The sequence below is a fragment of the Paracoccus sp. (in: a-proteobacteria) genome (assembly GCF_030538695.1).
Taxonomy (GTDB): domain Bacteria; phylum Pseudomonadota; class Alphaproteobacteria; order Rhodobacterales; family Rhodobacteraceae; genus Paracoccus.
In genome coordinates this window covers 1-54,326 of sequence record NZ_JAUNTN010000017.1, presented here as the reverse complement: position 1 = coordinate 54,326, position 54,326 = coordinate 1, and the positions used below count along the sequence as shown (strand labels likewise).

Genomic DNA, 54,326 nt, shown 5'->3' with positions numbered 1-54,326 from the left:
ACCACACCCGGCAGCGGTTGCACCCTGCTGCCCTGCACCCCGGCCAAGCGCGCACATCAGCAAGCGCAGCGACATTTGAACCGGCGGATCGCATGGGTTGCGGCCCCGCTGAACAGCCATTTCACCGCCCTTGGCCATGATCGCGGCTTGCGGCTGACGGCACAAGCTCTGCGCTGGCATCTGCGCAAGCTGCGCCAGCGGTTGCCCCTGCCCGACCTGCCGGTGCTGGTTGCATTGGCCCCGGTGCGGGCGGGCGGACGCGGCGGGCCGTCGCATTACACCGACATTCCCGCCGGACCGCTGACCCTGCGCCATGTTTTTGACCTTTACCCCTTTCCCAATACGCTGGCCGCCCGCATCGCCAGCAGCGCACAGATCAAGGACTGGCTGGAACTTGGCGCCACAGGTTTCACCCACATGCCCGATGCCGTAACAGAACGGCCATTGCTGGACCCGGATTTCCCGCCCTATGCGATGGACCTGATCGACGGGCTGCACTGGCAGCTTGACGTGAGCCAACCCGCTGGCAAGCGCATCCGCAACCTGACCTGCAAAGGCCAACCCGTCGCGGCGCAAGATCAGTTCATCCTGCTGACCAACAGCTATCGCGTTTCGGGCAATGGCGGCGGTTATGGGAAACTGGCCGCAGAAATGCAGGCGCTTGACCTGCCTCAGCAGCGTATCCGCGACCTGCTGCACCGCTATTTGCGACAGGTGCGGCGGGTCGTCCCCCATGATGCGCCGTTCTTCACCCTCAAGCCTCCGCCCGGCAGTCGCGTGACACTGGACACAGCCCCCACCGCGCTGCCGCCGCCGTCCCTCCAGCCGCAACCACGGCCCACCGGCCAGACCACGGACGGCTTTGCCCGGTTTCAGTTGCGCTTCTGACCCCTTGCAACCCGGCGCCCGATCACCTATCTGACGGCTTGAGAGGTTGGCGCGGGCGAGTGCCTCGCCAACCCGGTCAGGTCCGGAAGGAAGCAGCCGCAACGAGCCCCACTTGGGTCGCTGTCCAGCCTCTCACCCCAGCCTTACATGACCCAAGACCCTAGCGGCGACATTCCAGCACAACCTCGACCGGGTTTGGCACCAGATCCAGCATGGCACCCGTGCCGGCATCAACGCCCGCACCGATAATCCCGCCAACCAGCACATTGCCAGCCATCGCGGCACTGCCACTGCCCGCGACGCGATTGGTCACGCGCACCTGCTGAGGCTGGCAACGATCCTTGGACACCAGCACGTTCAGTTCCGATTTCCGCGGCAGTTTGAACGTGCAAGGCGTTGAGGTGCAGGTTTCACCGTTACTCAGCTGCACCTGCGCCCCCGGCGGGGTCGAGTTCACGACCAGAACATCATTACTGCCACGCGTGATTGTGGCGCATCCGGCCATCGACATCATTGCAGCGGATAAAATCATATAACGAAGCATGTGTTCCCCTTTCGTTTGCACATGCCAGTTAGCCAAACCCACCCCAAAACACCAGAAAATTATACATAAAACTTTATCTATTCAATTGGTTAAATAATGATTAACTCGCACCAGATGCGTCCTTGCCGCTCCGCCCCGGCTTGGGTAAGCTGCCCGCGATCAACAGGTGGCCCGATGACCGAAACCGAACAGACATATCAGGTGCTGGCCCGGAAATACCGGCCCGAAACCTTTGCCGATCTGGTCGGTCAGGATGCGATGGTGCGCACGCTGAAAAACGCCTTTGCCGCCGACCGCATCGCACAAGCGTTCATTATGACCGGCATCCGCGGCACCGGCAAAACCACCACGGCGCGGATCATTGCCAAGGGGCTGAACTGCATCGGTCCCGATGGTCAGGGCGGCCCGACGACCGAGCCTTGCGGGGTCTGCGAACATTGCCGCGCCATCATCGAGGGCCGCCATGTCGATGTGCTGGAGATGGACGCCGCATCCCGCACTGGCGTGAACGACATCCGCGAAATCATCGAATCGGTGCATTACCGGGCGGCTTCGGCCCGCTATAAAATCTATATCATTGACGAAGTGCACATGCTGTCCACCAGCGCCTTCAACGCGCTGCTGAAAACGCTTGAAGAACCGCCGCCGCACGTCAAATTCATCTTTGCCACCACCGAAATCCGCAAGGTGCCGGTCACGGTTCTGTCGCGCTGTCAGCGGTTCGACCTGCGTCGGATCGAACCCGAGGTGATGATGGCCCTGCTGCGCAAAATCGCCGGGGGTGAGGGCGCGGCGATCACCGATGACGCGCTGGCGCTGATTACGCGGGCGGCGGAGGGTTCGGCCCGTGATGCGACCAGCCTGCTGGATCAGGCGATCAGCCACGGTGCTGGCGAAACCGGGGCTGAACAGGTGCGGGCGATGCTGGGGCTGGCCGACCGGGGCCGGGTGCTGGACCTGTTCGAGATGATCCTGCGCGGCGATGCGGCTGCGGCTCTGGCCGAGCTTCAGGCTCAATATGCCGATGGTGCCGACCCTCTGGCGGTGCTGCGCGATCTGGCTGAGATCACCCACTGGATCAGCGTCGTGAAAATCACCCCCGACGCCGCCGATGATCCCACGATCAGCCCTGATGAGCGCACCCGCGGCAGCGACATCGCCAAGCGTCTGCCGATGCGGGCGCTGACCCGGCTGTGGCAAATGCTGCTGAAAGCGCTGGAGGAGGTCAGCGCCGCACCCAATGCGATGATGGCCGCCGAAATGGCGCTGATCCGGCTGACGCATGTGGCCGACCTGCCCGACCCCGAGGCGCTGATCCGCAAGGTTCAGACCAGTATGCAAGCCGGAGAGATGACCCGCGCCACCACGCCTGCGCCGTCCCGTGCACCGACCGCGCAGGCCGCCCCTGCCCCGGCGATGCGGGTTGCCGGTGGTGGCGTGGTCATGGAGCCGGCAGCCGAACTGGCTATTTACCCCGATTTTGATGCGGTGGTGGCGCTGATCCGGCGCATGAAGGATATGGTCCTGTTGACCGATGTGGAGCGCGCGATCCGGCTGGTCGCCTATCGCCCCGGCCGGGTCGAGTTTCAGCCGACCGACGACGCCCCTCACGATCTGGCCGCACGTCTGTCCGACCGGCTGCGCAACTGGACCGGCCAGCGTTGGGGCGTCAGCATCGTAACCAGCGGCGGCGGCCCGACCATCGCGGAAACCCGCGCCGAAACGCAGGCTGCCGAACGTGTCAAGGCCATGGCCGACCCCGCGATCAGCGCGGCGCTGGCTGCATTTCCGGGGGCGCAGATCATTGCGATCCACCACCCCCAACCCCAGATTATCCCTGACACGCCACCTGCGCCGGATGAAAACCTCGGCCCGGTGGAGGCGGTCGAGGAATGGGACCCTTTCGAAGACGAGGATTAAGCAATGCTGAAAGGTTTGGGCGGGCTTGGCGACATGGCCAAGATGATGAAAGCCGCCAAGGATATGCAATCCAAGATGCAGGATATGCAGGACGGTCTGGACAAGCTGACCGTCACCGGCGAATCCGGCGCAGGTCTGGTCAAGGCCACCGCGACCGCCAAGGGCGAGCTGACCGGGCTGGACATCGACCCCTCGATCTTTTCCGCCGAGGATAAAGAGGTAGTCGAGGATCTGATCCTTGCCGCGATCAAGGACGCGCAAAAGCGTGCATCCGAGGCCGCTCAGGCCGAAATGGCCAAGATCACCGAGGGTTTGGGCCTGCCTGCGGGCATGAAAATGCCCTTTTGAATGAGCGCGGCCAATGACCAGATCGAGGCGCTGATAACCCTGATGGCACGGTTGCCGGGGCTTGGGCCACGCTCGGCCCGGCGCATCGTGCTGCAACTGATCCGCAAACGTGCCGGGCTGATGACGCCGCTTGCCACGCTGATGGCCGAGGTCGCAGAGAGCGCACGGGAATGTCACCGCTGCGGTAATATTTCAGGCGCGGAGCTTTGCCCGATCTGTGCTGATCCGACCCGGCAAAATGGTGAAATCTGCGTGGTCGAGGACGTGGCCGATTTGTGGGCGCTGGAACGCGGCCGGGCGTTTCGTGGGCGTTATCATGTGCTTGGCGGCACGCTCTCGGCACTGGATTCGATTGGGCCGGATGATCTGCGCATCCCCGCGCTGCTGGACCGGCTGGCGCAGGAACAGGTGGGTGAGGTGATCCTTGCCCTGAACGCCACCGTCGATGGACAGACCACGGCGCATTATATCGCTGATATGCTGGCCGGGCAGGATGTCACCGTCAGCGGGCTGGCCCAAGGCGTTCCCATTGGCGGCGAACTGGATTACCTCGACGATGGCACCATCAGCGCGGCGCTACGGGCGCGGCGCAGGATTTAAGAAAGGTTTCCGATGAAAGCCGCAATCCACGACGCATTTGGCGATCCGGCCAAGGTTCTTGCAACCGCAGAGGCACCCCTGCCCGAACCCCGTCCCGGTCAGGTCCGCCTGCGGGTGATCCTGACCCCGATCCACAATCACGACCTTTGGACGGTGCGCGGCAGCTATGGCTATAAGCCCGAGCTACCCGCAATCGGCGGGTCCGAATGTGTGGGCGTGATCGACGCGCTTGGCGGAGGGGTCGAGGGGCTGGTTCCGGGGCAACGCGTCGCGGCAGCCGGGTTGTTCGGGTCTTGGGCGGGTTATGTGCTGGCCTCGGCCAAGGGCGTTGTGCCGCTGCCCGACACCATCCCCGATGAGGCCGCCGCGCAACTGATCGCCATGCCCTTCAGCGCCGCGACCCTTCTGGATTTCCTGAACGTCAGCCCCGGCGACTGGGTGGTGCAGAACGCCGCGAATGGCGCGGTTGGCAAGGTGCTGGCGGGGCTGGCGGCCGCCAAGGGCATCAACGTCATCAACCTTGTGCGCCGCGAGAAAACCGTCGCGGAGATGGCCGCACTTGGCCTGCCCAACACCATCGCCACGACCGAAGGCTGGAAAGACCGCGCCCGCGCCCTGACCGGCGGTGCCCCGATCCGCGCCGCGGTTGATTCCATCGGCGGCAAGGCCAGCGGCGATCTGCTGTCGCTTTTGGCGGACGACGGGTTGCTGGTTTCTTTCGGCAGCATGGAGGGGGAGCCGATGCAGATTCCCTCGGGGGATCTGATCTTTAAACAGGCGGTAATCAAAGGCTTCTGGGGCAGCAAGGTCAGCGCCGCCATGGACGGCGAGACCCGCAAGCGGCTGATGACCGAACTGGTCACACAGGTGGTCGCGGGCAAGGTCCGGCTGCCGGTTCAGGCCATTTTCCCGCTGGATCAGATCGCAGATGCCGTCACCGCCTCACTCACGCCCGGCAAGGCTGGAAAGGTGCTGCTGAAACCATGATCGCATCCATCCTGATCACGCTGATAGCGGCGCTGCATCTTTATATCATGGTGCTGGAAATGGCGCTTTGGGAAACCCCTACGGCCGCCCGCGCCTTTGGCCTGTCGCCCGAAACCGCGCGACTGACCAAGGCCATGGCGGGGAATCAGGGCCTCTATAACGGCTTTCTGGCCGCCGGGCTGATCTTTGGTCTGTGGCAAGGGGGAGAAGGCTTTGCCTTCAAAACCTTCTTCCTGCTGTGCATCATCGTTGCAGGCATCTATGGTGCGGCAACGGTGAAACGCCGCATCCTGCTGATCCAAACGGTTCCGGCCGGCCTGGCGCTGGCTGCCCTCTGCGCAGGCATCTGAAAAAAAGGGCGCGACCTGCGCCCTTCTTCTTCATAAAAATATCCCACGGGGGTGTGGGGGTGTGAAACCCCCACGTCCAACACATCAGCTATCCAGCTTTTCGACCCGTTTCACATCGCGCGCAATCTCGATCTGGCGCGGCTTCAGCGCCTCGGGGATTTTGCGGATCAGGTCGATATGCAGCATCCCATCGACATGGCTGGCCCCTTCGACACGAACATGATCGGCAAGGGTGAACTTGCGCTCGAACGCGCGGGTGGCGATACCCCGGTGCAGGAAATTGCGCCCGGTTTCATCTGCCGATTTGCGGGCGGCAACGATCACCGCACCATCACGAACCTCAACCGTCAGATCATCAGCGGCAAAGCCCGCCACGGCAATCGAGATGCGATAGGCGTCATCGCCGGTTTTCTCGATATTATAGGGGGGATAGGTGGCCGCGGCACCGTCAGCCGACAAAGCGCGGTCCATCAGATCCGCCATCCGGTCAAAGCCGACGCTGGCGCGGTAAAGCGGTGAAAGGTCAAAATTACGCATGGTCCATCCTTGCATATTAAGCGATGTCATCTGCCCCCCGATCATCGGGCGGGCGGCTCCGAGGCCCTTGCGGCACCCCGTATCGCAGCAAATGGGAAGGCAGGCGCGTGCTTTCAAGCCCCATGCAAAAGGCCGCCCCAAAGGGACGGCCCCGAACCGGCATCAGCCCAAATCAGCCCTTTTTCGCCTCAGCGATAGCGCGGGCGATTTCATCCTTCAGATGCGCGCGCTTTTTGCGCAGATCGGTTTCTGCCGCATCCGACATCGGGGTGACATTGGCGGCGGCATTTTCCACGTCGTCATTCACATCGTCATATTCTTCCAGCAGACGGGCAAAATGCGCGTCCGAGACTTTCAGCTTGTGGATTACCTCGGCATCAGCCGGGAATTCTTCGTGAATAGCGTGCGGGGTGGCCATCGGGCGCTCCTCTCTCTCAAATGGTTCGCAGGGGTGATAGCGGGGCAAACCGGGGCTGTCCACGGGACAAATCGTGAAAGGCTGGAAAGGTGCATGGGCTTGCGCTAACAAAGGCTATGTTTACCGATCTGAACCTTGCGGCAACCTTGGGCGCGGCTGATATTTTCGGCCTTTTGATGCTGTTTGGCGGCTGGCTTGGCATCGGCTGGCTGACCGAGCATCCACCTGCCGGACGGCCTTCGGTCAGCGTGCTGATGTCGGCCTATCGCCGGGCATGGATGCGGCAGTTCATCTCGCGTAATCCGCGCCTGTTCGACGCCAATATCCTGACGACCCTGCGCGAAGGCACCGCGTTTTTCGCCAGCGCCTGCATGATCGGCATTGGCGGCGGGCTGGCGCTGATCGGCAAGACCGAACAACTGACCGCCCTGGCCCGCGATTTCGACATGGGCCATGTCACCTCGGTGATGTGGGAAGTCAAACTGCTGCTGGCGATGTTTTTTGTCGTCAATGCATTCCTGAAGTTCGTCTGGTCGCACCGTCTGTTCGGCTATTGCGCGATCACCATGGCAGCGGTGCCCAATGACCATGACCACCCGACGGCACTGCACCGCGCCATGCAAGCGGCCGAGCTGAACATCACCGCCGCCCGCAGCTTTAATACCGGGCTGCGCTCGGTCTATTTCTCGATTGCGGCACTGGCCTGGCTTGCGGGGGGCTTTGCGCTGGCCGTGGCCTCGCTTCTGGTCACGGCGATCAGTTGGCGACGCGAGTTCGGCTCTCATTCACGCCAGATTTTGCTGGACAACCCGCCTCAGGATTAACCCCGCCGGCTGCGCGACCACGCCGCCCACAGGGCCAGCAAGCCACCGATGCTCAGCGCAATGGCCACATAGCCGGGCGAACGCCAGCCCCAGCCCGCCATCAGCGCCATGCCCGCCAGCCACGGCCCCACAGCATTGGCAAAATTGAACGCCGCATGATTCATCGCAGCAGCCATGGATTGCGCGTCGCCGGCAACATCCATCAGCCGGGTTTGCATCGAGATCGACAGCCCACCGCCACCAAGCCCCAGAAGCAGCGCCGAAAGCACCATCAGCGGCCATGAGCCAACCGCATAAGCGGCAAAGCCTTGCGTAATGGCCATCGCCACCAGCGCGATAAAAGCAGTGCGGAACTGACCCAGACGGTCGGTCATCCGCCCGGCCAGCCAATTGGACAGCGTTGCCCCAACCCCGAACAGCGAGAGCGCCGCAGGCACCGCCCAAGCCGGGCCAGCAGTGGTTTCCAGAATCGCAGCGGACAAGAAGCTGTAAACCGCAAACATCCCACCAAAACCGATCGCGCCGACCAACAGCGCCAGCAGCACATTGGGATTGCGCAGCGCGTTCAGCTCGGCCAGCGGGCGGGCATCAGGGTTGCCGCCTACACGCGGCGCCAGCCGCAAAATCATCATGGCCGAAACCAGCGCCAGCCCGCCCGGCACCAGAAAGCCCAGACGCCAATGCACAGCCTGCCCCATCCAACTGGCCAGCGGCACGCCAAAGATATTGGCCACCGTCAGCCCCATCAGGATCTGCGCCGCCCCCTGCGCCCGCTTGCCCGGCGGCAGCGCATCGGCGGCAAACAGCATCGCCACGCCCAGAAAACCACCATGCGGCAACCCGGCAGCAAAGCGCGCACCAACCAATGCCCCATAGCCGGGCAGCAAGGCAGCCGCCAGATTCATCAGCCCGAAAAACGCAATCAACGCCGCCAGATAGCGCCGTCGCGGCAGCTTTGCGCCAAGAATAGAGGTCAGCGGTGCCCCGACGACCACGCCAATGGCATAGGCGCTGACAACATGAGCCGCCTGCCCCTCATTCAGTCCAAGATCATTAGAGTAAAACGGCAACAGCCCCATTGCCGCAAACTCGGACGTGCCGACAGCAAAAGCACCAAGGCTCATCGCCAGCACGGCAAGCCGCAATCTGCGGGCGTCAGAGATCGGGGCGTCTGTTGCGACGCGGCTGGCATCGGTCATGGGGGCTGATCCTGTTAGCTGTCAGATGCCGCCCATAGCACAATTCACCAGCCCTGCCAGCCCGTCAGCCATGCAGATGCCGCAATTCAGCCTGCCGGGATCAGGGGGCGCTCGCGCCCCCTCTGGCCTGACGGCCATTCACCCCCTGAGGATATTTGGATGAAGAAGAAAGCGGCTTCTTCTTCACTTAAATATCCATGCGACAGCGCCGCAAGAACCGCTGCCCGAGGGCTACGCCTGCCAGCCGGGTTTGCGCTTGTCGAAAAAGGCGGCGATGCCTTCAGGGGCCTCGGACCCCTCCCAGACGTTCACCAGTGCTTCGATGGTCATGTCGATCACCGCCTCGTCGATGCGCGGGCCAAGGTCACGGGCCAGTTTCTTGGCAGCCGCCACCGCGCCGGGGGCGCATTGCAGATAGGGTTCGACCTCCTCGGCGGTGAACTTGTCGAGATCCTCTGGATCACACAGCCGGGCGACGAGGTTCAGCCCCACCGCCTCGGACGCATCGAACAGGCGGGCAGACATGAAGACGCGCCGGGCCTTGTCCTCGCCCATGCGGGCCAGCACATAGGGACCGATGGTGGCCGGGATCAGGCCGAGCTTCGTTTCCGTCAGGCCAAAGCGGGCCTCGCGCACAGCCAGCACCACATCGCAGACCGACATCATGCCGACGCCGCCACCAAAGGCATTGCCCTGCACCCGCCCGATCAGCGGTTTCGGCAGCGTATTCAGCGCGTTCAGCATCAGCGCCAGCGCCCGCGCGCCCTTGCGGCGGGTATCGGCATCGGCCCGCATCTGGTCCTGCATCCAGCCGAGATCGCCGCCCGCGCAGAAGGATTTACCCTCGGCCGCCAGCACCACCACCCGCACCTTCGGATCAGCGCCAAGCTGCTCAGCCGCGCGGGTCAGTTCGTCAATCATCAGCGCCGAGAGCGCGTTATGTTTCTCTGCCCGCGCCAGCCAAAGCGTTGCCACCCCGCGCGAATCGGTCTCAATCCTGATGGTTTCAAACATGGCTGCCCTCTCGCATTGCCTGCGCCATTGCGGCGGCTTCACGGATCAGTGCCGCGTCCAGCCCGGTCGCATATCCGTGTATTTCCAGATAATCCATGACCTTTTCGGTGGCGACATTCCCCGCAGCGCCCGGCGCATAGGGACAGCCGCCAAGCCCGCCCACGGCCGCGTCAAAGACCCGCAAACCGCGTTCCAGCGAAGCCCCGATATTGTCCAGCGCCCGGCCAGCGGTGTCATGGTAATGGCCCGCCAGCACCTCGGGCGGCAATTCGTTCAGCACCGCCGACAGCATGGCGTCGATGGTTTCCGGGCGGCCCTGCCCGATGGTATCGCCAAGGCTGATTTCATAGCAGCCCATATCCCGCAGGCTGGCCGCCACGCGGGCGACGTTTTCCGGCGGGGTCGGCCCGTCAAAGGGGCAATCCGTCACCACGCTGACATAGCCGCGCACCGGAATCCCATCCGCCCGCGCCGCGGCTGCCACCGGGGCCAGCCGTTCCAGCGATTCCGCGATGGTGGCGTTCAGATTGGCCTTGCTGAAGCCTTCCGAGGCGCTGGCGAAAATTGCCACTTCGGAAGCACGGGCGGCACGGGCGCCCTCATAGCCCTTCATATTCGGGGTCAGCACCGCATAGCTGATGCCCGGCGCACGGGTGATGCCCAGCATGACCTGCGCCGCATCGGCCATTTGCGGCACCCATTTCGGGCTGACAAAGCTGGTGACTTCGATCCGGCGGAAACCGGCGCGGGACAGCAGGTTCACCAGCGCGATTTTCTCTGCCGCCGGGATCAGCCGCTTTTCGTTTTGCAGCCCGTCGCGCGGACCCATTTCAAAGATTTCAACGTGGGTCATGGCTTGGCCTCCCATCCTGCGGACTGGATATTTCGAGACAAAAGACAGCTCATTCCTCGTCTTCCAGACGGATCAGGGCGGCACCTGCCTCGACCTGATCGCCGGGGGCGGCGAGGATTTCCGCGATGGTGCCGTCGCGGGCTGCGGTCAGCGTGTGTTCCATCTTCATCGCCTCGAGAATGGCGAGGCGGTCGCCCGCCGCGACCTGCTGGCCTGCCGAAACGAAGATCGCCTTGACCAGCCCCGGCATGGGCGAGAGCGTCAGATTGCCGCCCACGGCTGCGGTTTCGCGGTCCAGCGCATCGGTGGCAATCAGGGTCAGACTGCGGCCACCGAATACGCTGGTGCCTGCGGCATGAGTGACGACCTTGCGATTGGTCGGCGTACCATCGATCCACCAGCGGTCATGCGACCATTCGACCAGATGGCTGCGCCCATCCAGCGTGACCCGCGCCTGGCCGGGACCGAGAACCTCCAGCACGGCCTCGCCGCTGTCCCCGTCCCCGCCGTTCCATGTCACCGTGCGGCGTAGCGGTTGCCACAGGGTCAGCCCGCCGGTCGTGCCGGTTTCATGCAGCCCGGTCAGGCCAAGCACCGCCAGCGCGCGGGTCTCGGGCGATGGCGCGGCGGCCTCGGTCAGCGCGTCGAGGTCGCGCCCGATCAGCCCGGTATCCACCTGCCCGGCGGCAAAACCCGCGTGCCGGGTCAAGGCAATCAGAAAGTCGAGGTTGGTGGTGGTCCCCGCAACCTCGGTCCGGGTCAGCGCGGTTTCCAGCGCCCGCAGCGCGATGGCGCGGGTGGGACCGTGGGTAATGACCTTGGCAATCATCGGGTCATACCACGGGCTGATCGTATCCCCCTGCCGCACGCCGGTTTCAATGCGGGCGTTATCGGGGAAATGCAGATGCGCCAGCGTGCCGGTGGCCGGCAGAAAGCCTGCCGGAACATCCTCGGCATACAGGCGGGCCTCGAAGGCATGGCCGGTGATGGTCAGGTCGGATTGCTGCGCGGGCAAGGCTTCGCCGCTGGCGACGCGCAACTGCCATTCGACCAGATCAATGCCGGTGATCGCCTCGGTCACGGGATGTTCGACCTGAAGCCGGGTGTTCATCTCCATGAACCAGAACCCATCCGGGCGCAGCCCGCGCGAGCCATCCACGATGAACTCGATCGTGCCGGCACCGCTGTAACCGATGGCCTCGGCGGCGCGGGTGGCGGCCTGCCCCATGGCCGCGCGCATCTCGGGCGTCATGCCGGGGGCGGGGGCCTCCTCGATGACCTTCTGGTGGCGGCGTTGCAACGAGCAGTCGCGCTCGAACAGATGCACCGCGCGGGTGCCGTCGCCAAAGACCTGCACCTCGATATGGCGGGGCTGCTGGATATATTTCTCGATCAGCACGGCAGGGTTGCCAAAGGCGGTCGCAGCCTCGCCCTGCGCCGAGGCCAGCGCATCGGCAAAATCGGCGGGACGTTCCACCAGACGCATCCCCTTGCCACCGCCGCCCGCCACTGCCTTGATCAGAACCGGATAGCCGATCTGCTCTGCCTGCGCGGCCAGATGGGCGGCGTCCTGATTATCCCCATGATAGCCCGGCACCACCGGCACGCCCGCCTGTTCCATCAGCGCCTTGGCCGCGTCTTTCAGGCCCATCTTGCGGATGGCATCGGCGGATGGCCCGATGAACACCAGCCCCGCCGCTGTCACCGCATCGACGAAATCGGGGTTTTCCGACAGGAAACCATAGCCGGGATGGATCGCCTGCGCACCCGTCGCAAGCGCGGCCTGAATGATAACATCACCCCGCAGATAGCTGTCCTTGGGCGCCGGACCGCCAATATGAACGGCCTCATCCGCCATCGCCACATGGCGGGCGGCGCGGTCGGCGTCGGAATAAACCGCAACCGTCGCCACACCCATGCGGCGGGCAGAGTCGATCACCCGGCAGGCGATTTCACCGCGATTGGCGATCAGGATTTTCTGAAACATGGCGACGGTCCTTTGCGGCTTAGTTGCGGTCATAGGTCGCCTCGACCAGCCGCGCAAAGCGGTGACGATAGACCAGATTGGGACGGGTGCCATTGGCCCAATAGGCCATCAGCGGCACCGAAAACGGCAGCGTGAGGATCAGCACAATCCACACCGGAACAATGGCCTGCGGGCGACGCAGGATCAGAAAGACAATGGCAAACAACGCCATCAGGAACAGCAGGCCGTTCAGCATCACCACGGCCATCAGCCAGCCCGCAGGCAGGTCCGAGAAACCGATCAGCCAGATGCTCGCCATCAGGCAGGCCAGCCCGACCAGCGCACACCAGCCCACCAACAGCCACAGCGAGCCAAGCCGCTGCGCCAGCGGATGCGACAGCGCGAAATCCGCCCCGGTCGGCACCCATTGGCGTTCGATGAGCGTCGCTTGCACCATATCAGCGGATGATCTCCAGCACCTGACCGGCAAGGCTGTCGCGGGCCTCGACCAGCGCATCGCCATTTTCGACGATCAGCGCCACCAGATCGGGGTCGGGAGCCTGCACCTGCCCATCGTCCAGCCCGCGATAGCGCACCGCAGCGGCCACCCGCCAGTCTTGGCCTGCAAGGCGGAAATAATCGCCGGTCTTAGGCACACCGGCCCCTGCCTGCACCACCACCGCAGCGGTCGGCTGGCCCTGATAAAGCCCGATGCCAATATGTGAAATCTTTGTCATGTCGAATCCTTTCGCGTTACATGCGGAACACGCCGAACCGGGTCGGTTCGATCGGCGCATTCAGGCTGGCCCGCAGCGACAGCGACAACACCTGACGCGTCTTGCGCGGGTCCACGATCCCGTCGTCCCACAGCCGGGCGCTGGCGTAAAGCGGATGGCTTTGACGGTCGAACATTTCGATGGTGGGGCGCTTGAACTCGGCCTCCTCCTCGGCGGACCAGGTGCCGCCCTTGCGCTCGATCCCGTCGCGACGGACGGTGGCCAGAACACCTGCCGCCTGCTCGCCGCCCATGACGGAAATGCGGCTGTTCGGCCATGTCCACAGGAAACGCGGCGAATAGGCGCGACCCGCCATGCCATAGTTGCCCGCGCCGAACGATCCGCCGACCAGCATGGTGATTTTCGGCACATTGGTCGTCGCCACCGCCGTCACCATCTTGGCGCCGTGGCGGGCGATACCCTCGTTTTCATATTTTCGCCCGACCATGAAGCCGGTGATGTTTTGCAGGAAGATCAGCGGGATATTGCGCTGGCTGCACAGTTCGATGAAATGCGCACCCTTGATCGCGGCCTCACTGAACAGCACGCCGTTATTGGCAACGATGCCGACCGGGCAGCCCTCGATATGGGCGAAACCCGTGACCAGCGTTTCGCCAAAGCGGGGCTTGAACTCGTCAAAGCGGCTGCCGTCAACGGTGCGCGCGATGACCTCGCGGATGTCATAAGGCGTGCGCAGATCCGAAGGCACCACGCCAAGGATCTCCTCGGGGTCATAGGCCGGGGCCTCGGGCGATTGCCAGACAACGGTTTGCGGAACCCGGCGGTTCAGATGGCTGACGGCACGGCGGGCAAGCGCAAGCGCATGGGCGTCATCCTCGGCCAGATAATCCGCGACACCCGACAGCCGCGTGTGAACATCGCCGCCGCCCAGATCCTCGGCGCTGACCACCTCGCCGGTCGCGGCTTTCACCAAAGGCGGGCCCGCCAGAAAGATCGTGCCCTGCTCGCGCACGATGATGGTCACGTCGGACATGGCCGGAACGTAAGCGCCGCCCGCCGTACAAGAGCCCATGACAACGGCGATCTGCGGGATGCCCTTGGCCGACATCTGCGCCTGATTAAAGAAAATCCGCCCGAAATGGTCGCGGTCGGGAAACACCTCGTCCTGATTGGGCAGGTTTGCACCACCCGAATCGACCAGATAGACGCAGGGCAGGTTGCACTGTTCCGCAATTTCCTGCGCCCGCAGGTGCTTTTTCACCGTCATCGGGTAATAGGTGCCGCCCTTGACCGTCGCATCATTGGCCACGACCATCACATCCAACCCATGCACCCGGCCAATCCCGGCGATGACCCCTGCCCCCGGTGCGGCATCGTCATACATGCCGAACGCCGCAGTCGCACCGATTTCCAGAAACGGGCTGCCCGCATCCAGCAGATTCGCCACCCGTTCGCGCGGCGGCATCTTGCCACGGCTGACATGGCGGGCCAGCGCCTCGGCCCCGCCGCCAGCCGTTGCCGCATCCGCCGCCTGCCGCGCGACCTCCAGCATCTGCAAATGCGCATCGCGGTTGGCGCGGAACTGATCCGAGGACGGGATGGCAGAGGAACGCAGTTTCATGGGCGTCACTTTCTTCTTACGCTGAAAGGGGCATCGCTGCGGCAGGCTGTCGCACCCGGCCCGCCAAAAAGAGCGATTTGATCTGGATCATGTTCTTGGTTGCCGCGCGGGTTCACGAAGCTGTCATACATCGTGAAAGGAGTCACATGATGAAAACGCTTTGCATCGCCGCCGCAGCCGCTCTGGCCCTTGCCGCCCCGGTTGCCGCGCAATCGGCTGGCGAATGGACCCTTGGTCTTGGCATCGGCAGCGTTCAGCCGAAAAGCAACAACGGCACCGTTGCCGGCACCACGCTGGAGGTGGACGACAACATCCGCCCGACGATCACCGCTGAATATTTCATCCGCGACAATCTGGGTGTCGAACTGCTGGCCGCCACGCCCTTCAAACATGACATCGCGCTGGCTGGCGTTGGTGGCATCGGCAGCGTCAAGCATCTGCCGCCCACGCTGTCGCTGAACTGGCACTTTGAAACCGGCACTCAATGGAAGCCTTTTGTCGGCGTCGGTCTGAACTATACCACTTTCTTCAGCGAAAAGTCCCCGCTGGGTGATCTGACGCTGAAAAACTCGTGGGGTCCGGCGGTCAACCTCGGCACCGATTACTGGATCAACGACAATGCTGCGATCCGCGCCAATGTCCGTTGGATCGGCATTAAGAGCGACGTGCATCTGGACGGCGCCTATATTGGCGAAGCCAAGATCAACCCGGTTGTCTGGGGCGCGTCCTATGTGATGAAGTTCTGATCCCGCAAGGCTCGGAACAGGGGGGCGCATCATCACGATGCGCCCTTTTTCATGCGCGGGCGCATCAAAGGGACGCAAAGCCGCCCGCTGCTGATGATCTGCCTGTGCATATGGCACCTGTTCTCCTCTCTTCAACGTCATTTCAGCGTGGCTGATCCAGCCAGGATTGCAGCCTGAAATATTGCTCTGCGGTCAGCGTCATGGCGCAGCTTGCGCTGGCCGGGCCGCCGCCAGTACCGCCACCCCAGCGGCTTTGTTCATAGGCACAAGCCGCATCACGAAACCCGATCCAGTCACGCTGCATCTGCCGCAATGCCGGTTCCTGCTGCGGGGCGCTGGCCCCGAGCGAAGCCATCTCGGCATCATCTGCCTTGGCCTGCACCATCAGGCTGTCATAGGCCGCGTTCAGCTTGCCATCCCAAAGGTCCAGTTCAGCCATCAGACAACCCGACATGCCCGCAGTCGAGCCACCGAACTGATCCAGACAGGATTTTGAGGCAACCCCGATGCAACTGTCCCAATCGGGTGTGTCCTGCGCCTGCTGCACCGTCAGACAGCTTTCCAGCGCGGCCTTATCGACCGGCGGGCTGTCCGGGACGGGTGCCTGCGCGACGGCAGGTGCAGCCAGCAGGGCGAATGCCCCCGCGATCAGGGCGTAACGGGTCAGGTTTTCCTGCACAGCCATCATTGCGTGGCCTCCTGCGTCATATCGTCCATCCACAGCGCCCGCCGGGCTGTCAGGTCCAGATAGCAGCCCGAGTTTTCGACCCGCCCGCCGCTGCCACCATGCCAGCGGCTGCCGATATAGGCACAGGTCGCTTCACGGTATCCGGCCCATGCGTCCTGCGATGCGCGCAGCGCCTCCGCCTCAGAGACCGAAGCGGCCGTTGCACCCTTGCCCAAGCTCTTGTCCAGATCATCAGCCTGTTCTGCCTCGACCAGACGCTGCTGGTAGCTGGCCTCCAGCAAGGCTTGCCATTGCGTGATCTCAAGCCCCATACATTCGACCATGCGTACGGTCGAGACGGCATCGGGACCATCACCACGGCACGGGTCAAACGTGATACCTATGCAGGCATCCCGCCCAACATTGGTCGCAGCCGCCAGACAGGCAGGGATCAAACTGTCATCATAGGCAGGCAGATCGTCGTCATCCTGCGCAGCGGCAGGCGCGGCCAGCATCAGCCCGGCGCAGAGGGTCAGAAAAGAACGGGACATACTTGCTCTCCGTGATGGCTTCTGCCGCCAGCCTATCAGACCAGCCCCATCAATTCGCGGCCAATCAACATCCGCCGGATCTCGCTGGTGCCTGCGCCAATTTCCATCAGCTTGGCGTCGCGGAACAACCGGCTGACCACGCTGTCGTTCAGGAAGCCCGCACCGCCAAGCGCCTGCACAGCCTGATGCGCCTGCACCATCGCCTGTTCGGACGCATAAAGCACCGCGCCCGCCGCATCCTGACGTGTGACCTTGCCTGCATCGCAGGCTTTGGCAACCTCATAGACATAGGCGCGGGCGGTGTTCAGCGCCACATACATATCCGCAATCTTGCCCTGCATAAGCTGGAACGAACCGATCGGCTGGCCGAATTGCTTACGCTCGCGGACATAGGGCATGACCTCATCCAGACAGGCGGCCATGATCCCGGTGCCAATACCCGACAGCACCAGACGTTCATAATCCAGCCCCGACATCAGCACACGCACGCCCTTGCCCTCAAGGCCCAGCACGTTTTCGAAGGGCACTTCGCAATTGTCAAAGATCAGCTCGCCGGTGTTGGACCCGCGCATCCCCACCTTGTCGAAATGCGGCCCCTGTGCAAAGCCCGTCATGCCTTTTTCGATGATGAAAGCGGTCATACCCTTGCTGCCCGCTTCGGGGTCGGTCTTGGCGTAGACCACCAGCGTATCGGCATCCGGCCCGTTGGTGATCCAGTATTTATTGCCGTTCAGAACGTAGTAACCATTCCGCTTCTCCGCCCGCAGCTTCATGCTGACGACATCGGAACCGGCACCTTCCTCGGACATGGCCAGCGCACCGATATGTTCGCCGCTGCACAGCTTGGGCAGGTATTTGGCCTTTTGTTCGTCGCTGCCGTTCAGCTTGATCTGGTTCACGCACAGGTTGGAATGGGCGCCATAGGACAGGCTGATCGAGGCAGAGGCCCGCGCGATTTCCTCAACCGCGATGGTGTGGGCCAGATAGCCCATGCCGGAACCGCCGAACTCCTCGGAAACGGTGATGCCCAGCAGGCCCAACTCACCCAGTTCGGGCCACAGCTCATTGGGGAAAGCGTTGTCACTGTCCGTTTTCGCCGCCAGCGGCTTGATGCGTTCCTGCGCAAAGCGATGCACCATATCGCGCAGCGCGTTTACGTCTTCGCCAAGATCGAATTCCATCCCTTGCGTGAACATGGCCCCGATTCCCTCCCCAGAATAATCGAACGGTTGTTCAGATAGTAAGAACAGCCACGCGATTCCGTCAAGCGATATTTGCACCTGCCTCTCACCCACGCTATCCCGACCGAAAGAATGAGGCACGACATGCAAGACTCCGCCCGCCTGACCATCATCCGCCACGCACCGCCGCTGAACGAAGGCCGCCTTGCCGGTCGCCGCGATGTGCCGGCCGATGTGACGGACACCGCTGCCTTTGCACGGGTGGCCGCCGCCCTGCCCCCGGCGCAGATGCTGGTCAGCCCGGCGCTGCGCTGCCGGATGACCGCCGAGGCGCTTGGCTTGTCACCGACGCCCGAAGAACGGCTGTGGGAACAGCATTTCGGTGAGTGGGAGGGCATCCCCTTTGCTGACCTGCCCAATTTCGACATGCCAGAGGATGCCGCCGGGCTGGCAGCCTATCGCCCCTCGGGCGGGGAAAGTTTCCTTGATATGGCCGCACGGGTGCAGCCGGTGCTGGCCGCACAGCGGGGCGAGGTGGTGATCGTCGCCCACGCTGGCACCGCCAAGGCCGCCATCGCGCTGGTCGCGGGCGCATCGGCGCTGTCCTTCAACGTCGCGCCGCTGTCGCGCACTATTCTGACCCGCCACGGCCCGCATTGGGCGGTCGAGGCCGTCAACCTGTTGCCATGATCGCCGCCCTGATCGCGCTGGCGCTGGATGCCGCAATCGGCTGGCCGCAGGCGCTTTATAGCCGCATCAAACATCCGGTGGTCTGGATCGGACGGCTGATCGACGTGCTGGAACGGCGCTGGAACCACGGCCCGGCGCAGCGCGCCAAAGGGACGGCGCTGGTCGTGGTGGTGCTGGCGGCAGCGGTGATCCCGGCGACACTGGTGCAGGCCGTCCTGCCTGGCGGCCTTGCCGGGATGCTGCTGGCAGGGGTGATTGGCTGGCCGCTGATCGCGGCGCGCTCGCTGCATGACCATGTGGCGGCGGTGGCGCGGCCCCTGATGGCAGGAAACCTGCCTGCCGCCCGCGCGGCCGTGGCGATGATCGTCGGCCGCGATGTCAGCCGCGCCGACAGCCCCGCCATCAGCCGCGCCGCGCTGGAAAGTCTGGCCGAAAACGCCAGCGACGGCGTTTTCGCACCGCTGTTCTGGTTCGCGGTTGCGGGTCTGCCGGGACTGGCGGGGTATAAGGCGCTGAACACGATGGATTCCATGATCGGCCACCGCAACGCCCGATATGAGCAATTCGGCAAGGTCGCCGCCCGGCTGGACGATCTGGCCAACCTGATCCCGGCGCGACTCTCGGCGCTGATCTTTGCGCTGGCCTCGGGGCGGCAGGCGGTCCCTGTCCTGCGGCTGACGTGGCGCGAGGCCCGCCAGCACCGCAGCCCTAACGCCGGCTGGCCCGAGGCTGCCATGGCCGGGGCGCTGCATATCCGCCTGTCCGGCCCGCGCCATTATGGCGACCGGCTGGCGGACGAACCCTATGTCAACGCCACCGCCCCAGACCCCACGCCCGCCGATCTTGACTGCGGGCTGGCCCTGTTCCGCCGCGCCTGTCTGGTTGCGGCGGCCCTGCTGACCATCGCTGCCCTCTGGAGGATATGATGATGCCCAATATCCGCGACGCCCGCCCCGCTGACGAAGCCGCATGGCGCCAGCTTTGGGCAGGCTATACCGCCTTTTACAAAACCGATGTGCCGCCAGAGGTCACAGCCCACACTTGGGCACGTATCCTCGACCCGGCCTCGGCCTTGTCCTGCCGGATCATTGAGATAAACGGCACCCCCGCCGGGTTCGCCAATCATGTGCTGCACGAAGGCACATGGGTGGCCGCGCCAGTCTGCTATCTGGAAGACCTGTTTGTTGCCCCCGCCCAGCGCGGCAAGGGGCTTGGCCGGGCGCTGATTCAGGATCTGATCGACCAGGGCAAAGCGCAGGGCTGGTCGCGGCTTTACTGGCACACCCGGCGGGACAACCCGGCCCGCCAGCTTTACGATCAGTTCCTGCAAGCCGATGATTTCGTGCGTTACCGATTGCTGCTTTAGCAGCAGCCGGTTATTCGGGCGACATGCTGGTCTTCTGGAAAGAACGTCTGATCCTGATGGCGGTGCCGAAAACCGGCACCACCGCGTTGCATGACAGCCTTGCACCGCGCGCCGCCATCATGCTCAACCAGCCGCCAAGCGCGAAACATATGTCCATCGCCGCGATGCAGCGGGTGATCCTGCCCTTGCTTGGACCGCAGGCCAGCCAGTTCCAGACCGTCGCCACCATCCGGCACCCGGTTGACTGGCTGTCCAGCTGGTATCGCTATCGCAGCCGCAAGCAGATCGCAGGCACCCCGAACAGCAGTCAGGGCATGGATTTCGACGCTTTCGTCACCGCCTATCTGTCCGACAAGCAACCGCCCTTTGCCCGCTTGGGTAGTCAGGCCCATGTTCTGACCGGGCGCAACGGCCAGATCGGTGTGGACCTGCTGTTCCGCTATGAGGCGATGCCTGCGCTGCTGGATTACCTGTCGCATCGCTTTGGCGAGCGGATCGAACCGCAGCGGCTGAACATCTCGCCCAGGAAAGCGGCAAAACTGTCCCCGGCCATAGAGGCCCGGCTGCGCAACGAACGTGCCGAAGATTTCGACTTATGGAAACAAGCCCTGACCGAAGCGCCGTTCTAGGTGAAATGGTGGGCGGTGAGGGACTCGAACCCCCGACATCTTCGGTGTAAACGAAGCGCTCTACCAACTGAGCTAACCGCCCGCCGCCGCACCGATTACCCCGTGCGCAGACAAAGGGCAAGACCCTCAAAGGCCGGTTTCATGCGCCCGTTCATACGCCTGTCTCAGCGCACCACCACCACCGTCACCGGCGAATGGGCCACCACCCGATCTGCCTGCGAACCGACCCGGAAGGTGCGCATCTGATCCGGCTTGTGCGAGGCCATGACGATCATCGCCGCGCCGATCTTTTCCGCCTTTTTCAGAATGGTTTCCGCCACATGGCCGTGGCTGACGTGAGGCACGACCTCCAGCCCCTGACATTCGCGGGCGGCGAACTCCTCCAGATCATATTTCAGCTTTTCAAGCGCCTGTTTCTCGAAGCCTTTGGGCAGGTAAGAGGCCACCCAGGCATTACCAACATCATGCACGATCCCCAAGAGATGCAGCACATCGCCCGCATCCATCAGGCGCCGCGCCATCGGCAGGGCGGCCTTCCAGCTTTCTTCATGCTGAATGTCGATCGGCAACAGAACATGCTTCGCCATGACGGATCTCCTCTCAGGCCGTGACCGGGGCGGGTTCAGGTTCCGCCCGGCGGCGTTGCAACCAGACGATCAGCGCCAGTGCCAACAAAGCCGGGATATAGAACCAGTATTTCGACGGTCCCTGAACCGGCAGGCTGACCGTATCAATAACCTGATCCCAGTCCATTCCTGCCCCTGCGGCGGGGCTGTCGAAGCGGACATCATCCACCACCACGGCACCGTCACGTTCGGTCAGCGTCAGCCCCAGCGCCTCCAGCCGTTCTTCTCCGCTGGCGCCTTCGGGAACCTCCAGCAGCAGGGCACGACTCATCGGGCGGCCCACCGCATCAAGCCCGGAGATCCACAGCTTGAGGTTCTCGCCCGGTTCTGCCGTGCCAAGCGCCTGCTGGAATTGCGCCGGCTGCACGTCCTCATAAGGCGGCGAAACCATATCCATCCAGAAGCCCGGCCGGAACAGGGTAAAGGCGATCAGCGCCAGCGCCACCGATTCCCAGATGCGCGAACGGGTCAGGAACCAGCCCTGCATCGCCGCCACCAGCAACAGCATTGCCGCCGTTGCGACACAGAAAATAAAGATCCCCTGCGCCCATGTCACGTCAATCAGCAGCAGATCGGTGTTAAAGATGAACAGGAACGGCAGCGCCGCCGTGCGCAGGCTGTAATAGAAGGCCTGCAAGCCGGTGCGGATCGGGTCGCCCCCCGACACCGCCGCCGCCGCGAAACTGGCCAGCCCGACGGGTGGCGTCACATCAGCCATAATGCCGAAATAGAACACGAACATATGCACGGCGACCAATGGCACCAGCAGGCCGTTCGCCTCGCCCAACTGCACGATGACCGGGGCCAGCAGCGCCTGCACCACGATATAATTCGCCGTCGTCGGCAGCCCCATGCCCAGCACCAGCGACAACAGCGCCGTCAGCACCAGAATGCCCATCAGATGCCCGCCGGACAGCGCCTCGACCACCTCAGCCAGTGCCGAGCCGACACCCGTCTGGCCCACCGCGCCAACAATGATCCCGGCCGTTGCGGTGGCAATGCCAATGCCGATCATGTTGCGCGCACCGGTGATCAGACCGTCGGTCAGATCCCCAAACCCACGGATGAACGCATCACCGATGCTGTTTCGCCCCCCGTCCATATCGGTGCCACGCAGAGCAACCATCAGCGGGCGCTGTGTCACCAGAATAAAGATCATAAAGGCCGTTGCCCAAAAGGCCGAGGTGCCGGGCGACAGCCGTTCCACCATCAGCGCCCAGACCAGCACCACCACCGGCAGCAGATAGTGCAGCCCTGAACGGAAGGTCGGCCCCGGACGCGGCAGCCGGTCCAGCGGTGCATCCGGATCATCCATCTTCAGCGGCTGTTCCCGCGCGGCAATCGCCATCAGCGCGATATAGGCCGCGATCAGCAGCGCAAAAATCACATAGCCCGCAGCCGCGCCAAAAGTCGGCCCGATCCAGCCCATCGTGTAATAGACCGCCATGCCCAGCGCGCCCATGGCGATAAAGCCGAACAACAGCCCCAGCAGACGCTGCACCCACGGCCCGGCTTCATAGCCGCGCGAAATGCCCTTCATGCCGGTTTTCACAGCTTCCAGATGAACGATATAGACCAGCGCGATATAGCTGATCGTCGCGGGCAGGAAGGCGTGTTTGACCACCTCAAAATAGGGAATCCCGATATATTCGACCATCAGGAAGGCCGCCGCCCCCATGACCGGCGGCATGATCTGGCCATTCACGGAACTGGCGACCTCGACGGCGCCGGCTTTCTCCGCGCTGAAACCCACGCGCTTCATCAGCGGAATGGTAAACGTGCCGGTTGTCACCACATTGGCAATGGACGAACCGGAAATCAGCCCGGTCATGGCCGAGCTGACCACCGCCGCCTTGGCCGGGCCACCACGCATATGCCCCATCATCGAAAAGGCAAGCTGGATGAAATAATTCCCCGCCCCGGCCTTATCCAGCAGCGCCCCGAACAGCACGAACAGAAACACGAAACCGCTGGACACGCCCAGCGCGATGCCGAACACGCCTTCGGCGGTCAGCCATTGGTGATTGGCGACCTCGGCCAGCGAATTGCCCCGATGCGCAATGATCGAAGGCATATATGGACCAAGGAAGGTGTAGACCAGAAACACCGTTGCCACGATCATCAGCGCCGGACCAAGGCTGCGCCGCGCCGCCTCCAGCAGAATCAGAAGGCCAATCGCGGAAACCACCAGATCCTGCGCAATCGGACGGCCAACGCGAGTGGCAATATCCGCATAAAAAATCCAGACATACAGTGCCGCCGCCGCGCCGATCAGTGCCAGCGCCCATTCCCAGGGCGGCACCCAATTGCCCGGACTGCCCAGCAGAATGGCCGCAACCACCCCCAGACAGATCAGCCCAAGCCACCAGGCAGGCAATGTCGCAGGCGCGGCATGAATGAACAGTGCCGTCAGCAGCACCGGCACCGCAATCGCCAGCCCAAGCTGCACCCGACCGCGCGCGGCAGGATAGGCCATAAAGGCCAGAAACAGCGCAAAAGCCAGATGGATCGCCCGGCTTTCGGCGTCATTAAAGATCCCGAAGCCAAACACAAAAGGCAGCGGCGAGGCAATCCACAACTGAAACAGCGACCAGCACAGCGCCGTAATCAGAATCAGCCTGCCCACCCATCCGGCAGGCGTCCGCGCCCCGGTGTCATTCGAGGCCACAAGCTCGTCCAGCTCATCCTGCGACAAGCCCTTATGCTCGACATCCGTCAGGCCAGCTTGCGGATGGTCATTGCTTCTTTGCTCGCTCATGCGGAACGCCCCTGATGCTTGTGCTGCATGTCACCCCGATGTGATCCAAAAATGCCGCGACCTGCAAGACCGCGGCATCTTCTTTTCTATGGAGTGCCTGTCTTCTGTCCAAAAATATTCTCGCCGGAGGCGAAAGGGGGCAAAGCCCCCTTCCCGATTACTGGATCCAGCCGCGCTCGCGATAGTATTTCTCGGCGCCCGGATGCAGCGGTGCGGACAGGCCCTCCGTCACCATTTCTTCTTCCTTCAGGTTGGCGAAGGCCGGGTGCAGGGTCTTGAAGCGGTCGAAATTGTCGAACACCGCCTTGACGACCTCATAGATCACATCATCCGGCACATCGGCCGAAGTCACCAGCGTGGCTTTCACGCCAAAGGTTTCGACATCCTCATCGGTACCTTTATACATACCACCCGGCACGATTGCCTTGGCATAATAGGGGTTGTCAGCCACCAGCTTGTCCACCTCGGGGCCGGTGACATTCACCAGATTGGCCTCCACGGTTGAGGTGGCTTCCTGAATCGAGCCGTTCGGATGGCCCGCAGTAAAGACGATGGCATCGACCTTGTTGTCCCCCAGCGCCGCGGCCTGCTCCGCCGGACGCAGTTGCGAGGCCAGCGAGAAGTCACCCATGGTCCAGCCTTTCGCGGCCAGCAGGACTTCCATCGTGCCAAGCTGACCCGAACCGGGGTTGCCGACGTTGACGCGCTTGCCCTTCAGATCGTCGAAGTTCTTGGCATTGGCTTCGGCACGGGCCACCACGGTGAACGGCTCGCCATGCAGCGAGAACATCGCCCGCTGCTTTTCAAAGCGGTTCGCGCCCTCAAACTCGGGGACATCGCCGTGATAGGCATGATACTGCCAGTCCGATTGCGCCACGCCCATGGTCATGTCGCCCGCCATGATGGCGTTCAGGTTGGCAATCGACGCGCCCGTCGCCGGAGCCGTGCACCGGATGCCGGTTGCATCGGTTTCACGGTTGACCAGACGGCAGATCGACTGACCGACGACATAGTAAACGCCGGTCTGACCACCTGTGCCGATGGTGATGAAACGCTGTTCTTGTGCAGAGGCAACCGAGGCGCTGAACGCCAGCGCGGCCCCCATCAGGATCGGGGTAAATTTGGTCATGTCTCGCATCTCTCCCGTTGTGTCATTCATACGGCTACAGGGTGCCGCCTGCCCCCTAGGCTGAAACAAACCGGGCAGATTCGCAACGCCACTTTGCCGCAAAAGCGTAAAGATTTGATAAACAAAGCTATATTCAAAGCCATAGCAGGGGGCGCTCGCGCCCCCTCGGGCTGACGCCCTCACCCCCTGAGGATATTTAAGTGAAGAAGAACGCAAAAAGGCGCGAGATACCCCGCGCCCTAGCAAGCCGTTGATGGACAGGCTTATTCGGCTTCGTCCGCCGGTTTGGCGTTGAGCAGGCCGTAGCGTTCCTCACCCAGCTTGCCGAACAGGTCGATCTGAGTTTCCAGAAAGTCGATATGGCCTTCTTCGTCGGCAATCAGATCCTCGAACAGTGCCTTGGACACATAATCCCCGACCTTTTCGCAATGATCGCGGGCCTCGATATACAGATTGCGGGCATCATGTTCGCCGGCCAGATCACATTCCAGCGTCTCAAGGATGTTCTGACCGATGCGCAGCGAATCCAGCTTTTGCAGGTTCGGATGCCCTTCCAGAAAGATGATGCGCGAGATCAGCTTGTCTGCGTGGTGCATTTCCTCGATCGACTCGGCGCGAGACTTGTTCGCCAGACGGCCAAAGCCCCAGTCATCCTGCAAGCGATAGTGCAGCCAATACTGGCTGACGGCCGTCAGTTCAGACCGCAGCGCGGCGTTGAGATACTCGATAACCTTTGCGTCGCCCTTCATGGGAACCTCCGTAGGTGCGTAGCTGTGGGATGGGCTGACGCCCCTCCGCCGATACCCCGAAATGCGCCGAATTGCGCATACAGTCAACAAATAAGGGCATACATCCGCCACAATCCGCCCGTTTCCCAAGGGCATGGTAAATCTTGCCCGGCGTGATGATGGTATCCGGGTCGGCAGCGCGCATCCAGTCCACGGCGGCGCGGATGTCGTGATCGCTGATGGATTGGCAGTGACAGACGATCATGGCGATCCCTCGATTCGTGGCCCTCGATTCGTGGCTGGTGCCAATCTGACCAAATGAATCGGATTTGTAAATCATAGTTTTTCACTCGACCATCACATGCGCATTCTCGGGGCAGGTGATGCAGCCGGTCCTGAACTGCACGAATCCCCTTGCAAAACCCGCCGCCGTGATGCCGGATACATGCCACCCAAACGCGAGGCCGCCATGTCCACCAACAACCTGTCCCATGTCATCGAAGCCGACCGTGCGCATGTCTGGCATCATCTGAGCCAGCACAAGCAATATGAAACCACCGACCCGCGCGTTTTCGTCGAGGGCAAGGGGATGGCCCTGTGGGACGCGACCGGGCGGGAATATCTGGATGCGGTTTCGGGCGGGGTCTGGACGGTGAATGTCGGCTATGGCCGAACCAGCATTGCGGATGCGGTGCGCGATCAGTTGGTGAAACTGAACTACTATGCAGCAGCAGCGGGGAATGTTCCTGCGGCGCTGTTTTCGGAACGGCTGATCGGGGTCATGCCGGGGATGAGCCGGGTTTATTACTCGAATTCTGGGTCAGAAGCCAATGAGAAGGCTTACAAAATGGTCCGCCAGATTTCAGCTCGGCAGTATGGCGGAAAGAAGTGGAAGATCCTGTTCCGCGACCGCGACTATCACGGCACCACCATCGCCACACTGGCCACCAGCGGTCAGCCGCAGCGGGCGGAACAATATGGCCCCTTCCCCGATGGTTTCGTGATGGTGCCGCACTGTCTGGAATATCGCGCGCAATGGGACGGCCCTGACTATGGCCGCCGGGCTGCCGATGCCATCGAGGAGGTGATCCTGCGCGAAGGCCCCGATACCGTGGGGGCGATTATCCTTGAACCCGTGACCGCGGGTGGCGGCGTCATCACCCCGCCCGAGGGTTACTGGCCGCGCGTGCAGGAAATCTGCCGCAAATACGACATTCTTCTGATTATAGATGAAGTCGTTTGCGGTATGGGCCGCACCGGGGCGTGGTTCGGTTATCAGCATTACGGCATCCAGCCCGACATCGTGACCATGGCCAAGGGGCTGGCCTCGGGCTATGCGGCGATCTCCTGCACCGTGACCACGGAACGGGTATTCGATATGTTCAAGGACGCGCCCGAGGACGGCCTGTCCTATTTCCGCGACATTTCGACCTTTGGCGGCTGCACCGCTGGCCCGGCCGCAGCGCTGGAAAACATGCGCATTATCGAGGACGAAGGGCTGGTCGAAAACACCGCCCGCATGGGCGAACGCTGCCTTGGCAACCTGCGGGCGCTGATGGACCGGCACGCCGTCATCGGGGATGTGCGCGGCAAGGGCCTGTTCCTGGGGGCCGAGCTGGTCAGCGACCGCGCCACCAAGGAACCCCTGCCGGAAAAGACCGTGCAGGCAGTCGTGGCCGAATGTCTGGCTCAGGGGGTGATTATCGGCGCGACCAACCGTTCGCTGCCGGGGCTGAACAACACACTCTGCCTGTCGCCCGCGCTGATCGTGACGGCAGATCAGATCGACCGCATCACTGACACCATCGACCGCGCCTTGACCAAGGTGATCGGCTGAGATGTCGCAACTGGACGAGATCGACCGCAAGCTGATCAGGCTGCTGCAACAGAACGCCCGGCTCAGCAACAAGGCGCTGGCCGAGGCGGTCGGGCTGTCGCAATCCTCTTGCCTGCGCCGGTTGCGTCTGCTGGAGGATAAGGGCGTGATCGGCGGCTATACCGCCGTTCTGTCCGGCGCGGGCGATGGCGGCATGGCGGTGCTGGTCAATATCACGCTGGAACGACAGACCGATGACAGCATGAACCGTTTCGAGGCCGCCGTGCGCACCCACCCTGAGATCCGGGAATGTTTCCTGATGGCGGGCGGATCGGATTATGTGCTGCGTTTTCAGGTCGATGGCCCGGCCGAGTTCGAGCGTATCCATGCCGAGGTTCTGTCCACCCTGCCGGGCGTCGCACGCATCCATTCCAGCTTTGCGATTCGTAATGTGCTGGCCCGGAAGGCGCCGACCCGGCGCTGAATCGCAGAAACTGCCACACGCTGCAATCCGCCACCGCAGAATCTGCGTCCAACGGCAGATTCTGCGGCACTCTGACAACCTGTTGCGCCCATCCAACGCTAGGCTGACCCTCAAGGCGGGCAGAAACCGCCGCGCATCAGGGGGTTATCACATGAACATCATCGTTCTTGGCGCGGGAATCATTGGCGTCACAAGTGCGTGGCAACTGGCCAAACGCGGGCATCAGGTCACGGTCATTGATCGCCAGACCGCGCCCGCGATGGAGACCAGCCACGCCAATGCCGGGGAACTGTCGTTCGGCTATTGCTCACCCTGGGCCGCGCCGGGCATCCCGGCCAAGGCGATCCGCTGGATGCTGATGAAACACGCGCCGCTGATCCTGCGGCCCAAGGCGGACCGCGCCATGATCGGCTGGCTGACCGAGATGCTGAAGAACTGCACCAGTGCCCGCTATGCACTGAACAAATCGCGGATGCTGCGCCTGTCGGATTACAGCCGCCTTGCCCTGGCTGATCTGCGGGCGGAAACCGGCATCGACTATGACCAGCGGATGCAAGGCACGCTGCAACTGTTCCGCAACGATCAGCAGGTCGAGGCCGCCGCCAAGGATATGAAGGCGCTGGCTGCCGATGGGATTCCCTTTGAATTGCTGGATATTGACGGCTGCATCGCCCGCGAACCGGCGCTGGCCCATGCCCGCGACCGTATCCGGGGCGGGCTGCTGACACCGCAGGATGAAACCGGCGATTGTTTCAAATTTACCACCGCGCTGGCCGCTCTGGCGGCGGATCGCGGCGTTGATTTCGCCTATGGCACCACCATCCTTGGCCTTGCCGTCGAGGGCGGCCGCGTTATCGGCGTGCAGACGGATCAAGGGCTGATGCAGGCCGATGCGGTCGTGGTCTCGATGGGGGCCTATTCGCCGGCGCTGCTGGCCCCGGTCGGGATTTCGCTGCCGGTCTATCCGGTCAAGGGCTATTCGCTGACCATCCCCATCACCGACCCGGCCCGCGCCCCGGAATCGACGGTCATGGATGAAACCTACAAAATCGCCATCACCCGGCTTGGCGACCGCATCCGCGTCGGCGGCATGGCCGAGATTTCCGGCTTTAACGAAACCCTGCCCGACGCGCGGCGGCGGACACTGGACCATTCCGTGACCGACCTGTTCCCCGGCGGCAACCTGAGCCGGGCCGAGTTCTGGACCGGCAAGCGCCCGATGACCCCCGACGGCACCCCGGTCATCGGCGCGACGCATCTGCAAGGGCTGTTCCTGAACACCGGCCACGGCACGCTTGGCTGGACGATGAGCGCAGGCTCGGCCCGGCTGATCGCGGATCTGGTCAGCGGCACCGCGCCAGAGATCCGCGCCGACGATTTGGGTATCAGCCGCTATGGCGCAGGACCAGCCACCCCGATTGCGCCGCTGGCCGCCTGAGGGGCTGCCCCCTCTGGCGGCGCGGCCTTATTCCGCGATGGCCTGCCCCATGCGCTGCAATGTGACCCCAACCGTATCAAAGACAAAAGTGCCGGTCTGCTGCACCCCGCCCATCAGCGATTGCGGGCGGTGTTCCTCAAGGTCCGACAGGATGCCGGTCAGCCGCGCATAACGGTCATGGCCAATCGAATCGGCAGGAATCGCAGAAATATCGACGATCAGCACCCCGGTTTCCGCAGCCAGCGCCGTGGTGGCCGGGTCGCGGACATCCAGCCCACCCATGCGGCGACTGCCTGCCGAAATCCGTGACGATACAATCAGCGCCCGGTCGTCGGTCGCGGCCAGAACCGCAATCGGCTGCCGCATCCTGCCAATGATGCGGGTTTGTTCGCGGAACATATCCACATCAAGATCAGGCGCGACCAGCACAACCTCCAGCCGGTCCAGCACGTCACGACGCCCCTGAAGCGCAAGCTGGCGCAGGGCCTCCATCGTCAGGCGTCCTCCCATGCTATGCGCCATCAGCATCACCGGGCGCGGGCTGGCCTCTGCGCTCAGGATCAGCAACTCTGCCAGAGCCGAACGCGCGGAATCGGCCGCATCCTGATCGCCCAGATAATCCCCCAGCCGCGCCCCCGAGGGCCACGAGAACAGGATCGGATCACCCGGAATCCGGCTGTCAGCCGCCATTTGCGCGGCACGGAACAGGGCCTCCTGATGGCTGTGATTATAGCCATGAACGAAAATCCCGGCCCCACCCTGCGCCCGTATCCGCGCTGCGAAGGCCCGGCGGTCCAGCCCTTCGCGGGCGGTGGTCACGAAATGCTTTTCCGGATCGGGCGGGGTGCGGCCCGGCCATTCGATCTGCGCCGGAACATGGCCGGGTGGGATCGAGATGTCATAGCGCACAAACCCCATCGCAGACCCACGACCCGCCCCGTAATCGGCAGGATCGCTGCGGGTCGTGGCGGTCAGAACCGTGACCGTGCGCGCACCTGCCGGGGCCTGCACCGCAACCGGCTGTAACAGCTCTACACCCGGACGGGTTGCGCAGCCAGCAAGCGCCAGCGTCAGGATCAAAACCATCCGCCTCATCGCAAGAACCCCCGAAACCGAAGCAGCGCCAGCCAGAACAGCGCCGCGCCGATCATGGCAAGCGCGATGAATTGCGGCCAGACAATATCAAAGCCTGCCCCCCGGAACAGGATCGCCTGAGACAAGATGACAAAATGCGTGTTGGGCGCAGCCAGCATGATGAACTGCACCAGTTCGGGCATGGATTCGCGGGGTGTCATACCACCGGACAACATTTGCAGCGGCAGCAGAACCATAATCATCAGCAAACCGAATTGCGGCATCGTCCCCGCCGCCGTTGCAATAAAAATGCCCAGACAGGCCGAAGCCACGATCATCAGCACCGCACCGGCCATGAACAGCGGCACCGATCCCTGCACCGGCACTTTCAGCAGCATTTGCACCACCACCGCGATGGAAAAGCCCGAGGCCAGCAGAACCACCAGCCCCATGGACCAGATCTTCGACAGCATGATCTCGGTCACGGTTACGGGCATGACCAGCAGATGCTCGACCGTGCCATGTTCCTTTTCACGGATCAGCGCGGCGCCGGTCAGGATAATGGTCAGCATGGTGATCGACTGAATCACGCTGTTGATCGCCCCAAACCAGCCGCCATCCATGGTCGGGTTATAGCGCGCCCGCAAATCAAGCCCGACGGGCATTTCGACGGTGGTGCTGTGACCGGCCAGATAATCCCCGACCTCGCCCGAAACGATCTGCTGAATATAACCTGCACCGGTAAATGCCTGCGTCATACGCGTTGCATCCACATTCAACTGCACCGAAGGCCCATGCCCCGCCAGCAGGTCGCGCTCGAAATCCGGGGGAATGGTCAGCGAAAACGTGTCCATCCCGGCATCCATACGGGCATCGACCTGCCCCGTTCCGATCATCAGCGGCGGCATGAAATACGGTGCGGTAAAGCTGGCCGTGATCCGGCTGGAAAGCTGTGACTGATCTTCGTCCACAATCGAGATGGTCGCATTGGCCAGCCCGTCCGGCATCGTCTGCGCCGTCGTATAGACCGACAGGGTAAAGGAATACACAATCAGGATCAGCATGACCGGATCGCGCAGCAAACCGCGCAATTCCTTGATCCCAAGATGCAGGATGTTGTGCAGGTTCAGCATCGCCCCTTACCTCTCCTGCTTGCGCAAAAAGGCCGCCGCCAGCAGCAACAGCACCGGGGCCGCAAGCGCCAGCATCAGAAACGCCTGCCCAAGATCGGCAAAACCAAGCCCTTTGGAAAACACCCCGCGCGCGGCAATGATGAACCATGTCGCCGGGTAAACCTCACCAATGGCCCGCCCTGCACCTTGCAGCGAAGACACCGGATCAATCAGCCCGGAATATTGGGTGCCGGGAATCATCGTCAGCAGCGCCGTTGCAAACAGCGCCGCAATCTGGCTGGAGATGAACGAGGAAATCAGCAGGCCCATAGCCGTCGTCGCCAGCACATACAGCACCGCAGCCAGCACCAGCGCCGGCAGGCTTCCGGTCAGCGGCACACCGAACAGAAACACCGCGCAGGCCACCATCAGCGCAAAACTGACCATCGCCAGAACCGCATAGGGTGCCTGCTTTCCGATCAGAAACTCGGCCCGTGTCACCGGCGTGACATAGAAATTGATCATTGAGCCAAGTTCCTTTTCACGCACCACCGAAAGCGTGGCCAGCATCGCCGGGATCATCAGCAGCATCAGCGGGATCACCGCCGGAACGATGGCAATGATGCTTTTGACATCCGGGTTATAGCGATAGCGCAGGACCAGATCGAAGCTGCCCCGCACCCCGGCATCACCATAAAGTTCACGCATCTTGCGGGCCAGCCAGTCCGCGTGCATCCCCTGCACATAGCCCGCAACGGTTTCCGAACGGCTTGGGTTGGCGCCGTCGATCCAGGCCCCAATGGCAACATCATTGCCCCGCGCCACATCGCGGGCAAAACCGGGTGGAATCTCGATCGCCAGGCTAAGTTCACCCGAGCGCATCCGGGCGTCCAGCTCATCATAGCTGGCCAGTGGCGGGTGTTCGACGAAATAGCGCGATCCGGCAATATCCTGAATATAGTCACGGCTTTGCGTGGTCTGGTCACGATCCAGAACCGCGAATGACAGATCTTCGACATCGGTATTGATGCCGTAGCCGATCACCAGCATCAGCAGCAGACTGCCCACCAGCGCCATCGCCAGACGGATCGGATCACGTTGAAGTTGCAGGCTTTCCAACCGCGCATAGGACAGCATCCGGCGCAGACTGAACAGCCCGCCGGCATTGGCCACATGGGTTGATTTATCGGCGGCAACCAGAGCCGGGGCCATCGCACCCGTCTCTGGTTGCCGGTTCAGGGCCGCCCCCTCTGCGGCCCCGTCACGGCTGATCCCGGCATTCGGACCAGCCCCATCCGCAATAGCGTCTTCCAGATAGGCGATGAACGCATCCTCCAGCGTCTCTGCCCCTTTGCTTGCGGTGATCGCGGCGGCTGTATCGCTGACCAGCACCCGGCCAGCGTGCATCAGTGAAATGCGGTCACACCATGCCGCTTCGTTCATAAAATGGGTTGAAACGAAGATCGTCACCCCATCCTTGCGCGACAATTCGACAAGGATGCGCCAGAACCCGTCCCGCGCCACCGGATCAACACCCGAGGTCGGCTCATCCAGAATCAGGATCTCGGGCTTGTGGATCATCGCCACCGCCAGCGACAACCGCTGGCGCAAACCCAGCGGCAGGGCTTCCGGCAGGCTGTCCATGACCTCTGTCAGATCAAAGCGGCTGGCCATCTCATCAACGCGTGGGGGGATGCTGTCCGCAGACAGTCCGAACAACTGCCCATGCAGGACCAGATTCTGCCGGACCGTCAGTTCCGAATACAGCGAGAAAGCCTGCGTCATAAATCCGACCCGACGGCGGGTATCCATGTCAGACGCATCCACCTGATGCCCGAACAGCTCAGCGTGGCCCTCGGTTGGCTGCAACAGCCCGGTCAGCATCTTCATCGTCGTGGTTTTGCCGCAACCATTCGAGCCGAGGAAACCAAAGATTTCGCCCTTGGCAATCTGAAAGCTGACACGATCCACAGCGGTGAAATCACCAAAGCGCATGGTCAGATCATGCGCTTCGATGGCGATATTCCCGGCGGCTGCATCCAAAGGCGGGATCACCAGCGTCTTGTGTCCCGCCCGTTCCTGCTGCGGCAGCAAGGCGATAAAGGCCGCATCCAGATTATCGGTCCCGGTCCGCCCCAGCAATTCCGCCGTGGTGCCTGTCGCCAGCACCTGCCCGGCATTCATTGCCACAAGCCAATCAAAACGCGCCGCTTCTTCCATATAGGCGGTGGCGACAATCACGCTCATCTGCGGACGGTCGCGGCGAATATCGTCGATCAGCTCCCAGAATTGCCGTCGGGACAACGGGTCCACCCCTGTTGTCGGCTCATCAAGGATCAGGAAATCCGGGTCATGGATCAGCGCACAGATCAGCCCCAGTTTCTGCTTCATCCCGCCGGACAGCTTGGCGGCGGGACGATCCCGAAAAGCGGTCATTCCGGTTGCGGCCAGAAGGTCGCTGATCCGGCGCGCACGCTCGGCGGTATCATGGCCGAACAAGCGCCCGAAGAAATCGGCATTTTCGAACACCGACAGGGTTGGATATAGGTTTTTGCCCAATCCCTGCGGCATATAGGCGATACGCGGACAGATCGCACGACGATGTGCGGCGCTGCGCATGTCGCCGCCAAGCACGGTTATATTGCCCTGCTGCATCACCCGCGCCCCGGCCATCAGGGACAACAGGCTGGATTTCCCCACCCCGTCCGGGCCGATCAGCCCGATCATCCGTCCAGCAGGCAGCGACAGCGTGATGTCACGCAGCGCCTGAACCTTGCCATAGGATAGCGAAAGGCCCGAGATTTCGGCCACCAGCCCGGACATGGCGATTACTCAACGATATTCGACAAGGCGGCTGGCCATTCCGCCTGCGGGTCCAGTCTGACCCAAGCCATCCCCGGAAGGCCGGTTTTGACGTAATCGGAATATTTCCGCAGCAACTCGGGTTCGATCCGCGCCCGGATGCGGAACATCAGCTTTTCACGTTCTTCGGTGGTTTCTACGGTTTTCGGCGTAAACTGCGCCACATCCGCGACATAGGACACACTGGCCGGGATCACAAACTCCGGTGCCGCATCCATCACCAGCCGCACCTCGGACCCGACCTGCACCCGCCCTGCCTGCGAGGTCGGCAGGAAAAACGTCATGTAAACATCGGTCAGATCGACAAGGTTCAGGATACGCGCGCCCGCCGCGACGATTTCGCCTTCCTGCGCCACGCGATACTGCACCCGTGCATCACGGGTCGCATGCAGCGTAGCATCGTTGATCGAGGCCGTCACCACGTCAATCGCGGCCCGTGCCGCCTCGACCGCCGCTTCGGCATCCACGACCTGCGAACGGGCCGAGCCGACCCCGGCTTCGGCGGCGGCCACCGCGGCTTCTGCCGAGGCAAGCCCGGCCCGCGCCTGCCGGTCTGCGGCGCGGTCATCATCCAGCGTTTGCTGCGAAATCGTATTGTTGCGCACCAGCCGCTCGGAACGCAGCAGCCGCGTCGCAGCCGCATCCGACACCGCACGGGCCTGCTCAACCGAAGCTGCCGCTGCCGCAACCTGTGCTTCGGCCTGACGCAGCAGGCTGCCGGCGGTCTCGACCCCGATTTCGGCCCGGCGAAGCTGCGCTTCGGCCTGACGCTTCTGTGCATTCATCTGGATCACGTCCATCTGCACCAGAACGTCACCCTGAGCCACATTGTCGCCTTCGGCCACGGTAATCTTGTCGATACGCCCGCCGGACAGCGCCGCCACATTGATTTCTGTCGCCTCGATCCGACCATTCGCATTGGCAAAACCAGCAGGAACCGCCGATGAGGTCAGTCGCGATACAGCAAGGCCACCCATCATCGCAACCGCAGCGCCGACAGCGGCCCAAACCCATATTTTCCTGCGATCCACCATCACATCCCCCGGTTGCACCTGTCCACCGCGTCCTTGCCATGCACCTGCGCCCCAAGTCAACGACCGTTGTTCAGGCTGGCGAAACTTGTTTGCTGCTGTCATACAGGCCGCACATGACAGAAAGGCACAAGCTGATGGCAATTGCGGCACAAAGCGTCCCCGTTCCGGCCCGCGACCGGATTCTGGATGCCGCCATCCAGCGATTTGCCAACGCGGCCTATGCCGAGGTCAGCCTGCGCGACATTGCCGCCGATGCCCGCGCCGATGTGGCCTATGTCCACCGCAGCTTCGGATCAAAGGCGGAGCTGTTCCAGCAAGTGTTGCTGAAAGCCATGCGGAAGGACCGGCAGGACGGCCAGCCACAAGATTCCGAGGCGCTGATCGCTGATATTCTGGAACGCGCCCTGACCCCGCCCACGCCCGAGGATGAAAAGGCGCTATTTCTGAACATCGTCCTGCGGTCCTGCACCAGCGCCGAGCCGCGCAAGATCCTGCGCGAAATCGTATCGGAGCATTTGAACGGCTGCGCCACCGCGCTGGGCAGCACCGACCCGGCCCGCATCATGCTGGCCCATGGTCTCGTGTTCGGCTTTGTGTTGCAACGCTATGTGCTGGAAATGGACGCGCTGGCCGGGCTGGACAATGACAAGGCCGCCGCAATCCTGACTCAAGCCCTGCGTGATATTCTGCAAGACGGCTAAATGGCGCGGGTCATAAAGACGCTGTTCGGGTCCGGGCGGTAATCGCCAAAGGGCGGACATTCCGCAAAGCCCGCCCGCTGATACAGCGCACGGGCGGGCGCAAAGACGGGTTCCGCCCCGGTTTCCAGCCACAGCCGCGACATGCCCAAGGCGCGGGCATGGTCAATCAGGTGATCCAGCATGGCGCGGGACAAGCCCTGACCGCGATATTCGACCAGAACATGCATGGATTTCAATTCGCCCTGATCCGGCGACAAGTGCTTGAGTGCACCCATGGCCAACACCCGACCGTCACGGCGCAAGGAAAAGAAATCCACCCCCACCAGCGCGGCGCGGTCCAGCATATGCACTGATTCCGGCGGCGACGATTCGTGACAATGCCGGGCGTGACGGTCGATCACAAGATCAAGGTCGGCGGACAGCGGGTCATCCGGCCCGATCACATCGCCCGAAGTCAATGCGTCCATGGGGCGCGACGGTCAGTGGCGAAGTTCTCGCCATAGCCACGCGGGCGGATATTGGCGGCACGCTTGTGGCTGGTCAGAACCTCGGCCTCGATGCTGTTTTCCTTGGCATAGGCCAGCGCCTCATCCAGCGAACCGAACCGCAGCCGCACCTGCGACTGCGTGTCGTCGCTGCTGGTCCAGCCCATCAGCGGGTCAATATCGCGGGCGTCAGCGGCAGGAAAGTCCAGCACCCAGCCTTTGGTCTTGGCGGTGCCGGATTGCATGGCATTGCGGGCTGGCTGATAGATGCGGGCGCGCATGGGTGTTTCCCCTGATTTATGGTCCCCCGCGTTATCGCCAAAGCCGGGCCGCGTTTCAAGAGCCTTCACCGGAACCGTTCATGGCAAAGCGCGTTGACCCAGACATGCCAATGACAGGAGACCACGACATGCGCCACCTCGCACTGATCGCCGCCACTGCCCTTTTGGCCGGCCCCACCCTCGCCCAAACCGCCCCGGAAACGCTGCACGCCGTCGTTAACAACACCGAAGGCCAAGAGGTCGGGCAAGTCACCGCGGTTCCGACACCCTCGGGCGTGATGCACCTGACCATCATCCTGCATGATCTGCCGCGCGGCACCCATGCGGTGCATATCCACGAAACCGGCGCCTGCACCCCCGACTTTGGCGCAGCGGGCGGCCATTTGGCAGGCGACAAGGACCATGGCATCATGGCCGAAAACGGCCCGCATCCGGGGGATCTGCCCAATATCCACATCCCCGAATCCGGGGCGCTGTCGGTGGAATATTTCGTCACCGGCCTGACGGCGGATATGCTGATGGACGCAGACGGCTCGGCCTTCATGATTCACGAAGGCGCTGACGATTATGCCACCCAACCAACCGGGGACGCAGGCGGTCGCCTTGGCTGCGGTGTCTTTGCTGCGCAGAGCTAACCTCTTTTCAGCCCTTGCAATGGGCCGTGGCTCAACCACATAACGGAACGAACCCGAAACGTGGGAATCCGCCATGGCTCATAACAACACCAATGCCCCCGGCCCGCTGCTGCCCGAACAGATCCGCCCCAAGCTGGAGGGCGGCAAGCGTTTTGTCATGCACAGCGAGTTTCAGGCCGCAGGCGACCAGCCGACCGCGATTGTCGAACTGTCGCAAGGCGTCCGCGATGGCGAGCGCGATCAGGTGTTGCTTGGCGCGACCGGTACCGGCAAAACCTTCACCATGGCCAAGGTCATCGAGGAAACCCAACGCCCGGCCATCATCCTTGCCCCGAACAAGACCCTTGCCGCGCAGCTTTATGGCGAGATGAAGGGGTTTTTCCCCGAAAACGCCGTCGAATATTTCGTCAGCTATTACGACTATTATCAGCCCGAAGCCTATGTGCCGCGCAGCGATACCTATATCGAGAAGGAAAGCCAGATCAACGAGGCCATCGACCGGATGCGCCATTCGGCCACGCGGGCACTGCTGGAACGCGACGATGTGATTATTGTGGCCTCGGTCTCCTGCATCTACGGCATCGGCTCGGTCGAAACCTATTCGGCCATGACGCAGGATATGGTCGTAGGGCAAAGCTATGACCAGCGCGAGTTTCTGGGTCAGCTTGTCGCACAGCAATACCGCCGCCTTGACGCGGCCTTTCAGCGCGGCGGTTTTCGGGTGCGCGGCGATCTGGTCGAGGTCTGGCCCGCCCACCTTGAAGATCGCGCATGGCGGTTCAGCTTTTTCGGCAATGAGCTGGAAAGCATCACCGAGTTCGACCCGCTGACCGGCGCGCGCGAGGGCGATTATCAGCAGATCCGTATCTATGCCAACAGCCATTACGTCACCCCGCGCCCGACGCTGAATCAGGCGATCAAGGGCATCCGCAAAGAGCTGACCCACCGGCTGAAACAATTCACCGACGAGGGCAAGCTGCTGGAGGCGCAACGGCTGGAACAGCGCACCAATTTCGACCTTGAGATGCTGGAGGCCACCGGCGTCTGCAACGGGATCGAAAACTATTCCCGCTATCTGACCGGCCGCGCCCCCGGCGAGCCGCCCCCTACCCTGTTCGAGTTCATCCCGGACAATGCCATTGTTTTCGCCGACGAATCCCATGTCAGCGTGCCGCAGATCGGCGGCATGTATCGCGGCGACTTCCGGCGCAAATCGACGCTGGCGGAACATGGCTTCCGCCTGCCAAGCTGTATGGACAACCGCCCGCTGAAGTTCGAGGAATGGGACGCAATGCGCCCGCAATCGGTCTTTGTCAGCGCCACCCCCGCGCAATGGGAAATGGACCAGACCGGCGGCATCTTTACCGAACAGATCATCCGTCCCACCGGGCTTCTGGACCCGGTGGTGGAAATCCGCCCGGTCGAAATGCAGGTCGATGATCTGGTCGATGAAATCCGCAAGGTCGCAGCCGCCGGAATGCGCACGCTGGCCACCGTTCTGACCAAGCGCATGGCCGAGGATCTGACCGAATATCTGCACGAACAGGGCATCCGCGTGCGCTATATGCACAGCGACATCGACACGATCGAACGCATTGAAATCCTGCGCGATTTGCGGCTTGGGGCTTTTGATGTTCTGGTCGGCATCAACCTGCTGCGCGAAGGGCTGGACATCCCGGAATGTGGCCTTGTCGCCATTCTGGACGCGGACAAGGAAGGCTTCCTGCGCTCGGAAACCTCGCTGATCCAGACCATTGGCCGGGCCGCGCGTAACGCGGATGGCCGGGTTATCATGTATGCCGACAAAATCACCGGCAGCATGGAACGCGCGCTGGCTGAAACCGAACGCCGCCGCGCCAAGCAGATGGCCTATAACGAAGAACACGGCATCACGCCCCAGACGGTGCGCAAGAATGTCGATGACGTGCTGGCCGGGCTGTGGCAGGGCGACACCGACCAGTCGCGCATTACGGCCACCGTCGATAAGCCCATGGTGGGCGCCAATCTTGCCGCGCATCTGGACGCGCTGCGGGTGCAAATGCGCAAAGCCGCCGAAAACCTTGAGTTCGAAGAAGCCGCCCGGCTGCGCGATGAGGTCAAGCGGCTGGAGGCCGTGGAACTTGCCGTTTCCGACGACCCGCTGGCCCGCCAGTCCGAAATCGAGGATGCCGTGGAAACCGCAACCAAAGCCCGCGGTCGCTCAACCGCAGGCCGCGCTGGTCAGCGCGGCGGCACCAAACGATCAAAGCGCCGGTGATCCGATGAAATACAGCCTGATCCTCGCAGCCCTTGCAACCAGCGCCGCCGCCTCATCACCCGAGGCGTGGGATACATGGCGGCAAGAGGTCGCCACAACCTGCCTCGCCGCCCTGCCTGACGGGCAAATCGCCGCAATTCAGGTCAACCCATGGGGCAGCGAAAGTTATGGTGCGGCCATCCTCGACCTGCCCAGCGGAGAACGCCTTGTCTGCATCTTCGACAAACGCAGCAAAGCGGCGGAACTCACCGCGCCCTTTGCCCCGGCAGACTGACCTGCCCATCTTTTGTCCCCAAATATCCCCGCCGGAGGCATCCGACGGGGACAGCATCACATCCGGTCCCGCAAAGCGCCTGGATCAGCCACAGCTCACATTAACCAGCTTGCCGGTGCGGTCATATTCAAAATTGATCCGCGACGGGCTATAGTCCTTCGTTACCGGCTCGCCCGTGCGATAGTGACGAAGTTCCAGCCCGGCGGGAATGGTGATCTCGGGCGAACGCTCACCCACATATTGCTGGAACGGCGCGGCATCACATTGCGCGGGTTCTGGCACCGACACCTCAACTTCGGGTTCGGCACAAGCCGCCAGCAAGGGCGCAGCGGCAATCAGGGTCAGAATGGCGGGTTTCATGTCGAATCTCCTTGTTCTGAACGACACCCGCCAACGCAGCACCGTGGCGGGGGTTTCCGCCGATGGGTGCCACCAGCGGAAAGCTGCCGTCAGAACCGCGCCAGCACCAGATCCGTCAGCGCCTCGATCTCGGCCCGCGCGGCCCCCTTCGGCCCCTCGGCAACGCCCGCACCACGGCCAAGCGTCTCGGCATAGGCCACGCGGTTTGCGATCTGCACCGGCGCCACCTCGGCCTCCAGTGCCGCCGCCCCTTCGGCCACCTCTCCCGCCAGCCGCGTATTCGGGCGGGTGCGGTTCAGCACCACCAGACAGTCGCGCTTTTCGCGCCGCGCAAGATCCAGCACGCCCTCGGTCGCCCATAGATCCACATGGCTGCTGGCCACCGGCACAAGCACCAGATCCGCCACCCGCAAGGCCGGGCGCAGGTCGCTGTCGATCTTGGGCGGGGTGTCGATCAGTACCACATCGAACCGCTTGGCCAGCTTCTCCGATTCATAAGACGCCCCCCATGCCGAAGATGTCGAGAACTCCAACCCCTCATCCTCGCCCCGCACGGCCATCCGTTCCATGAACCAGCGGCCCATACTGCCCTGCGGGTCGGTATCGACCAGCGCCACGCGCAGCCCCCGCGCCCGCAACGCAACCGCCAGATTGACCGCCAGCGTAGTCTTGCCCGAGCCGCCCTTCTGCTGCGCAATCGTCAGGATATGTCCGGCCATAACGCCCCCCTACCGCTTTCGCTGCATTGCAGCATAAGCCAAGCCAGCGCGCTAGTGGAAATTGCCGCCCTGATCGTGAACCGAAGCCAGCTCATACATCACCGGCTCGAAACTGCGGCACATGCCATGGATCACCTTGTTGCGCTCTCGCATTTCTGGCGTGCGCAGCATCGCCTTGTAATCATTGCGATCCTGCCATTGTGAATAGGTTGCAATCCGGGTCTGCGCATCATTCACATGAATCGCCCCGGAAATATAACCGGGCTGTCGGCTGATGACCTCGGCATAGGCCGCTTCCAGTGCATCCAGCACATCCTGAACCGTGCCGGGCGTCACCTCAAAGGTGCAGATGACGGTCTGACCTGAAAAATCTGCGCGAATCTCGGGCATTGGCTCCTCCTTTATGGCTGTGGCCAGCTTGGCACGAATCCGGCGACAGGCAAAGCCTTGCCCGCACCACGCGCCGGGTCCAATAGTGCCGGAAAGGAGATTGCGATGATTCCCATTTTCGACGGCCACAATGATTTCCTGCAACGCATGGTGGATGCAGGCCCGAACCGTGACCAGCTTTGGCTGAAAGGCGACGGCCACGGCCATCTGGACCTGCCCCGGATGCAGGCGGGCGGCATGGCGGGCGGGTTCTTCGCCATCTGGACCCCGATGCAGGACGGCGACATCGGCGGCAACTGGATGGAAATGATGGCCGAGCCGCCCTTCTCGGTGCCGCTGCCCCGCCCCATCGACGCCCCCGAAGCCCTGCCCGGCGCATTGGCGCAGGCCGCCAATCTGCTGGCGATGGAGCGCACCGGCACGCTGTCAATCTGCCGCAGCGTTGCCGACATCCGCGACGCCATGGCTGCAAACCGCATCGCTGCAATCCTGCATATCGAAGGCGCCGAACCCATTGCCGACCTTGACGCGCTGCATGTCTGGCATGCGATTGGCCTGCGCTCGCTGGGTCCGGTCTGGTCGCGCAGCACGCGCTATGCCCATGGCGTGCCTTTTGCCTTCCCATCCTCGCCCGACACCGGCGACGGGCTGACGGATGCAGGCCGCGACCTGATCCGTGAATGTAACAGCCTGAAAATCATGGTCGATCTGTCGCATTTGAACGAAAAGGGCTTCTGGGACGTGGCCCGGCTGTCCGATGCGCCGCTGGTCGCCAGCCACTCGAACGCCCATGCAATCTGCCCAAGCTCGCGCAACCTGACCGACGATCAGCTTGCCGCGATCCGCAACAGCGGCGGGCTGGTCGGGCTGAACTATGCGGTGAACTTCCTGGTTCCCAATGGCTCGCGCCACCCGTTCGAAGGCTTTGCCCCCATGCTGCACCAGCTTGACCACCTGCTGAACGCCTTGGGCGAAGATGGCGTGGCGCTCGGCTCGGATTATGACGGTGCGACCATGCCCGCCGATCTCAGCGATGCATCAAAACTGCAAGAGCTGATCGCCGCCATGTTGCCCCACTACGGCGAGGCCCTGACCCGCAAGATTGCCCATGAAAACTGGCTGAACCTGCTGGCCCGCACATGGGGGCAATAATCTTTTGTCCCTAAATATCCCCGCCGGAGGCATCCGCCAGTGCCGCAAGCACCAAGGCCAGCCATCGGCGGGATAACATCACCAGCATTGGCCCCTGAAGGGTCAGATCAACCGGGCCGAGCGTCTGGTTTGACGTGCCGATGACCTCATCCGGCGCAAAGCCGATACCGTCAATTGGCCAGCGCAGCCCGTGGCTTTCCCCACGCGCCGCGCCCATCGGAAACAGCGACAGCCGCTCACCCGCAGGCAGCGGCAGGCGCAGCCGGGGTGGTGCCAGAAAGCACAGATCTTCCCCCGCGATCATCACCGCCGCAGGGCCGACCCGCCGCGCCATGACCGACAGCGCCGCAAGCTGATGGTCCAGCCGCTGCCCGGAAAACCCCACCGCAATCACGAAAGGCGCGTCGATCCGCGACAGGCATTTCTCGAAATCGGTGCTGGCTTGTTCGGGAATATGATGCACCTGCGCAATCTGCGCCCGCGCCACATCCGAGACCGAATCCAGATCCCCGATCACCGCCGCAGGCACCTGCCCCAAAGCCAATGCCTGATCCGCGCCGCCATCAGCAGCGACCAGAAGCGGGGCGAACCCAAGCGCCTCTGCCAGCTCATCCGCCGCGACCGCGCCGCCGCCGATCAGCGTCACCCCGGCCTTGCTGCGGACCAGCGCGGTCATTCCTCGCCGCGGCCGACGCCCATGAACACCCGCTTGAACGGCAGCACCCATGCAAAGGCCAGCACGATATATAGCAGCAGTTCCAGCCAGACCGGCAGCCGCCCGAAACGGTCATCAATCCACGCCAGCAGCCACCATGCGCCAACAATATACAGTGGCAGCCAGACCAGCAGCAGCACCAAAGACCAGCGTTTGCGCGTTTTCAAATTCATGGAACAATCCTTTCCGGTCGCCGCAGGCCCGCAGCCGAGGTAGCAGCCCGCAGCAGCCTTTGCGTCCAGCGCCGCATATGACGTTCCGCCCCACCCCGGCGGACAGTTGCAAAATAATGGATGCGTAGCGGATGAAAGCCGCAAAAGCCCAAGACTTGCCGGCACAACCTGCGCTCCATCGGGTTGCCCCACAGCCAGCGCAGCACCGGCGCGGGCGTGTCCCCGGTCACGATCACATCTGCTGAACGCCCCGCCATCAGCCGGTCCCATAACGGGCTTTTCGGGCGATAGCGGAACAGCCTGCCAGGCAGGAAAATCCGCTCGATCATGCCCTTGACCAAGGCCGGTTCCGCACCCCACCACATCGGCCAGGCCATGACCAGATGATCGGCAGCAATGATCGCATCCTGAAGCGCCTGCAAGTCAGACTCCAATGCCTGCGGCTCGGCATAACCACGCCGCAGGATCGGATCAAAGGTCAGATCGCGCAAAGCAATCCGCGTAACCTCTGCCCCCTCGGGCAGTGCAGCCTGATAGATGTCCAGCAGATGTGCCGTCAGCCGCCCGGAATCGGGATGGCCGTCGATCAGCAGGACACGCAGACCAGCCATCAATCCGCGAACGGATCGGTGACAAGGATGGTGTCATCGCGTTCCGGACTGGTCGAAAGCAGCGCAACCGGGCATTGGATCAGTTCCTCGATCCGGCGCACATATTTGATCGCCGCCGCAGGCAGGTCTGCCCAAGACCGCGCCCCTTCGGTCGATTCCGTCCAGCCCTCGATTTCCTCATAGACCGGCACCGCACGGGCTTGCAGCGCGGCGGCCGTGGGCAGGTAATCGTAATGCTGGCCATCCACGGTGTAGCCGGTGCAGATTTTCAGGGTCTCGAACCCGTCCAACACGTCCAGCTTTGTCAGCGCAATGCCGTTCACGCCGGAAATCGCGCAAGTCTGACGCACCAGTGCCGCATCAAACCAGCCGCAGCGGCGCTTGCGCCCGGTAACGGTGCCGAACTCATGCCCGCGTTCACCAAGGCGCTGGCCGGTCTCGTCCTCCAACTCGGTCGGGAACGGGCCGGAACCAACCCGCGTCGTGTAAGCCTTCACGATTCCAAGCACATAACCAATCGCCCCCGGCCCCATGCCGGTGCCGCTGGCAGCCATGCCCGACATGGTGGTTGAACTGGTCACATAAGGATAAGTGCCGAAGTCAATGTCCAGAAGGCTGCCCTGTGCGCCTTCGAACAGGATGCGCTTGCCCGATTTGCGGGCGTCATTCATCACCTTCCAGACCGGCTGCGCATAAGGCAGCAGTTTGGGGGCAATCTCCAGCAACTTGGCCCGCAGCGCAGCCCGGTCGATCGGTTCCGCACCAAGCCCCTGCCGCAGCGGGTCGTGATGCGCCAGCAACCGGTCAAGGCGCTGATCCAGTGTTTCCGCATCCGCAAGATCAGCCACGCGAATGGTGCGCCGCCCGACCTTATCTTCATAAGCCGGACCGATACCGCGCCCGGTGGTGCCGATTTTCGAGGCCCCCGCAGCCTCCTCGCGCAAGCGATCCAGATCCTGATGCAGCGGCAGGATCAACGGCGTATTCTCGGCAATCATCAGGTTGTCGGTGGAAATCGCTACGCCCTGCGCCGCCAGCTTGTCGATCTCGGTGAACAGCGCCCAAGGGTCCAGAACCACACCATTGCCGATCACCGCGATCTTGCCCTGACGCACAATCCCCGAGGGCAGCAGCGACAGCTTATAGACCTGATTGCCGATCACCAGCGTATGCCCGGCGTTATGCCCCCCCTGAAACCGCGCGATCACATCGGCACGCTCGGACAGCCAATCCACGATTTTGCCCTTGCCCTCATCGCCCCACTGAGCGCCGACAACCACCACATTCGCCATATCCGGCCCCTCTCATTTTGCCGTGATCGTCTATAATCGCCAAGCCCCGCAGGGGAAAGCCCATTCGCACCCCGCAGGTCAGAACTCGATCCCCGGTTGTGCCTTGATCCCGGCGCGAAACGGGTGCTTGACGGCAGCAATCTCGCTGACCAGATCCGCAATTTCGATCAGCTCGGGCTTGGCATTGCGGCCGGTCAGGATCACATGGGTCATTTCGGGCTTTTCGTCGCGCAGAAAGGCCATGACCTCATGCACATCCAGATAATCATAGCGCAGCGCGATGTTGATTTCATCCAGCAGCACCAGCCGGATACGCGGATCACGGATCAGCTCCTTGGCCTTTTCCCACGCCCGTGCAGCAGCCGCCACATCCCGGTCGCGGTCCTGTGTTTCCCAGGTAAAGCCTTCGCCCATCACGAAAATCTGGCACTGATCCGCAAAATGCTCACGCAGGACACGAGCCTCGCCGCTGTCCCATGCCCCCTTGATGAACTGCACCACTGCGCAGGGCATCTCATGCCCAATCGCCCGCAGAACCATGCCAAAGCCGGACGAGGATTTCCCCTTGCCCGGCCCAGTATGAACCACGATCAGCCCTTTTTCACCGGTCTTTTCGACCATCATCTTGTCGCGGGCGGCTTTGATTTTGGCCTTTTTCTCGGCGTGGCGCGCGGTATCGGTCATGCGGCAACCTCGGTTAATGCGGGGGCAAAGGGGGTGACGCTGACCTGCCGGCCCTCGAACACGCAGAAGGAACCGGCAGGGATTTCGGACCAATCGGCCTCATCCTGCTCCAGCGGTTCGGATACAACGGCCCGCCCGCCGCGACTGTCGGACCAGCGATGAAACAGCGTCGGCGCGGCATCATCGCTGGCATAGCGGATCGCGTAAAGCCGCTGGCCATCCGAAAACGCTGCGGTCAGCCGCACATAGGGCAATTCGCCCCGCGCACGGGCAAGGCCCTCAAACCGCGCCGCCGTCCGCGCCATCGCCCCCTGCGGGTCATGGTCCAGCCCATCGGCCACGGCAGCCAGAAAAAACGCCTCGCTGTCAGTCGCCCCCTTGCGGTGTTCGTAAAGATCGTCAGGGATCAGCATTTCCGCGTGCCGCCGCCAATGATGAAAGCCGCCGAATTGGCCATTGTGCATGAAGCTCCAGCGGCCAAAGGTAAACGGGTGGCAATTGTTGCGGCTGGTTGCCGTTCCGGTCGAGGCGCGAACATGTGCCATGAACAGCCCGGATTTCACGCTTTCGGTCAGGCTGCGCAAGTTCGGGTCGGACCACGCAGGCATCACATCGCGGTAAAGGCCGGGTTCCGGGCGATGCGCATACCACGCCACCCCGAACCCATCCGCATTGACCGGCGTGTGGCAGCGCCGTGCCCCGATGGATTGCCGCACCAGCGAGTGACCGGGCTTGCTGACGATATCCTCCAGAAAGATCGGCACCCCAATGTAAGCTGCCCAACGGCACATGACCCTGCCTCGCTATATTGGCCCGGCAGGACTCCGCCGGGCCGATGACCTTATGTCGTTCTCATCTTATTCCGTTGCCATCATCGTGACGATATCAGCCAGCATCTTGCAAACCGCCGCCTCATCGGTGCCGTCCTGCGCGGCAATATCCGCCAGCGAGATGCGCTCCGCCTGACCATCACCGGCGATCCCCTGACGGCCCATCGCCTCAACCGCGTCGCCTTTGGCCGCATCGCTGACCGGCAGCCGGGTCAGCAGCTTATCCTGAGCCGCCACCGCAGTCGCCGCGCTGTAACCCTTGCCCGCGCAATAGGTCAGCAGCCCCTTTTGATTCCGCTCGACCAGATAGCGGTCGGGGTCTTGCGCATGAGCCAAGCCTGCCGCCAAAATCACAGCGGCACCAAATGAAACGCTCTTAATCATCTGTTTTCTTCTGTTTTTCCATCCACAGAGTAGCACAAGGGTTCTTCACCCCACCAACAGCGATTCCACCGCAGCAATCGCCGCCGCCTCATCTGTCAGTGCAGGCGCACCGCCCTGCGCACGATCCGGGCGACCACCGCCGCCCTTGCCGCCCAAAGCCTCAACTGCCGCGCGGACCATATCCACGGCGCTGAGCCGTTCGGTCAGATCAGGCGTCACGCCCGCCGCAACTGTCGCCTTGCCATCGGTTTCCGCCAGCACCAGCACTGCGCCCGATCCAAGCCGTGCCTTCATCTCATCGACCAGCGCGCCGACCTCTTTGCCCGACAGCCCGTCCACCCGGTTCGAGATAAAGCTGATGCCACCAATCTGCCGTGCCTCGCCCGCGCCAGTACCGCCCATCGTCAGTTCCCGGCGAAGCTGCGCAACCTCGTTTTGCAGGGCCTTGCGTTCATCGGCCAGCGCCTTGACCCGGCCTGCGACATCTCCCGACTGCGCCTTCAGAAGCCCTGCAATCTGTGCAAGCTCCGCATCCGCCGCCCGCAAATGCGCCAGCGCCACTGACCCGGTCAGCGCCTCGATCCGACGCACCCCGGCACTGGAAGCGCTGTCGCCAAGCAACACGAAAGCCCCAATGTCGCCGGTCCGCGACACATGGGTGCCGCCGCAGAGCTCCAGACTATAGGTCCGCTGGTCAGCCCCCTTGCCGGAACCATCCTGCCGCCCCATCGAGACGACCCGAACTTCATCGCCATATTTCTCGCCAAACAGCGCCTGCGCACCCAAGGCGCGTGCATCATCCGGCGTCATGATCCGGGTTTCAACCGGCGTATTCTGGCGGATATAGTCATTCACCTCGGCTTCGATACCGGCAAGTTCCTCGGCACTGAGCGCCTTGCCATGGCTGAAATCGAACCGCAGCCGGTCATCCGCATTCAAGCTGCCGCGCTGCGCAACATGCTCACCCAAAGCCTGACGCAGCGCCTCATGCAGCAGGTGCGTGGCCGAATGGTTCGCCCGAATAGCCGTCCGCCGCGCATGATCGACCGAAAGGATCGCGCCCTGACCACGTTCAATATGGCCCTCTGTCACCTCGGCAAAATGGATAAACAGGCCGCCTTGTTTCTTGGTGTCCGTCACCCGCGCCGCGCCGGTTTCAGTCTTGACCAGCCCGGTATCCCCCACCTGACCACCGCTTTCAGCATAGAACGGCGACTGGTTCACCACGATCTGAACCTGCTGGCCTTGTTCGGCCCGCGCGATTTCCGCACCCGCGGCAACCAGCGACAGGATGGCCCCTTCGGCCTGCTCATTGTCATAGCCCAGGAACTCGGTGCTGCCGTGTTTTTCCGCCAGATCGAACCAGATTGCCGCATCCGCCGTCTCGCCCGAACCAGCCCAAGCCGCCCGCGCCTTGGCTTTTTGCTCAGCCATAGCCGCGTCAAACCCGGCCACCTCAACACCACGCCCCTGTTCGCGCAGCGCATCCTGCGTCAGATCCAGCGGGAAGCCGTAAGTATCATAAAGTTTGAACGCCGCCTCACCGGGCAGATCGGCCCCTTCCGGCAGGCGCGCAACCTCATCCGTCAGCAGGCGCAGGCCCCGGTCCAGCGTTTGCCGGAAGCGGGTTTCCTCGCCTCGCAGCGTTTCCTCAATCATCGCCTGACCACGCACCAGCTCAGGATAGGCATCGCCCATCTGACGCACCAGCGCCGGCACCAGTTTATGCATCACCGGATCTTGCGCGCCAAGCATATGCGCATGACGCATTGCCCGCCGCATGATCCTGCGCAGCACATAGCCGCGCCCCTCATTCGATGGCATCACACCATCGGCAATCAGGAACGAGGTCGAACGCAGGTGATCCGCGATCACCCGATGATGCACCTTGCCATCACCATCCGGGGCGCCATCGGTTACATTGGCGCTGGCCTCGATCAAGCTGCGCATCAGATCGGTGTCATAATTGTCATGCTTGCCTTGCAGCAGCGCACCGATCCGTTCCAGCCCCATACCAGTGTCAATCGAGGGGTTCGGCAGGTCTTTCATGCTGCCATCCTCGAACTGCTCGAACTGCATGAAAACGAGGTTCCAGATCTCGATGAAGCGGTCGCCATCCTCATCCGCCGAACCCGGAGGGCCGCCCCAGATATGGTCGCCATGATCGTAAAAGATCTCGGTGCAGGGGCCACAAGGGCCAGTCGGTCCCATCTGCCAGAAATTGTCGCTGGTCGGGATCCGAATAATCCGATCATCGGTCAGCCCCGCAACCTTCTTCCAGATCGTCGCAGCCTCCTCATCCGTGTGATACACTGTGACCAGTAGCTTATCCTTGGGAATACCAAAATCCCGGGTCAGCAACTCCCATGCAAAAGGGATCGCCTGTTCCTTGAAATAGTCGCCAAAGCTGAAATTGCCCAGCATTTCAAAGAAGGTATGATGGCGGGCGGTATAGCCTACATTGTCAAGATCATTGTGCTTGCCCCCGGCCCGCACGCATTTCTGCGCCGTCGTCGCCCGGTCATAGGCACCGCTTTCGACGCCCGTAAAACGGTTCTTGAACTGCACCATCCCCGAATTGGTGAACATCAGCGTCGGATCATTGCGCGGAACCAAGGGGCTGGACGGCACGATCTGATGGCCATTGCGGGCAAAGAAATCCAAGAAGGTGGATCGGATATCGTTCAGACTGGCCATGTCAATTCCCTTCGGCTGCGGCAGGATCAGGGCATATCGCTGCGTCGCCCCGGCGTAAAGCGGGGATATGCCCCGCTTTACGCCAGACAATCATTCTTCGGTCAGATCATCGTCCTCGTTTTCGCTTGCCGCAAAATCAAGCCCGTGGCTGGCGCGGATCTTATCCTCGATTTCCAAGGCTTTTTCCGGGTTCGACCGAAGAAACTGTTTAGCGTTTTCACGCCCTTGGCCGATCCGCTCATCCCCGTAGGAATACCAGGCGCCAGACTTCTCGACCACGCCGGCCTTCACCCCAAGGTCGATCAACTCGCCGACCTTGCTGATCCCCTCACCATACATGATATCGAACTCAACCTGCCGGAAGGGTGGCGCGACCTTATTCTTGACCACTTTCACCCGTGTCGAGTTCCCCACCACCTCATCCCGATCCTTGATCGAGCCAGTGCGGCGGATATCCAGACGAACCGAAGCATAAAACTTCAGCGCATTACCGCCCGTCGTGGTTTCCGGGTTGCCGAACATGACGCCAATCTTCATCCGAATCTGGTTGATGAAAATGACCATACAGTTACTGCGCCCGATGCTGGCCGTCAGCTTGCGCATCGCCTGGCTCATCAAACGGGCCTGAGAACCCATTTGCATGTCACCCATATCGCCCTCAATTTCAGATTTCGGGGTCAGCGCAGCAACCGAATCAACCACCACCAGACTGACTGCGCCTGAGCGCACCAGCGTATCGACGATCTCCAGCGCCTGCTCACCCGTATCAGGCTGCGAAATCAGCAATTCATCAAGGTTGACCCCAAGCCGCTTGGCATATTGGGGATCAAGCGCGTGTTCAGCGTCCACAAAGGCACAAACGCCGCCTTTTTTCTGTTCCTCCGCCACGACATGAAGCGTCAACGTGGTTTTGCCTGAGCTTTCCGGGCCGAAAACCTCAATGATTCGTCCCTTGGGAAGCCCCCCAATGCCCAGCGCAATATCAAGCCCCAGAGAGCCGGTCGAAGTGGCCTCAATCTCTGCCACGGGGTTATCAGCCCCCAGCTTCATGATTGAACCTTTGCCGAACTGACGCTCGATCTGCGCAAGCGCGCTGTCCAAAGCTTTCTGGCGGTCTGCTGATGTTTTATTCGTCATCGCCTGTCTCCGTTGGGTGGCGGGCGGCACCGCCGTGTTCCTGTCTTGTTCCATATGCCCCATCACCCCTCCCGACGCAAGAGTGAAGCAGCTTACCCTTTTGACTTTACCCCCAAAGAGTAAAGGAAAGGTTTACAGCCCCCCAAAAATCTCGCTAACAGACCGTGACTGGAACGAATGAAGGCACGCTCATGCTGATTTTCTGGGAACCCCGACTGGTTTTTCTGGCAACCCCGAAAGCCGGCTCAACAGCCGTGCAAGTTGCGCTGGAATCTCTGGCAAGCGTTGCCGTAGATCGGCCAGCTCCTTTGAAACATGCTGATTCCGAGACATTCCATCGCCACATCCTGCCTTGGTTGAATGCAACCGCAGGAGAGAGCTTCACCACTGTTGCCTTGATGCGCGAACCTGTAAGCTGGCTGGCAAGCTGGTATCGGTTCCTGTTGCGCGACGATGCCGAGAACACTGATCATCCGATGGCGAATTGCAGCTTTGACCGGTTCGCGCAAGATTATTGCGCGGGTCAGGCCACCCATATCCGTAGCATTCAGCCCCAATCCGCCTTTCTTGGAACAAGTCCGCATCGGGTCAACCGCATTTTCCGTTATGAAGACATTGATCGGTTCACCCATTTCCTTGAAGACAGGCTGGATTGTGTCATCAACCTGCCACGCATCAACGTGCCGCCAAGTGTCGATGTCAGCCTGAGCGAACAGACGCGCAGGCAGCTGGAGATGAAAATGGCGGATGATATGAACCTTTACGCCACGCTTGCAGAGACGGCAGGCTGATCGCTGCCGAAATGCTGACTGACGGTTGCAACCAAATCCGCCAAAGAAAATGGTTTGGCCAGAAAAATCGCGTTGGGAACGGGATGGTTCCCGTTCGAAAACACATCCTCGGCATAGCCTGACATAAAAATGACCGGAGTGTTCGGGCGATCCCGCAAGGCGCGACGCACCCAGCTTGGGCCATCCAGCCCCGGCATGACGACATCCGTCAAGAACCCGTCAAACTGCATACGGTCATCTTGCAATATCTGCAAAGCAACCTCGGCATTTTCGGCTTCGACCACCTCAAACCCTTTCAGGCGCAAGGCCCGCGAGGCAAAGGCCCGCACCGGGGCTTCATCCTCGACCAGCAGCAGGCGCCCGGTGCGCAACCCTGATGAGGTCATCGCAGGAGGTGGCACCACAGCAGGCGGTTCGATTTGCCCCGATTGTGCAGGAAACAGCAGATCAAAGCGCGTTCCCTGACCCGGCGTGCTGTCGCAAAAGATATAGCCGCCCGTTTGCTTGACGATCCCGTAAGCCGTTGAAAGACCAAGCCCCGTCCCCTCGCCAACCTTCTTGGTCGTGAAGAAAGGCTCAAAAATCTTTTCGGCCACTTCTGCGCTCATACCGCAACCATTATCCGAAACGCTGACCCGGACATATTGCCCCTGCGGCAGCTTCACCGCCCCTTGCGCATTGTTGATTTCAGCATTTTCAGTGCGAATATTGATCTGGCCACCCATGGGCATGGCATCACGCGCATTAACCACAAGATTCATAATGACCTGTTCCAACTGACGACGGTCAGCCCGAACAGGGCTGAGTCCCGGATCATGCTCAAGCGTCAAGGAAACCCGCTCTCCAACAAGGCGGTTCAGCAGATGGGTCAGATCTGCCATGATATCACACAGATCCAGCATAGCTGGCTTTAGCGTCTGTTTGCGAGAAAAAGCCAGCAATTGCCCCACCAGACTGGCAGCGCGATTCGCGTTCTGACTGATCTGATCCAAGTCCGCATAGTCCGGGTCATGTTTATCGTGACGCAGCATCAGCAAGTCACAATGGCCCGAAATGGCCGTCAGCAAATTATTGAAATCATGCGCAACACCGCCCGCAAGCTGGCCAATCGCCTGCATTTTCTGGCTTTGCACGAATTGCGCCTCAAGTGTGCGCAGCTCGCTGGTATCAGAAAGCACCGCCAGCAAACCGTCGCTGCTGCGTGACAGCGCGATGCGCAAGTGCTGGTCTTGACTGCGACGACGGTGCAGAACTTCGGCACGGCCATCACCATGACCACGCAAAACCTCGGCAACCCAATCGGTAACAGGACGGCCAAGCCCGTCGAACAGGTCGGATAACAGCGGCTCTCCCTCCAGCACGCCGACAAGTGGAGTCGCAGCCTTGTTACTGGCCGTAATACGCCCTTCAGGCGACAGACGCAGCAGGGCAACCGGCAAAAGATCAAAGTCACTTTCCACGCCCCTGCCCGCTTCGGCAGCGGTTAAAATCAGGCGGGTCGTGCCATCTTCGTCCATGCGGCAAGCTGTCAGGCGCGCACCATCGGCCAACATCAACTGCGCTTGCAGGGATGCACCCGCCCGGCGCGCAAGCAGAGGAATTTCAGCATCAGGGTTGGCAAGCTGCTGCCCGAAGGCCAGAGCCAAAGGACGCCCCGTCAAATCAGAAAACTGCTGTTCTGCGGACGGATTTTGCGCAAACACCCTGCCGTCACGATCCAGCAACCACGCGGGCTCCGCCACATCCATCAGCCCTGGCAACATCGCCTTTAACCGGCGCCTTTGCCGTTGCGCCCGCCATATCGCCTGAATCGACAGCACCCCGCCCAATGCATACCAGGCACATGCAACCACCGTCGCCAGCACAGCAAATCGTGCCTGCGCCAGATCGGGCATGACCATCAACAGCAGCCCACCGACTACCGCTGGCAACATCAGCACCGGCAACAACCAATATCCACGCGAAGGCGGAGAATCGAGGCGTTCGGCAAGAAGCATTTAGCACCATTTCAGAATCATTGCTGAATTCAGCCCTAGCACCAAAACCTTAACGACGGGTTAA

Annotated in this window: 59 protein-coding genes, 1 tRNA gene and 1 other RNA gene (1 of these 61 running past the window's edge); 23 read left to right on the top strand and 38 right to left on the bottom strand. The window is 62.3% G+C overall.

Translation table 11 applies throughout. The annotated features are described in order from the left end of the window. On the top strand, positions 1 to 888 hold the end of the coding sequence (locus tag Q4G24_RS11075) for a 5'-nucleotidase C-terminal domain-containing protein (RefSeq protein WP_303366595.1). It extends 945 nt beyond the left edge of the window; only the last 888 of its 1,833 coding nucleotides appear in the window; the start codon falls outside the window, past its left edge; it ends in the stop codon at positions 886 to 888. 40 nt (positions 889 to 928) lie between these two features. Next, positions 929 to 1,025: signal recognition particle sRNA small type (gene ffs, locus Q4G24_RS11070), an RNA gene on the top strand. A gap of 23 nt (positions 1,026 to 1,048) precedes the next feature. Here the strand turns inward: ffs and Q4G24_RS11065 are convergent. Continuing rightward, a complete protein-coding gene (locus tag Q4G24_RS11065; protein ID WP_303366594.1) occupies positions 1,049 to 1,432 on the bottom strand; it encodes a translation initiation factor 2 in 384 nt (127 codons plus the stop codon). 174 nt (positions 1,433 to 1,606) lie between these two features. On the opposite strand from Q4G24_RS11065, the gene Q4G24_RS11060 reads away from it, so the two are divergent. The 5 genes from Q4G24_RS11060 to Q4G24_RS11040 are packed head-to-tail and all read left to right on the top strand — an operon-like array spanning position 1,607 to position 5,637. After that, complete coding sequence (locus tag Q4G24_RS11060; RefSeq protein WP_303366593.1) at positions 1,607 to 3,352, top strand: DNA polymerase III subunit gamma/tau; 1,746 nt, start codon at positions 1,607 to 1,609, stop codon at positions 3,350 to 3,352. A gap of 3 nt (positions 3,353 to 3,355) precedes the next feature. After that, positions 3,356 to 3,700: a YbaB/EbfC family nucleoid-associated protein gene (locus Q4G24_RS11055; RefSeq protein WP_303366592.1), complete on the top strand. Its 345-nt coding sequence runs from the start codon at positions 3,356 to 3,358 to the stop codon at positions 3,698 to 3,700. Then, complete coding sequence (recR, locus tag Q4G24_RS11050; RefSeq protein WP_303366591.1) at positions 3,701 to 4,300, top strand: recombination mediator RecR; 600 nt, start codon at positions 3,701 to 3,703, stop codon at positions 4,298 to 4,300. Between the two features lie 12 nt (positions 4,301 to 4,312). Continuing rightward, on the top strand, positions 4,313 to 5,287 hold the full coding sequence (locus tag Q4G24_RS11045) for a zinc-binding dehydrogenase (RefSeq protein ID WP_303366590.1): 975 nt from the start codon (positions 4,313 to 4,315) through the stop codon (positions 5,285 to 5,287). Then, the gene (locus Q4G24_RS11040) at positions 5,284 to 5,637 is read left to right on the top strand and encodes a DUF1304 domain-containing protein (RefSeq protein WP_303366589.1); all 354 of its coding nucleotides are present in this window, start codon (positions 5,284 to 5,286) and stop codon (positions 5,635 to 5,637) included. The genes Q4G24_RS11045 and Q4G24_RS11040 overlap by 4 nt, the downstream gene beginning before the upstream one ends. 84 nt (positions 5,638 to 5,721) lie before the next feature. On the opposite strand, the gene Q4G24_RS11035 is transcribed toward Q4G24_RS11040, so the two are convergent. After that, on the bottom strand, positions 5,722 to 6,174 hold the full coding sequence (locus tag Q4G24_RS11035; protein WP_303366588.1) for an Hsp20 family protein: 453 nt from the start codon (positions 6,172 to 6,174) through the stop codon (positions 5,722 to 5,724). 172 nt (positions 6,175 to 6,346) lie between these two features. Beyond that, complete coding sequence (locus Q4G24_RS11030) at positions 6,347 to 6,592, bottom strand: YdcH family protein (RefSeq protein ID WP_303366587.1); 246 nt, start codon at positions 6,590 to 6,592, stop codon at positions 6,347 to 6,349. A 116-nt stretch (positions 6,593 to 6,708) separates the two neighbouring features. On the opposite strand from Q4G24_RS11030, the gene Q4G24_RS11025 reads away from it, so the two are divergent. Beyond that, positions 6,709 to 7,416, top strand: coding sequence for a DUF599 domain-containing protein (locus Q4G24_RS11025; RefSeq protein WP_303366586.1), 708 nt, complete (start codon positions 6,709 to 6,711; stop codon positions 7,414 to 7,416). On the opposite strand, the gene Q4G24_RS11020 is transcribed toward Q4G24_RS11025, so the two are convergent. The 7 genes from Q4G24_RS11020 to Q4G24_RS10990 form a co-directional block, all read right to left on the bottom strand. Beyond that, complete coding sequence (locus tag Q4G24_RS11020; RefSeq protein ID WP_303366585.1) at positions 7,413 to 8,615, bottom strand: MFS transporter; 1,203 nt, start codon at positions 8,613 to 8,615, stop codon at positions 7,413 to 7,415. The two genes, Q4G24_RS11025 and Q4G24_RS11020, sit on opposite strands and share 4 nt — an antisense overlap. A gap of 231 nt (positions 8,616 to 8,846) precedes the next feature. Continuing rightward, entirely contained in the window at positions 8,847 to 9,629 is a 783-nt protein-coding gene (locus tag Q4G24_RS11015; RefSeq protein ID WP_303366584.1) for a crotonase/enoyl-CoA hydratase family protein, read from the bottom strand. Then, the gene (locus Q4G24_RS11010) at positions 9,622 to 10,482 is read right to left on the bottom strand and encodes a hydroxymethylglutaryl-CoA lyase (RefSeq protein WP_303366583.1); all 861 of its coding nucleotides are present in this window, start codon (positions 10,480 to 10,482) and stop codon (positions 9,622 to 9,624) included. Before Q4G24_RS11010 ends, Q4G24_RS11015 begins: the two co-directional genes overlap by 8 nt. Before the next feature lie 49 nt (positions 10,483 to 10,531). Beyond that, on the bottom strand, positions 10,532 to 12,469 hold the full coding sequence (locus tag Q4G24_RS11005; protein ID WP_303366582.1) for an acetyl/propionyl/methylcrotonyl-CoA carboxylase subunit alpha: 1,938 nt from the start codon (positions 12,467 to 12,469) through the stop codon (positions 10,532 to 10,534). Between the two features lie 19 nt (positions 12,470 to 12,488). Further along, positions 12,489 to 12,905, bottom strand: coding sequence for a hypothetical protein (locus tag Q4G24_RS11000; protein ID WP_303366581.1), 417 nt, complete (start codon positions 12,903 to 12,905; stop codon positions 12,489 to 12,491). Between the two features lies 1 nt (position 12,906). Beyond that, complete coding sequence (locus Q4G24_RS10995; protein ID WP_303366580.1) at positions 12,907 to 13,185, bottom strand: hypothetical protein; 279 nt, start codon at positions 13,183 to 13,185, stop codon at positions 12,907 to 12,909. A gap of 16 nt (positions 13,186 to 13,201) precedes the next feature. Then, positions 13,202 to 14,806: a carboxyl transferase domain-containing protein gene (locus Q4G24_RS10990; protein ID WP_303366579.1), complete on the bottom strand. Its 1,605-nt coding sequence runs from the start codon at positions 14,804 to 14,806 to the stop codon at positions 13,202 to 13,204. Between the two features lie 146 nt (positions 14,807 to 14,952). Between Q4G24_RS10990 and Q4G24_RS10985 the strand changes: the two genes are divergently transcribed. Beyond that, a complete protein-coding gene (locus tag Q4G24_RS10985) occupies positions 14,953 to 15,552 on the top strand; it encodes an OmpW family protein (RefSeq protein ID WP_303366578.1) in 600 nt (199 codons plus the stop codon). 142 nt (positions 15,553 to 15,694) lie between these two features. Here Q4G24_RS10985 and Q4G24_RS10980 read toward each other — a convergent pair whose 3' ends face one another. The 3 genes from Q4G24_RS10980 to Q4G24_RS10970 are packed head-to-tail and all read right to left on the bottom strand — an operon-like array spanning position 15,695 to position 17,966. Beyond that, a complete protein-coding gene (locus tag Q4G24_RS10980) occupies positions 15,695 to 16,240 on the bottom strand; it encodes a lysozyme inhibitor LprI family protein (protein ID WP_303366577.1) in 546 nt (181 codons plus the stop codon). Continuing rightward, complete coding sequence (locus tag Q4G24_RS10975; RefSeq protein ID WP_303366576.1) at positions 16,237 to 16,770, bottom strand: lysozyme inhibitor LprI family protein; 534 nt, start codon at positions 16,768 to 16,770, stop codon at positions 16,237 to 16,239. The genes Q4G24_RS10980 and Q4G24_RS10975 overlap by 4 nt, the downstream gene beginning before the upstream one ends. Positions 16,771 to 16,805: 35 nt before the next feature. Further along, entirely contained in the window at positions 16,806 to 17,966 is a 1,161-nt protein-coding gene (locus Q4G24_RS10970) for an isovaleryl-CoA dehydrogenase (RefSeq protein ID WP_303366575.1), read from the bottom strand. A gap of 129 nt (positions 17,967 to 18,095) precedes the next feature. Here Q4G24_RS10970 and Q4G24_RS10965 point away from each other — a divergent pair, with 129 nt between their 5' ends. The 4 genes from Q4G24_RS10965 to Q4G24_RS10950 are packed head-to-tail and all read left to right on the top strand — an operon-like array spanning position 18,096 to position 20,636. Beyond that, complete coding sequence (locus Q4G24_RS10965; protein ID WP_303366574.1) at positions 18,096 to 18,641, top strand: histidine phosphatase family protein; 546 nt, start codon at positions 18,096 to 18,098, stop codon at positions 18,639 to 18,641. Beyond that, positions 18,638 to 19,567, top strand: coding sequence for an adenosylcobinamide-phosphate synthase CbiB (gene cbiB / locus Q4G24_RS10960; protein ID WP_303366573.1), 930 nt, complete (start codon positions 18,638 to 18,640; stop codon positions 19,565 to 19,567). Before Q4G24_RS10965 ends, cbiB begins: the two co-directional genes overlap by 4 nt. A gap of 2 nt (positions 19,568 to 19,569) precedes the next feature. Beyond that, positions 19,570 to 20,007 carry a GNAT family N-acetyltransferase gene (locus Q4G24_RS10955; RefSeq protein WP_303366572.1) on the top strand — a complete coding sequence of 146 codons (438 nt, stop codon included), beginning with the start codon at positions 19,570 to 19,572 and terminating at the stop codon, positions 20,005 to 20,007. Positions 20,008 to 20,030: 23 nt separating this feature from the next. After that, the gene (locus tag Q4G24_RS10950; protein ID WP_303366571.1) at positions 20,031 to 20,636 is read left to right on the top strand and encodes a gamma-glutamyl kinase; all 606 of its coding nucleotides are present in this window, start codon (positions 20,031 to 20,033) and stop codon (positions 20,634 to 20,636) included. Between the two features lie 6 nt (positions 20,637 to 20,642). Here the strand turns inward: Q4G24_RS10950 and Q4G24_RS10945 are convergent. The 6 genes from Q4G24_RS10945 to Q4G24_RS10920 form a co-directional block, all read right to left on the bottom strand. Then, positions 20,643 to 20,718: transfer RNA gene (locus Q4G24_RS10945), tRNA-Val, on the bottom strand. A gap of 82 nt (positions 20,719 to 20,800) precedes the next feature. Continuing rightward, complete coding sequence (locus Q4G24_RS10940) at positions 20,801 to 21,223, bottom strand: universal stress protein (RefSeq protein ID WP_303366570.1); 423 nt, start codon at positions 21,221 to 21,223, stop codon at positions 20,801 to 20,803. Positions 21,224 to 21,236: 13 nt separating this feature from the next. Further along, complete coding sequence (locus Q4G24_RS10935) at positions 21,237 to 24,020, bottom strand: TRAP transporter permease (protein WP_303366569.1); 2,784 nt, start codon at positions 24,018 to 24,020, stop codon at positions 21,237 to 21,239. Between the two features lie 157 nt (positions 24,021 to 24,177). Beyond that, positions 24,178 to 25,149, bottom strand: a complete 972-nt coding sequence (locus tag Q4G24_RS10930) for a TAXI family TRAP transporter solute-binding subunit (RefSeq protein WP_303366568.1) — start codon at positions 25,147 to 25,149, stop codon at positions 24,178 to 24,180. Positions 25,150 to 25,412: 263 nt separating this feature from the next. Then, entirely contained in the window at positions 25,413 to 25,898 is a 486-nt protein-coding gene (gene bfr / locus Q4G24_RS10925) for a bacterioferritin (RefSeq protein WP_303366567.1), read from the bottom strand. Beyond that, positions 25,846 to 26,082 carry a (2Fe-2S)-binding protein gene (locus tag Q4G24_RS10920; RefSeq protein ID WP_303366625.1) on the bottom strand — a complete coding sequence of 79 codons (237 nt, stop codon included), beginning with the start codon at positions 26,080 to 26,082 and terminating at the stop codon, positions 25,846 to 25,848. The genes bfr and Q4G24_RS10920 overlap by 53 nt, the downstream gene beginning before the upstream one ends. On the opposite strand from Q4G24_RS10920, the gene Q4G24_RS10915 reads away from it, so the two are divergent. The 4 genes from Q4G24_RS10915 to Q4G24_RS10900 all read left to right on the top strand — a co-directional run bounded on the left by Q4G24_RS10915 (position 26,032) and on the right by Q4G24_RS10900 (position 29,615). Further along, entirely contained in the window at positions 26,032 to 26,199 is a 168-nt protein-coding gene (locus tag Q4G24_RS10915) for a hypothetical protein (RefSeq protein WP_303366626.1), read from the top strand. The genes Q4G24_RS10920 and Q4G24_RS10915 overlap by 51 nt on opposite strands. A 123-nt stretch (positions 26,200 to 26,322) precedes the next feature. Continuing rightward, the gene (tpa, locus tag Q4G24_RS10910; RefSeq protein ID WP_303366566.1) at positions 26,323 to 27,714 is read left to right on the top strand and encodes a hypotaurine--pyruvate aminotransferase Tpa; all 1,392 of its coding nucleotides are present in this window, start codon (positions 26,323 to 26,325) and stop codon (positions 27,712 to 27,714) included. A 1-nt stretch (position 27,715) separates the two neighbouring features. Further along, on the top strand, positions 27,716 to 28,177 hold the full coding sequence (locus tag Q4G24_RS10905; RefSeq protein WP_303366565.1) for an Lrp/AsnC family transcriptional regulator: 462 nt from the start codon (positions 27,716 to 27,718) through the stop codon (positions 28,175 to 28,177). Positions 28,178 to 28,328: 151 nt separating this feature from the next. Continuing rightward, a complete protein-coding gene (locus tag Q4G24_RS10900) occupies positions 28,329 to 29,615 on the top strand; it encodes a D-amino acid dehydrogenase (RefSeq protein WP_303366564.1) in 1,287 nt (428 codons plus the stop codon). A 27-nt stretch (positions 29,616 to 29,642) separates the two neighbouring features. On the opposite strand, the gene Q4G24_RS10895 is transcribed toward Q4G24_RS10900, so the two are convergent. The 4 genes from Q4G24_RS10895 to Q4G24_RS10880 are packed head-to-tail and all read right to left on the bottom strand — an operon-like array spanning position 29,643 to position 35,697. After that, a complete protein-coding gene (locus Q4G24_RS10895; RefSeq protein ID WP_303366563.1) occupies positions 29,643 to 30,701 on the bottom strand; it encodes an alpha/beta hydrolase in 1,059 nt (352 codons plus the stop codon). Positions 30,702 to 30,706: 5 nt separating this feature from the next. Then, entirely contained in the window at positions 30,707 to 31,822 is a 1,116-nt protein-coding gene (locus Q4G24_RS10890; RefSeq protein ID WP_303366562.1) for an ABC transporter permease, read from the bottom strand. A 6-nt stretch (positions 31,823 to 31,828) separates the two neighbouring features. After that, positions 31,829 to 34,624: a ribosome-associated ATPase/putative transporter RbbA gene (gene rbbA, locus Q4G24_RS10885; protein WP_303366561.1), complete on the bottom strand. Its 2,796-nt coding sequence runs from the start codon at positions 34,622 to 34,624 to the stop codon at positions 31,829 to 31,831. A gap of 5 nt (positions 34,625 to 34,629) precedes the next feature. Then, positions 34,630 to 35,697 (bottom strand): HlyD family secretion protein, encoded by a 1,068-nt coding sequence (locus Q4G24_RS10880; RefSeq protein WP_303366560.1) that lies wholly within the window; start codon positions 35,695 to 35,697, stop codon positions 34,630 to 34,632. Between the two features lie 113 nt (positions 35,698 to 35,810). Here Q4G24_RS10880 and Q4G24_RS10875 point away from each other — a divergent pair, with 113 nt between their 5' ends. After that, the gene (locus tag Q4G24_RS10875) at positions 35,811 to 36,398 is read left to right on the top strand and encodes a TetR/AcrR family transcriptional regulator (protein ID WP_303366559.1); all 588 of its coding nucleotides are present in this window, start codon (positions 35,811 to 35,813) and stop codon (positions 36,396 to 36,398) included. On the opposite strand, the gene Q4G24_RS10870 is transcribed toward Q4G24_RS10875, so the two are convergent. Beyond that, on the bottom strand, positions 36,395 to 36,865 hold the full coding sequence (locus Q4G24_RS10870) for a GNAT family N-acetyltransferase (protein WP_303366558.1): 471 nt from the start codon (positions 36,863 to 36,865) through the stop codon (positions 36,395 to 36,397). The two genes, Q4G24_RS10875 and Q4G24_RS10870, sit on opposite strands and share 4 nt — an antisense overlap. Next, positions 36,853 to 37,164 carry an ETC complex I subunit gene (locus Q4G24_RS10865; protein WP_303366557.1) on the bottom strand — a complete coding sequence of 104 codons (312 nt, stop codon included), beginning with the start codon at positions 37,162 to 37,164 and terminating at the stop codon, positions 36,853 to 36,855. Before Q4G24_RS10865 ends, Q4G24_RS10870 begins: the two co-directional genes overlap by 13 nt. 128 nt (positions 37,165 to 37,292) lie before the next feature. Between Q4G24_RS10865 and Q4G24_RS10860 the strand changes: the two genes are divergently transcribed. From Q4G24_RS10860 to Q4G24_RS10850, 3 genes are all read left to right on the top strand, one after another. Beyond that, positions 37,293 to 37,799, top strand: coding sequence for a superoxide dismutase family protein (locus tag Q4G24_RS10860; RefSeq protein WP_303366556.1), 507 nt, complete (start codon positions 37,293 to 37,295; stop codon positions 37,797 to 37,799). A 73-nt stretch (positions 37,800 to 37,872) separates the two neighbouring features. Next, complete coding sequence (gene uvrB / locus Q4G24_RS10855; RefSeq protein ID WP_303366555.1) at positions 37,873 to 40,056, top strand: excinuclease ABC subunit UvrB; 2,184 nt, start codon at positions 37,873 to 37,875, stop codon at positions 40,054 to 40,056. A gap of 4 nt (positions 40,057 to 40,060) precedes the next feature. Beyond that, a complete protein-coding gene (locus tag Q4G24_RS10850) occupies positions 40,061 to 40,330 on the top strand; it encodes a hypothetical protein (RefSeq protein WP_303366554.1) in 270 nt (89 codons plus the stop codon). 84 nt (positions 40,331 to 40,414) lie between these two features. Here Q4G24_RS10850 and Q4G24_RS10845 read toward each other — a convergent pair whose 3' ends face one another. The 3 genes from Q4G24_RS10845 to Q4G24_RS10835 form a co-directional block, all read right to left on the bottom strand. Further along, the gene (locus Q4G24_RS10845) at positions 40,415 to 40,690 is read right to left on the bottom strand and encodes an I78 family peptidase inhibitor (RefSeq protein ID WP_303366553.1); all 276 of its coding nucleotides are present in this window, start codon (positions 40,688 to 40,690) and stop codon (positions 40,415 to 40,417) included. A gap of 89 nt (positions 40,691 to 40,779) precedes the next feature. Continuing rightward, positions 40,780 to 41,409: a ParA family partition ATPase gene (parA, locus tag Q4G24_RS10840; RefSeq protein ID WP_303366552.1), complete on the bottom strand. Its 630-nt coding sequence runs from the start codon at positions 41,407 to 41,409 to the stop codon at positions 40,780 to 40,782. A 51-nt stretch (positions 41,410 to 41,460) separates the two neighbouring features. Next, positions 41,461 to 41,799 (bottom strand): antibiotic biosynthesis monooxygenase, encoded by a 339-nt coding sequence (locus Q4G24_RS10835; RefSeq protein WP_303366551.1) that lies wholly within the window; start codon positions 41,797 to 41,799, stop codon positions 41,461 to 41,463. Between the two features lie 105 nt (positions 41,800 to 41,904). Between Q4G24_RS10835 and Q4G24_RS10830 the strand changes: the two genes are divergently transcribed. Further along, positions 41,905 to 42,951: a dipeptidase gene (locus Q4G24_RS10830; protein ID WP_303366550.1), complete on the top strand. Its 1,047-nt coding sequence runs from the start codon at positions 41,905 to 41,907 to the stop codon at positions 42,949 to 42,951. 10 nt (positions 42,952 to 42,961) lie between these two features. On the opposite strand, the gene Q4G24_RS10825 is transcribed toward Q4G24_RS10830, so the two are convergent. The 9 genes from Q4G24_RS10825 to recA form a co-directional block, all read right to left on the bottom strand. After that, positions 42,962 to 43,627: a thiamine diphosphokinase gene (locus tag Q4G24_RS10825; protein WP_303366549.1), complete on the bottom strand. Its 666-nt coding sequence runs from the start codon at positions 43,625 to 43,627 to the stop codon at positions 42,962 to 42,964. Further along, a complete protein-coding gene (locus tag Q4G24_RS10820; protein ID WP_303366548.1) occupies positions 43,624 to 43,839 on the bottom strand; it encodes a DUF2842 domain-containing protein in 216 nt (71 codons plus the stop codon). The genes Q4G24_RS10825 and Q4G24_RS10820 overlap by 4 nt, the downstream gene beginning before the upstream one ends. Beyond that, positions 43,836 to 44,450 (bottom strand): NAD(P)H-dependent oxidoreductase, encoded by a 615-nt coding sequence (locus Q4G24_RS10815; RefSeq protein ID WP_303366547.1) that lies wholly within the window; start codon positions 44,448 to 44,450, stop codon positions 43,836 to 43,838. Before Q4G24_RS10815 ends, Q4G24_RS10820 begins: the two co-directional genes overlap by 4 nt. Then, a complete protein-coding gene (locus Q4G24_RS10810; RefSeq protein ID WP_303366546.1) occupies positions 44,450 to 45,742 on the bottom strand; it encodes an adenylosuccinate synthase in 1,293 nt (430 codons plus the stop codon). The genes Q4G24_RS10815 and Q4G24_RS10810 overlap by 1 nt, the downstream gene beginning before the upstream one ends. A 78-nt stretch (positions 45,743 to 45,820) precedes the next feature. Continuing rightward, entirely contained in the window at positions 45,821 to 46,426 is a 606-nt protein-coding gene (gene cobO / locus Q4G24_RS10805) for a cob(I)yrinic acid a,c-diamide adenosyltransferase (RefSeq protein ID WP_303366545.1), read from the bottom strand. Next, on the bottom strand, positions 46,423 to 47,217 hold the full coding sequence (locus tag Q4G24_RS10800) for a class II glutamine amidotransferase (RefSeq protein WP_303366544.1): 795 nt from the start codon (positions 47,215 to 47,217) through the stop codon (positions 46,423 to 46,425). The genes cobO and Q4G24_RS10800 overlap by 4 nt, the downstream gene beginning before the upstream one ends. Before the next feature lie 66 nt (positions 47,218 to 47,283). Continuing rightward, positions 47,284 to 47,640 carry a hypothetical protein gene (locus tag Q4G24_RS10795; RefSeq protein ID WP_303366543.1) on the bottom strand — a complete coding sequence of 119 codons (357 nt, stop codon included), beginning with the start codon at positions 47,638 to 47,640 and terminating at the stop codon, positions 47,284 to 47,286. A gap of 45 nt (positions 47,641 to 47,685) precedes the next feature. Then, entirely contained in the window at positions 47,686 to 50,337 is a 2,652-nt protein-coding gene (alaS, locus tag Q4G24_RS10790) for an alanine--tRNA ligase (RefSeq protein WP_303366542.1), read from the bottom strand. 90 nt (positions 50,338 to 50,427) lie between these two features. Next, entirely contained in the window at positions 50,428 to 51,474 is a 1,047-nt protein-coding gene (recA, locus tag Q4G24_RS10785; RefSeq protein WP_303366541.1) for a recombinase RecA, read from the bottom strand. 191 nt (positions 51,475 to 51,665) lie between these two features. Between recA and Q4G24_RS10780 the strand changes: the two genes are divergently transcribed. Next, on the top strand, positions 51,666 to 52,265 hold the full coding sequence (locus Q4G24_RS10780; protein ID WP_303366540.1) for a hypothetical protein: 600 nt from the start codon (positions 51,666 to 51,668) through the stop codon (positions 52,263 to 52,265). Here Q4G24_RS10780 and Q4G24_RS10775 read toward each other — a convergent pair. After that, on the bottom strand, positions 52,235 to 54,262 hold the full coding sequence (locus Q4G24_RS10775; RefSeq protein WP_303366539.1) for an ATP-binding protein: 2,028 nt from the start codon (positions 54,260 to 54,262) through the stop codon (positions 52,235 to 52,237). The genes Q4G24_RS10780 and Q4G24_RS10775 overlap by 31 nt on opposite strands. Between the last annotated feature and the right edge of the window lie 64 nt (positions 54,263 to 54,326).

Excerpts from the sequence above, each read along its gene's own strand:
- Q4G24_RS11065 (WP_303366594.1), bottom strand. The coding sequence starts at position 1,432 with ATGCTTCGTTATATGATTTTATCCGCTGCAATGATGTCGATGGCCGGA.
- Q4G24_RS11060 (WP_303366593.1), top strand. The coding sequence starts at position 1,607 with ATGACCGAAACCGAACAGACATATCAGGTGCTGGCCCGGAAATACCGG.
- Q4G24_RS11055 (WP_303366592.1), top strand. The coding sequence starts at position 3,356 with ATGCTGAAAGGTTTGGGCGGGCTTGGCGACATGGCCAAGATGATGAAA.
- recR (WP_303366591.1), top strand. The coding sequence starts at position 3,701 with ATGAGCGCGGCCAATGACCAGATCGAGGCGCTGATAACCCTGATGGCA.
- Q4G24_RS11045 (WP_303366590.1), top strand. The coding sequence starts at position 4,313 with ATGAAAGCCGCAATCCACGACGCATTTGGCGATCCGGCCAAGGTTCTT.
- Q4G24_RS11040 (WP_303366589.1), top strand. The coding sequence starts at position 5,284 with ATGATCGCATCCATCCTGATCACGCTGATAGCGGCGCTGCATCTTTAT.
- Q4G24_RS11035 (WP_303366588.1), bottom strand. The coding sequence starts at position 6,174 with ATGCGTAATTTTGACCTTTCACCGCTTTACCGCGCCAGCGTCGGCTTT.
- Q4G24_RS11030 (WP_303366587.1), bottom strand. The coding sequence starts at position 6,592 with ATGGCCACCCCGCACGCTATTCACGAAGAATTCCCGGCTGATGCCGAG.
- Q4G24_RS11025 (WP_303366586.1), top strand. The coding sequence starts at position 6,709 with ATGTTTACCGATCTGAACCTTGCGGCAACCTTGGGCGCGGCTGATATT.
- Q4G24_RS11020 (WP_303366585.1), bottom strand. The coding sequence starts at position 8,615 with ATGACCGATGCCAGCCGCGTCGCAACAGACGCCCCGATCTCTGACGCC.
- Q4G24_RS11015 (WP_303366584.1), bottom strand. The coding sequence starts at position 9,629 with ATGTTTGAAACCATCAGGATTGAGACCGATTCGCGCGGGGTGGCAACG.
- Q4G24_RS11010 (WP_303366583.1), bottom strand. The coding sequence starts at position 10,482 with ATGACCCACGTTGAAATCTTTGAAATGGGTCCGCGCGACGGGCTGCAA.
- Q4G24_RS11005 (WP_303366582.1), bottom strand. The coding sequence starts at position 12,469 with ATGTTTCAGAAAATCCTGATCGCCAATCGCGGTGAAATCGCCTGCCGG.
- Q4G24_RS11000 (WP_303366581.1), bottom strand. The coding sequence starts at position 12,905 with ATGGTGCAAGCGACGCTCATCGAACGCCAATGGGTGCCGACCGGGGCG.
- Q4G24_RS10995 (WP_303366580.1), bottom strand. The coding sequence starts at position 13,185 with ATGACAAAGATTTCACATATTGGCATCGGGCTTTATCAGGGCCAGCCG.
- Q4G24_RS10990 (WP_303366579.1), bottom strand. The coding sequence starts at position 14,806 with ATGAAACTGCGTTCCTCTGCCATCCCGTCCTCGGATCAGTTCCGCGCC.
- Q4G24_RS10985 (WP_303366578.1), top strand. The coding sequence starts at position 14,953 with ATGATGAAAACGCTTTGCATCGCCGCCGCAGCCGCTCTGGCCCTTGCC.
- Q4G24_RS10980 (WP_303366577.1), bottom strand. The coding sequence starts at position 16,240 with ATGATGGCTGTGCAGGAAAACCTGACCCGTTACGCCCTGATCGCGGGG.
- Q4G24_RS10975 (WP_303366576.1), bottom strand. The coding sequence starts at position 16,770 with ATGTCCCGTTCTTTTCTGACCCTCTGCGCCGGGCTGATGCTGGCCGCG.
- Q4G24_RS10970 (WP_303366575.1), bottom strand. The coding sequence starts at position 17,966 with ATGTTCACGCAAGGGATGGAATTCGATCTTGGCGAAGACGTAAACGCG.
- Q4G24_RS10965 (WP_303366574.1), top strand. The coding sequence starts at position 18,096 with ATGCAAGACTCCGCCCGCCTGACCATCATCCGCCACGCACCGCCGCTG.
- cbiB (WP_303366573.1), top strand. The coding sequence starts at position 18,638 with ATGATCGCCGCCCTGATCGCGCTGGCGCTGGATGCCGCAATCGGCTGG.
- Q4G24_RS10955 (WP_303366572.1), top strand. The coding sequence starts at position 19,570 with ATGCCCAATATCCGCGACGCCCGCCCCGCTGACGAAGCCGCATGGCGC.
- Q4G24_RS10950 (WP_303366571.1), top strand. The coding sequence starts at position 20,031 with ATGCTGGTCTTCTGGAAAGAACGTCTGATCCTGATGGCGGTGCCGAAA.
- Q4G24_RS10940 (WP_303366570.1), bottom strand. The coding sequence starts at position 21,223 with ATGGCGAAGCATGTTCTGTTGCCGATCGACATTCAGCATGAAGAAAGC.
- Q4G24_RS10935 (WP_303366569.1), bottom strand. The coding sequence starts at position 24,020 with ATGAGCGAGCAAAGAAGCAATGACCATCCGCAAGCTGGCCTGACGGAT.
- Q4G24_RS10930 (WP_303366568.1), bottom strand. The coding sequence starts at position 25,149 with ATGACCAAATTTACCCCGATCCTGATGGGGGCCGCGCTGGCGTTCAGC.
- bfr (WP_303366567.1), bottom strand. The coding sequence starts at position 25,898 with ATGAAGGGCGACGCAAAGGTTATCGAGTATCTCAACGCCGCGCTGCGG.
- Q4G24_RS10915 (WP_303366626.1), top strand. The coding sequence starts at position 26,032 with ATGGTAAATCTTGCCCGGCGTGATGATGGTATCCGGGTCGGCAGCGCG.
- Q4G24_RS10920 (WP_303366625.1), bottom strand. The coding sequence starts at position 26,082 with ATGCGCGCTGCCGACCCGGATACCATCATCACGCCGGGCAAGATTTAC.
- tpa (WP_303366566.1), top strand. The coding sequence starts at position 26,323 with ATGCCACCCAAACGCGAGGCCGCCATGTCCACCAACAACCTGTCCCAT.
- Q4G24_RS10905 (WP_303366565.1), top strand. The coding sequence starts at position 27,716 with ATGTCGCAACTGGACGAGATCGACCGCAAGCTGATCAGGCTGCTGCAA.
- Q4G24_RS10900 (WP_303366564.1), top strand. The coding sequence starts at position 28,329 with ATGAACATCATCGTTCTTGGCGCGGGAATCATTGGCGTCACAAGTGCG.
- Q4G24_RS10895 (WP_303366563.1), bottom strand. The coding sequence starts at position 30,701 with ATGGTTTTGATCCTGACGCTGGCGCTTGCTGGCTGCGCAACCCGTCCG.
- Q4G24_RS10890 (WP_303366562.1), bottom strand. The coding sequence starts at position 31,822 with ATGCTGAACCTGCACAACATCCTGCATCTTGGGATCAAGGAATTGCGC.
- rbbA (WP_303366561.1), bottom strand. The coding sequence starts at position 34,624 with ATGTCCGGGCTGGTGGCCGAAATCTCGGGCCTTTCGCTATCCTATGGC.
- Q4G24_RS10880 (WP_303366560.1), bottom strand. The coding sequence starts at position 35,697 with ATGGTGGATCGCAGGAAAATATGGGTTTGGGCCGCTGTCGGCGCTGCG.
- Q4G24_RS10875 (WP_303366559.1), top strand. The coding sequence starts at position 35,811 with ATGACAGAAAGGCACAAGCTGATGGCAATTGCGGCACAAAGCGTCCCC.
- Q4G24_RS10870 (WP_303366558.1), bottom strand. The coding sequence starts at position 36,865 with ATGGACGCATTGACTTCGGGCGATGTGATCGGGCCGGATGACCCGCTG.
- Q4G24_RS10865 (WP_303366557.1), bottom strand. The coding sequence starts at position 37,164 with ATGCGCGCCCGCATCTATCAGCCAGCCCGCAATGCCATGCAATCCGGC.
- Q4G24_RS10860 (WP_303366556.1), top strand. The coding sequence starts at position 37,293 with ATGCGCCACCTCGCACTGATCGCCGCCACTGCCCTTTTGGCCGGCCCC.
- uvrB (WP_303366555.1), top strand. The coding sequence starts at position 37,873 with ATGGCTCATAACAACACCAATGCCCCCGGCCCGCTGCTGCCCGAACAG.
- Q4G24_RS10850 (WP_303366554.1), top strand. The coding sequence starts at position 40,061 with ATGAAATACAGCCTGATCCTCGCAGCCCTTGCAACCAGCGCCGCCGCC.
- Q4G24_RS10845 (WP_303366553.1), bottom strand. The coding sequence starts at position 40,690 with ATGAAACCCGCCATTCTGACCCTGATTGCCGCTGCGCCCTTGCTGGCG.
- parA (WP_303366552.1), bottom strand. The coding sequence starts at position 41,409 with ATGGCCGGACATATCCTGACGATTGCGCAGCAGAAGGGCGGCTCGGGC.
- Q4G24_RS10835 (WP_303366551.1), bottom strand. The coding sequence starts at position 41,799 with ATGCCCGAGATTCGCGCAGATTTTTCAGGTCAGACCGTCATCTGCACC.
- Q4G24_RS10830 (WP_303366550.1), top strand. The coding sequence starts at position 41,905 with ATGATTCCCATTTTCGACGGCCACAATGATTTCCTGCAACGCATGGTG.
- Q4G24_RS10825 (WP_303366549.1), bottom strand. The coding sequence starts at position 43,627 with ATGACCGCGCTGGTCCGCAGCAAGGCCGGGGTGACGCTGATCGGCGGC.
- Q4G24_RS10820 (WP_303366548.1), bottom strand. The coding sequence starts at position 43,839 with ATGAATTTGAAAACGCGCAAACGCTGGTCTTTGGTGCTGCTGCTGGTC.
- Q4G24_RS10815 (WP_303366547.1), bottom strand. The coding sequence starts at position 44,450 with ATGGCTGGTCTGCGTGTCCTGCTGATCGACGGCCATCCCGATTCCGGG.
- Q4G24_RS10810 (WP_303366546.1), bottom strand. The coding sequence starts at position 45,742 with ATGGCGAATGTGGTGGTTGTCGGCGCTCAGTGGGGCGATGAGGGCAAG.
- cobO (WP_303366545.1), bottom strand. The coding sequence starts at position 46,426 with ATGACCGATACCGCGCGCCACGCCGAGAAAAAGGCCAAAATCAAAGCC.
- Q4G24_RS10800 (WP_303366544.1), bottom strand. The coding sequence starts at position 47,217 with ATGTGCCGTTGGGCAGCTTACATTGGGGTGCCGATCTTTCTGGAGGAT.
- Q4G24_RS10795 (WP_303366543.1), bottom strand. The coding sequence starts at position 47,640 with ATGATTAAGAGCGTTTCATTTGGTGCCGCTGTGATTTTGGCGGCAGGC.
- alaS (WP_303366542.1), bottom strand. The coding sequence starts at position 50,337 with ATGGCCAGTCTGAACGATATCCGATCCACCTTCTTGGATTTCTTTGCC.
- recA (WP_303366541.1), bottom strand. The coding sequence starts at position 51,474 with ATGACGAATAAAACATCAGCAGACCGCCAGAAAGCTTTGGACAGCGCG.
- Q4G24_RS10780 (WP_303366540.1), top strand. The coding sequence starts at position 51,666 with ATGCTGATTTTCTGGGAACCCCGACTGGTTTTTCTGGCAACCCCGAAA.
- Q4G24_RS10775 (WP_303366539.1), bottom strand. The coding sequence starts at position 54,262 with ATGCTTCTTGCCGAACGCCTCGATTCTCCGCCTTCGCGTGGATATTGG.